Source organism: Pseudomonas sp. PvP001, assembly GCF_040546375.1.
GTDB lineage: Bacteria > Pseudomonadota > Gammaproteobacteria > Pseudomonadales > Pseudomonadaceae > Aquipseudomonas > Aquipseudomonas coleopterorum.
On sequence record NZ_JBEPNQ010000001.1, the window covers coordinates 2454217 to 2509864 of the forward strand.

The 55648-nt window shown below is 62.3% G+C and carries 53 protein-coding genes and 3 pseudogenes (2 of these 56 running past the window's edge); 23 read left to right on the forward strand and 33 right to left on the reverse strand.

Features of this window, described 5'->3' with window-relative positions; translation table 11 throughout:
• The 6 genes from ABMD26_RS11120 to ABMD26_RS11145 form a co-directional block, all read right to left on the reverse strand.
• Positions 1 to 124, reverse strand: partial view of a spore maturation protein gene (locus tag ABMD26_RS11120; protein WP_122743104.1) — the 5' portion only. Its footprint begins 1118 nt before the window's first position; only the first 124 of its 1242 coding nucleotides appear in the window; it begins with the start codon at positions 122 to 124; the stop codon falls past the left edge of the window.
• A gap of 154 nt (positions 125 to 278) precedes the next feature.
• Positions 279 to 1592 (reverse strand): glutamate/aspartate:proton symporter GltP, encoded by a 1314-nt coding sequence (gltP, locus tag ABMD26_RS11125; protein ID WP_354309509.1) that lies wholly within the window; start codon positions 1590 to 1592, stop codon positions 279 to 281.
• Between the two features lie 619 nt (positions 1593 to 2211).
• Positions 2212 to 2682, reverse strand: a complete 471-nt coding sequence (locus ABMD26_RS11130; RefSeq protein WP_354309511.1) for an inhibitor of vertebrate lysozyme family protein — start codon at positions 2680 to 2682, stop codon at positions 2212 to 2214.
• Positions 2683 to 2684: 2 nt separating this feature from the next.
• Positions 2685 to 2849, reverse strand: a complete 165-nt coding sequence (locus ABMD26_RS11135) for a DUF1328 domain-containing protein (protein WP_043191899.1) — start codon at positions 2847 to 2849, stop codon at positions 2685 to 2687.
• A gap of 59 nt (positions 2850 to 2908) precedes the next feature.
• Complete coding sequence (locus tag ABMD26_RS11140; protein ID WP_122743101.1) at positions 2909 to 3193, reverse strand: hypothetical protein; 285 nt, start codon at positions 3191 to 3193, stop codon at positions 2909 to 2911.
• A 182-nt stretch (positions 3194 to 3375) separates the two neighbouring features.
• Positions 3376 to 4218, reverse strand: coding sequence for a BON domain-containing protein (locus ABMD26_RS11145; RefSeq protein WP_354309514.1), 843 nt, complete (start codon positions 4216 to 4218; stop codon positions 3376 to 3378).
• A 211-nt stretch (positions 4219 to 4429) separates the two neighbouring features.
• Here ABMD26_RS11145 and algB point away from each other — a divergent pair, with 211 nt between their 5' ends.
• Together algB and ABMD26_RS11155 are read left to right on the forward strand one after the other, a co-directional pair.
• Positions 4430 to 5776, forward strand: a complete 1347-nt coding sequence (algB, locus tag ABMD26_RS11150) for a sigma-54-dependent response regulator transcription factor AlgB (RefSeq protein ID WP_049860524.1) — start codon at positions 4430 to 4432, stop codon at positions 5774 to 5776.
• A pseudogene (locus tag ABMD26_RS11155) lies at positions 5773 to 7561 on the forward strand (KinB sensor domain-containing domain). Before algB ends, ABMD26_RS11155 begins: the two are co-directional and overlap by 4 nt.
• 26 nt (positions 7562 to 7587) lie before the next feature.
• On the opposite strand, the gene ABMD26_RS11160 reads toward ABMD26_RS11155, so the two are convergent.
• The 5 genes from ABMD26_RS11160 to ABMD26_RS11180 form a co-directional block, all read right to left on the reverse strand.
• Positions 7588 to 9207 (reverse strand): EAL domain-containing protein, encoded by a 1620-nt coding sequence (locus ABMD26_RS11160; protein ID WP_049860522.1) that lies wholly within the window; start codon positions 9205 to 9207, stop codon positions 7588 to 7590.
• An 88-nt stretch (positions 9208 to 9295) separates the two neighbouring features.
• Positions 9296 to 10069, reverse strand: coding sequence for an N-acetylmuramoyl-L-alanine amidase (locus ABMD26_RS11165; RefSeq protein WP_122743097.1), 774 nt, complete (start codon positions 10067 to 10069; stop codon positions 9296 to 9298).
• Positions 10070 to 10188: 119 nt separating this feature from the next.
• A complete protein-coding gene (locus tag ABMD26_RS11170; RefSeq protein ID WP_354309517.1) occupies positions 10189 to 12171 on the reverse strand; it encodes a diguanylate cyclase in 1983 nt (660 codons plus the stop codon).
• Positions 12172 to 12254: 83 nt separating this feature from the next.
• On the reverse strand, positions 12255 to 12890 hold the full coding sequence (locus ABMD26_RS11175) for a thiol:disulfide interchange protein DsbA/DsbL (RefSeq protein ID WP_354309519.1): 636 nt from the start codon (positions 12888 to 12890) through the stop codon (positions 12255 to 12257).
• A 203-nt stretch (positions 12891 to 13093) separates the two neighbouring features.
• The gene (locus ABMD26_RS11180; protein WP_354309521.1) at positions 13094 to 13702 is read right to left on the reverse strand and encodes a c-type cytochrome; all 609 of its coding nucleotides are present in this window, start codon (positions 13700 to 13702) and stop codon (positions 13094 to 13096) included.
• A 178-nt stretch (positions 13703 to 13880) separates the two neighbouring features.
• Here ABMD26_RS11180 and yihA point away from each other — a divergent pair, with 178 nt between their 5' ends.
• Positions 13881 to 14519, forward strand: coding sequence for a ribosome biogenesis GTP-binding protein YihA/YsxC (gene yihA, locus ABMD26_RS11185; RefSeq protein WP_090361794.1), 639 nt, complete (start codon positions 13881 to 13883; stop codon positions 14517 to 14519).
• Positions 14520 to 14821: 302 nt separating this feature from the next.
• Here yihA and polA read toward each other — a convergent pair whose 3' ends face one another.
• Entirely contained in the window at positions 14822 to 17587 is a 2766-nt protein-coding gene (gene polA, locus ABMD26_RS11190; protein ID WP_354309523.1) for a DNA polymerase I, read from the reverse strand.
• A gap of 104 nt (positions 17588 to 17691) precedes the next feature.
• On the opposite strand from polA, the gene ABMD26_RS11195 reads away from it, so the two are divergent.
• Both ABMD26_RS11195 and ABMD26_RS11200 read left to right on the forward strand, forming a co-directional pair.
• Positions 17692 to 17979: a DUF2782 domain-containing protein gene (locus ABMD26_RS11195; protein WP_049860515.1), complete on the forward strand. Its 288-nt coding sequence runs from the start codon at positions 17692 to 17694 to the stop codon at positions 17977 to 17979.
• Positions 17980 to 18042: 63 nt separating this feature from the next.
• Positions 18043 to 18993 (forward strand): homoserine kinase, encoded by a 951-nt coding sequence (locus ABMD26_RS11200; protein WP_049860555.1) that lies wholly within the window; start codon positions 18043 to 18045, stop codon positions 18991 to 18993.
• A 77-nt stretch (positions 18994 to 19070) separates the two neighbouring features.
• Here ABMD26_RS11200 and ABMD26_RS11205 read toward each other — a convergent pair whose 3' ends face one another.
• Positions 19071 to 19946, reverse strand: a complete 876-nt coding sequence (locus ABMD26_RS11205; RefSeq protein WP_442965537.1) for a zinc ABC transporter substrate-binding protein — start codon at positions 19944 to 19946, stop codon at positions 19071 to 19073.
• 111 nt (positions 19947 to 20057) lie between these two features.
• Here ABMD26_RS11205 and zur point away from each other — a divergent pair, with 111 nt between their 5' ends.
• From zur to znuB, 3 genes are read left to right on the forward strand one after another with little or no spacing between them, the layout of a single operon-like run.
• Positions 20058 to 20540, forward strand: coding sequence for a zinc uptake transcriptional repressor Zur (zur, locus tag ABMD26_RS11210; RefSeq protein ID WP_049860514.1), 483 nt, complete (start codon positions 20058 to 20060; stop codon positions 20538 to 20540).
• Positions 20540 to 21310 carry a zinc ABC transporter ATP-binding protein ZnuC gene (znuC, locus tag ABMD26_RS11215; RefSeq protein ID WP_090362482.1) on the forward strand — a complete coding sequence of 257 codons (771 nt, stop codon included), beginning with the start codon at positions 20540 to 20542 and terminating at the stop codon, positions 21308 to 21310. Before zur ends, znuC begins: the two co-directional genes overlap by 1 nt.
• Positions 21303 to 22085 (forward strand): zinc ABC transporter permease subunit ZnuB, encoded by a 783-nt coding sequence (gene znuB / locus ABMD26_RS11220; RefSeq protein WP_090361784.1) that lies wholly within the window; start codon positions 21303 to 21305, stop codon positions 22083 to 22085. The genes znuC and znuB overlap by 8 nt, the downstream gene beginning before the upstream one ends.
• A 23-nt stretch (positions 22086 to 22108) precedes the next feature.
• Here the strand turns inward: znuB and ABMD26_RS11225 are convergent, their stop codons facing one another.
• Positions 22109 to 22375, reverse strand: coding sequence for a type II toxin-antitoxin system RelE family toxin (locus ABMD26_RS11225; protein WP_134722142.1), 267 nt, complete (start codon positions 22373 to 22375; stop codon positions 22109 to 22111).
• Positions 22359 to 22586, reverse strand: coding sequence for a type II toxin-antitoxin system RelB family antitoxin (gene relB / locus ABMD26_RS11230; protein WP_134722141.1), 228 nt, complete (start codon positions 22584 to 22586; stop codon positions 22359 to 22361). Before relB ends, ABMD26_RS11225 begins: the two co-directional genes overlap by 17 nt.
• Positions 22587 to 22767: 181 nt before the next feature.
• On the opposite strand from relB, the gene ABMD26_RS11235 reads away from it, so the two are divergent.
• Positions 22768 to 23475, forward strand: a complete 708-nt coding sequence (locus ABMD26_RS11235) for a PA5502 family lipoprotein (RefSeq protein ID WP_049860510.1) — start codon at positions 22768 to 22770, stop codon at positions 23473 to 23475.
• Here the strand turns inward: ABMD26_RS11235 and katE are convergent.
• Entirely contained in the window at positions 23472 to 25610 is a 2139-nt protein-coding gene (gene katE, locus ABMD26_RS11240; RefSeq protein ID WP_354309531.1) for a catalase HPII, read from the reverse strand. The genes ABMD26_RS11235 and katE overlap by 4 nt on opposite strands.
• A 286-nt stretch (positions 25611 to 25896) precedes the next feature.
• On the opposite strand from katE, the gene ABMD26_RS11245 reads away from it, so the two are divergent.
• The 3 genes from ABMD26_RS11245 to ABMD26_RS11255 are packed head-to-tail and all read left to right on the forward strand — an operon-like array spanning position 25897 to position 28387.
• Positions 25897 to 26904 (forward strand): methionine ABC transporter ATP-binding protein, encoded by a 1008-nt coding sequence (locus ABMD26_RS11245; RefSeq protein WP_354309533.1) that lies wholly within the window; start codon positions 25897 to 25899, stop codon positions 26902 to 26904.
• Complete coding sequence (locus ABMD26_RS11250; RefSeq protein WP_049860507.1) at positions 26904 to 27575, forward strand: methionine ABC transporter permease; 672 nt, start codon at positions 26904 to 26906, stop codon at positions 27573 to 27575. The genes ABMD26_RS11245 and ABMD26_RS11250 overlap by 1 nt, the downstream gene beginning before the upstream one ends.
• Before the next feature lie 38 nt (positions 27576 to 27613).
• The gene (locus ABMD26_RS11255) at positions 27614 to 28387 is read left to right on the forward strand and encodes a MetQ/NlpA family ABC transporter substrate-binding protein (RefSeq protein WP_056844884.1); all 774 of its coding nucleotides are present in this window, start codon (positions 27614 to 27616) and stop codon (positions 28385 to 28387) included.
• A gap of 42 nt (positions 28388 to 28429) precedes the next feature.
• On the opposite strand, the gene ABMD26_RS11260 is transcribed toward ABMD26_RS11255, so the two are convergent.
• Complete coding sequence (locus tag ABMD26_RS11260; protein WP_354309536.1) at positions 28430 to 29062, reverse strand: SCO family protein; 633 nt, start codon at positions 29060 to 29062, stop codon at positions 28430 to 28432.
• Positions 29063 to 29234: 172 nt separating this feature from the next.
• Between ABMD26_RS11260 and ABMD26_RS11265 the strand changes: the two genes are divergently transcribed.
• The gene (locus tag ABMD26_RS11265; RefSeq protein ID WP_134722137.1) at positions 29235 to 29906 is read left to right on the forward strand and encodes a hypothetical protein; all 672 of its coding nucleotides are present in this window, start codon (positions 29235 to 29237) and stop codon (positions 29904 to 29906) included.
• Between the two features lie 36 nt (positions 29907 to 29942).
• Here ABMD26_RS11265 and ABMD26_RS11270 read toward each other — a convergent pair whose 3' ends face one another.
• The 4 genes and pseudogenes from ABMD26_RS11270 to ABMD26_RS11285 all read right to left on the reverse strand — a co-directional run bounded on the left by ABMD26_RS11270 (position 29943) and on the right by ABMD26_RS11285 (position 35658).
• Entirely contained in the window at positions 29943 to 31457 is a 1515-nt protein-coding gene (locus tag ABMD26_RS11270) for a SulP family inorganic anion transporter (RefSeq protein ID WP_197980065.1), read from the reverse strand.
• Positions 31458 to 31657: 200 nt separating this feature from the next.
• Positions 31658 to 32366: pseudogene (locus ABMD26_RS11275) on the reverse strand (carbonic anhydrase).
• Positions 32367 to 32901: 535 nt separating this feature from the next.
• Entirely contained in the window at positions 32902 to 34236 is a 1335-nt protein-coding gene (gene gudD, locus ABMD26_RS11280; RefSeq protein ID WP_122743083.1) for a glucarate dehydratase, read from the reverse strand.
• Between the two features lie 75 nt (positions 34237 to 34311).
• Positions 34312 to 35658 carry an MFS transporter gene (locus ABMD26_RS11285; protein ID WP_376787072.1) on the reverse strand — a complete coding sequence of 449 codons (1347 nt, stop codon included), beginning with the start codon at positions 35656 to 35658 and terminating at the stop codon, positions 34312 to 34314.
• Between the two features lie 266 nt (positions 35659 to 35924).
• On the opposite strand from ABMD26_RS11285, the gene ABMD26_RS11290 reads away from it, so the two are divergent.
• Complete coding sequence (locus ABMD26_RS11290; RefSeq protein ID WP_056844879.1) at positions 35925 to 36611, forward strand: FadR/GntR family transcriptional regulator; 687 nt, start codon at positions 35925 to 35927, stop codon at positions 36609 to 36611.
• 434 nt (positions 36612 to 37045) lie between these two features.
• Here ABMD26_RS11290 and ABMD26_RS11295 read toward each other — a convergent pair whose 3' ends face one another.
• From ABMD26_RS11295 to prlC, 6 genes and pseudogenes are all read right to left on the reverse strand, one after another.
• On the reverse strand, positions 37046 to 38359 hold the full coding sequence (locus ABMD26_RS11295; protein WP_354309540.1) for a c-type cytochrome: 1314 nt from the start codon (positions 38357 to 38359) through the stop codon (positions 37046 to 37048).
• Between the two features lie 11 nt (positions 38360 to 38370).
• On the reverse strand, positions 38371 to 40155 hold the full coding sequence (locus tag ABMD26_RS11300; protein WP_286916038.1) for a GMC family oxidoreductase: 1785 nt from the start codon (positions 40153 to 40155) through the stop codon (positions 38371 to 38373).
• A gap of 1 nt (position 40156) precedes the next feature.
• Entirely contained in the window at positions 40157 to 40894 is a 738-nt protein-coding gene (locus ABMD26_RS11305) for a gluconate 2-dehydrogenase subunit 3 family protein (RefSeq protein ID WP_354309543.1), read from the reverse strand.
• Positions 40895 to 41147: 253 nt separating this feature from the next.
• Entirely contained in the window at positions 41148 to 43217 is a 2070-nt protein-coding gene (locus tag ABMD26_RS11310) for a M3 family metallopeptidase (protein WP_354309545.1), read from the reverse strand.
• 120 nt (positions 43218 to 43337) lie between these two features.
• Positions 43338 to 43595: a YheV family putative zinc ribbon protein gene (locus ABMD26_RS11315; RefSeq protein WP_043191945.1), complete on the reverse strand. Its 258-nt coding sequence runs from the start codon at positions 43593 to 43595 to the stop codon at positions 43338 to 43340.
• Positions 43592 to 45641: pseudogene (gene prlC / locus ABMD26_RS11320) on the reverse strand (oligopeptidase A). Before prlC ends, ABMD26_RS11315 begins: the two are co-directional and overlap by 4 nt.
• A gap of 91 nt (positions 45642 to 45732) precedes the next feature.
• On the opposite strand from prlC, the gene ABMD26_RS11325 reads away from it, so the two are divergent.
• Both ABMD26_RS11325 and ABMD26_RS11330 read left to right on the forward strand, forming a co-directional pair.
• Positions 45733 to 46278, forward strand: coding sequence for a gamma carbonic anhydrase family protein (locus tag ABMD26_RS11325; RefSeq protein ID WP_192000426.1), 546 nt, complete (start codon positions 45733 to 45735; stop codon positions 46276 to 46278).
• 4 nt (positions 46279 to 46282) lie between these two features.
• Positions 46283 to 46939, forward strand: coding sequence for an HAD family hydrolase (locus ABMD26_RS11330; protein WP_354309548.1), 657 nt, complete (start codon positions 46283 to 46285; stop codon positions 46937 to 46939).
• Between the two features lie 112 nt (positions 46940 to 47051).
• On the opposite strand, the gene ABMD26_RS11335 is transcribed toward ABMD26_RS11330, so the two are convergent.
• Positions 47052 to 48137: an aminopeptidase gene (locus tag ABMD26_RS11335; protein ID WP_354309550.1), complete on the reverse strand. Its 1086-nt coding sequence runs from the start codon at positions 48135 to 48137 to the stop codon at positions 47052 to 47054.
• 83 nt (positions 48138 to 48220) lie between these two features.
• Here ABMD26_RS11335 and ABMD26_RS11340 point away from each other — a divergent pair, with 83 nt between their 5' ends.
• Both ABMD26_RS11340 and ABMD26_RS11345 read left to right on the forward strand, forming a co-directional pair.
• Positions 48221 to 48634 (forward strand): PA0061/PA0062 family lipoprotein, encoded by a 414-nt coding sequence (locus ABMD26_RS11340; RefSeq protein ID WP_354309552.1) that lies wholly within the window; start codon positions 48221 to 48223, stop codon positions 48632 to 48634.
• A 110-nt stretch (positions 48635 to 48744) separates the two neighbouring features.
• Positions 48745 to 49158 carry a PA0061/PA0062 family lipoprotein gene (locus ABMD26_RS11345; protein WP_354309554.1) on the forward strand — a complete coding sequence of 138 codons (414 nt, stop codon included), beginning with the start codon at positions 48745 to 48747 and terminating at the stop codon, positions 49156 to 49158.
• A 42-nt stretch (positions 49159 to 49200) separates the two neighbouring features.
• Here the strand turns inward: ABMD26_RS11345 and ABMD26_RS11350 are convergent, their stop codons facing one another.
• The gene (locus ABMD26_RS11350; protein WP_049860489.1) at positions 49201 to 49434 is read right to left on the reverse strand and encodes a DUF1161 domain-containing protein; all 234 of its coding nucleotides are present in this window, start codon (positions 49432 to 49434) and stop codon (positions 49201 to 49203) included.
• Positions 49435 to 49487: 53 nt separating this feature from the next.
• A complete protein-coding gene (locus ABMD26_RS11355) occupies positions 49488 to 49913 on the reverse strand; it encodes an OsmC family protein (protein ID WP_043193753.1) in 426 nt (141 codons plus the stop codon).
• 211 nt (positions 49914 to 50124) lie between these two features.
• Here ABMD26_RS11355 and ABMD26_RS11360 point away from each other — a divergent pair, with 211 nt between their 5' ends.
• On the forward strand, positions 50125 to 51126 hold the full coding sequence (locus ABMD26_RS11360) for an LLM class flavin-dependent oxidoreductase (protein ID WP_090361736.1): 1002 nt from the start codon (positions 50125 to 50127) through the stop codon (positions 51124 to 51126).
• Positions 51127 to 51228: 102 nt separating this feature from the next.
• Here ABMD26_RS11360 and ABMD26_RS11365 read toward each other — a convergent pair whose 3' ends face one another.
• Both ABMD26_RS11365 and ABMD26_RS11370 read right to left on the reverse strand, forming a co-directional pair.
• Positions 51229 to 51453 carry a DUF1161 domain-containing protein gene (locus tag ABMD26_RS11365; protein WP_043191956.1) on the reverse strand — a complete coding sequence of 75 codons (225 nt, stop codon included), beginning with the start codon at positions 51451 to 51453 and terminating at the stop codon, positions 51229 to 51231.
• 132 nt (positions 51454 to 51585) lie between these two features.
• Positions 51586 to 51801: a dodecin gene (locus ABMD26_RS11370; RefSeq protein WP_043191958.1), complete on the reverse strand. Its 216-nt coding sequence runs from the start codon at positions 51799 to 51801 to the stop codon at positions 51586 to 51588.
• Positions 51802 to 51944: 143 nt separating this feature from the next.
• Between ABMD26_RS11370 and ABMD26_RS11375 the strand changes: the two genes are divergently transcribed.
• Positions 51945 to 52268 carry an ElaB/YgaM/YqjD family protein gene (locus ABMD26_RS11375; RefSeq protein WP_043191960.1) on the forward strand — a complete coding sequence of 108 codons (324 nt, stop codon included), beginning with the start codon at positions 51945 to 51947 and terminating at the stop codon, positions 52266 to 52268.
• On the opposite strand, the gene ABMD26_RS11380 is transcribed toward ABMD26_RS11375, so the two are convergent.
• Positions 52265 to 53161: a LysR family transcriptional regulator gene (locus ABMD26_RS11380; RefSeq protein WP_134722126.1), complete on the reverse strand. Its 897-nt coding sequence runs from the start codon at positions 53159 to 53161 to the stop codon at positions 52265 to 52267. The two genes, ABMD26_RS11375 and ABMD26_RS11380, sit on opposite strands and share 4 nt — an antisense overlap.
• 107 nt (positions 53162 to 53268) lie before the next feature.
• On the opposite strand from ABMD26_RS11380, the gene trpB reads away from it, so the two are divergent.
• From trpB to ABMD26_RS11395, 3 genes are all read left to right on the forward strand, one after another.
• Positions 53269 to 54495, forward strand: coding sequence for a tryptophan synthase subunit beta (gene trpB / locus ABMD26_RS11385; protein ID WP_090361730.1), 1227 nt, complete (start codon positions 53269 to 53271; stop codon positions 54493 to 54495).
• Positions 54492 to 55304: a tryptophan synthase subunit alpha gene (trpA, locus tag ABMD26_RS11390; RefSeq protein ID WP_320523327.1), complete on the forward strand. Its 813-nt coding sequence runs from the start codon at positions 54492 to 54494 to the stop codon at positions 55302 to 55304. The genes trpB and trpA overlap by 4 nt, the downstream gene beginning before the upstream one ends.
• Before the next feature lie 122 nt (positions 55305 to 55426).
• A protein-coding gene (locus ABMD26_RS11395) for an anti-virulence regulator CigR family protein (protein ID WP_354309559.1) crosses the window boundary here: on the forward strand, positions 55427 to 55648 show its 5' portion. It continues 270 nt past the right edge of the window; only the first 222 of its 492 coding nucleotides appear in the window; it begins with the start codon at positions 55427 to 55429; its stop codon lies off the right edge, out of view.

Sequence of the window (55648 nt, forward strand, 5' to 3'; positions counted from 1 at the left end):
TGGCCATGGCGAACAGGCTTTCGACCATGGCGGCGAAGATACCGGCGTTGCCGCCGACCAGCCATTGGCCGAAGGCCGAGATCGCGGCGATCAGAAAGAAGCTGAGCCACAGGCCGTTCAGCATGGGTATTCCCTCATTCGAAGATGCGCGGATGATAGCCCAAAGCGAAGTGGGATTCTGCCCCGCAGGGCAGTGGGGGGGTGTCAGGATTTTCGCGTGAAGCCGGACGCGGCTTGCACCGCTGCTACAGGGTGATGTAGCAGCGGCGCGGGCCGTGTCAGGAGGCGACGCGCTCCTTGCTGCGCCAGTGCGGCAGGGAGTTCCAGTAGCGCTCGCCCTTGGCATCGTCGTACATGCCTTCCCAGCGCGAGATCACCAGCACCGCCAAGGCATTGCCGATCACGTTGAGCGCGGTGCGGGCCATGTCCATGATGCGGTCGACGCCGGCGATGAAGGCCAGGCCTTCGAGGGGAATGCCGACACTGCCCAGTGTCGCCAGCAGGACCACGAACGACACGCCCGGCACGCCGGCGATGCCCTTGGAGGTCACCATCAAGGTCAGCACCAGCATCAGCTGTTGCCCGATCGACAGGTCGATGCCATACAGCTGGGCGATGAACAGCGCAGCGATGCTTTGATAGAGGGTCGAGCCATCGAGGTTGAACGAGTACCCGGTCGGTACCACGAAGCTGCTGATGGCCTTCGGCGCACCATAGGCTTCCATCTTCTCGATCACCCGCGGCAGTACGGTTTCGGAACTGGCCGTGGAATACGCCAGCACCAGTTCATCCTTGAAGATCCGGAACAGCTTGAAGACCGAAAAGCCGAACAGGCGTGCAATCAGGCCCAGCACGACGATGGCGAAGAACAGGATCGCCACGTAGACCAGCACCACCAGCTTGGCCAGGGGCAGCAGCGAGGCGAAGCCGAAGTTGGCCACCGTCACTGCAATCAGGGCGAAGACCCCGATGGGGGCGTAGTTCATGATCATGTGCGTGACCTTGAACATGGTTTCCGATACGCCCTGGAAGACCTTCACCAACGGCTCGCGTGTCTCGCCGGGCAGGCTCGACAGGCCAAGGCCGAACAACACCGAGAAAAAAATGATCGGCAGCATGTCGCCGCGCACGATCGAGGCGAACACATTGGAGGGAATCAGGTTGAGAAGTGTGGCCACGAACGCATGGTCATGCTGCACCTCGGCCGTAGTCTTCTGGTACTGCGAGATGTCCACGGTACCCAGGGTACTCATGTCGATGCCCACACCGGGCTGGAACAGATTGGCCAGACCCAGGCCGACCAGAATGGCCACCGTCGTCACCACCTCGAAGTAGAGGATGGTCTTGACACCGATGCGGCCCAGCTTTTTCGCATCACCAACCCCGGCGATGCCGACGATCAGCGACGAGATCACAATAGGGATCACGATCATCTTGATCAGGCGGATGAAGATATCCCCTGCCGGCTGCAGGATGTTGCTGATCCACCAGGCCTTCTCGGCGCTGAAATGGTTGAGCAATGCACCCAGTGCGATACCCAGTACCAAGCCGATGAGTATCTGCCAAGCGAGGCTCAGTTTTGCCTTCTTCATGTCGTTACCCTTTTTCCAAGTCAACTCGTGAGCGCCGCGCGGAAACCGAGCGGCCCTCCGTAGAGGCTTCGCCGCCCGTAGCGAAGCGCTTTGGCGAACGAAAAAAGGCGCAACTATTCCGATGCGTTGCAGCAGCGTCTAATGCCGGAAACGACTACCCCATGCAGAATCGGCATAATGTAATCGAGTGGATTTATCGCACAAACGCCTTCGTTCGGATAGACGACTGGCCATGACAGGCGATTCGGGAGGTTTCAACGGATTGATAAGGCGGCATGACCCATTGCGTTCGAGAAACCGAACACAGCGTCAAGAATGTAGGAAAAGTATGAAACAAGATGAAAGGCAGCCAAGTTCGCCTGTATAGGCTCTGCGCAAGCCAGAGTACGTAATGGTCGTACATGGCTTGCGCAGCAGCTGTTGCCTGACCCGGCCCGGTTCGGAGGTCCTCCCTGTACCCCTAGGTCACTCCGAACCAACTGCATTCAGAACAACCCGACCCCATGGTCATGACCGGCACCTTCTGAGTGCCGACCATTCGGGCCGGGTAGACCTGGCCCAATCTGTAAATCCATACCACGTCGCGCTGGTTGCGCCGCATGTCACGCCAATCAGGAAGTCAGTACCAGTTAGGATCTTTCTTCAACTGTTCCATCAACATCTGCTGCATGCCGTCATCAGGCTTGCCGAGAAAGCGATAGGTGGCGTGACGCGTGGGCGACTTGTCGGCGGGCAAGCCTGCGGGCACCTGAACGTACAAGGCGTAGGCATCTTCCTTGTCCATGCTGAATGCCACCAACAATCGACCGCTTTTGCAACTGTCAGCCGTTTCGCACAGCGGGCCTACCAGATAGTTGTCACCATCTTCGGCGACGGCAGTCATCTGCTCCGTCGAAACCCCGGACAGATTGATGATCCAATCTGGAACGCGTTCTTCGGATTTGATCACTGACTGCCAGGTATCACGGTATTCGGCACTCGAGCTCAGAATCTCACTGACTCGGTTCTGACCGTCATTGGCGGCCATCGCCATGCTGCTGCCGACCAGCGACAGCGCCATGGCTATACCCTTGAAGGTCACGCTGGTCATGGTCAGCCTCGACCGCGACGGCCGAAAATGAACGAAACAACGAACAGCACCAGGAATACGACGAACAGGATCTTGGCGATGCCTGCTGCGGTGCCAGCGATACCACCGAAGCCCAGAACGGCGGCGATGATGGCGATGATCAGGAATGTGACTGCCCAACTCAGCATGGTGTATCTCCTTTACGATTTGTCGTGTTTTATCTGTTGATCAGATGCGTTACCCAAGCTCAGAACACCCAACTGCGAATGTGTTCAACCGGTTCGCTGGTTTGTACGCGTTCGATGTTTCCGGATTGCTTGTAGCCCACCCATTGCGCGCTGGCAGGATTGAGATGAGCCGTATCGACAAGACGCTCTTGAGGCGGCAGAAGAAGCTCCTGCTGCTGCGAGGCTGCCCAGCTTGCATACTGCTGAACCGCCAGCAACGTCATCAGCGCCGCCAGAACCAAGAACAATGCTTGGCGCATCGATTGGGACAGGGCGGACGCTTGAGCGGCTTGAGGACGGTTCATCCGGTAACTCCTTGAACTTGGATGGCGGCTGTACGTGTAATCTTGATACGGATATTGCAGCCTGCATGCCAACCTTTTTGTCCCGATAATTACCTTTAAAATCAATTAGTTATAGACAATCTAGATTGCCGTTGGGTAGCAACCTGCACGATGGGCCTGTGGAGGTCGGGCTATTTGCACGATCAGATGATCGGCTTGGATATTTTCAGCAGATCGGCATCAACTCCGCGCACACCGCGAATGTTGCGCGCAACCTCTACCGCCAGGGTTTTCTGCTCGGAGCTGGCGACATCGCCCTTGAGCGTGACCATCCCGGTACGGGTCTCCACATCGATGCTCAGTCCGTCGAGATCGCGATTGAGTAGCAGACTCGCCTTGATCTTGCTGGTGACCCACGTATCACTCAGCGCCTCCTCGGTTTTCTTCGCCTGGGTCTCGGCACGCGTGGTAGCCGTATCCGCCGCGCCGAGACTGATCAGATTGTTCACTTGGTAGACACCATCGGTATTGGTCGCCAGGGTGCCTGCCAACTGTTTCGCGTCGGCCGTCTGCGCCTGGCCTTTGAGCGTGACGACGCCATCAGCCGTGCTGACCACGATGTCCAATGCCTGAGTGTTGGTGTTCCATAGCAGCTTGGACTTGATGATTGCCGTCAGCGTGGCGTCTTCCAGATGTTGCGCGAACTGCTGCCGTTGATTGACGTGCTCAACCAACTCCGGATTCAAGGTGAGGCGGTTGTCGACCTTGTCGATACCTTGGGTATTGAGCGCCACCTGCTCGGCCAGCTCGCGATCCACTTCGTCTTCCACCGCGCCGGTCAGGGTAGCGGTGCCCTGGTCGACCTTCACGCCGAACTCGAAGCCGTTGAGCTGGCGATTCAAGGCCAATGCCGTCCAGATCGAGCCCTCTTGCCGGGCCGCCTGCAATTGCTGATCGAGACTGGCGGGGGCCGCCGCGGCCAACGACGAAAGGCTGACCAGGCCTGCGATGACGCTCGCCAACGTGAGTCGTTTGAAGCTGCTCATTCGTACTCTCCTCCAATTCAAGACAAACAGCTGATTATCGCAAGGCACATGCCAAACTTTTTACCTACTGAAAGCTCAGACATTTCATACAGTTAGAAATGTCATGAGCGAATAGCTACCATGCAGCCTGCCGAATCAATCAGAATTGACCATGCAAGCTGCCCGATCTTTCCGGGATCAACCAAGAAATTTCTCTAAGGAGCGTAGGAAAATGGAATCTGGCACGGAGCATAAAGGCCGCATTCTGCTGGTCGACGATGAGTCTGCCATCCTGCGTACCTTCCGCTATTGCCTGGAAGACGAAGGCTACAGCGTCGCGACGGCCAACAGCGCCAACCAGGCGGATACTCTGATGCAGCGTCAGGTCTTCGACCTGTGCTTCCTCGACCTGCGCCTGGGCGAAGACAACGGCCTCGATGTCCTGGCGCAGATGCGCGTGCAGGCGCCCTGGATGCGCGTCGTGATCGTTACCGCACATTCGGCGGTGGATACTGCCGTGGACGCGATCCAGGCCGGTGCTGCCGACTATCTGGTCAAGCCCTGCAGCCCTGATCAGTTGCGTCTTGCGACCGCCAAGCAGCTTGAGGTACGCCAACTGTCGGCGCGCCTCGAGGCACTCGAAGGCGAGGTGCGCAAGCCCAAGGACGGCCTGGACTCGCACAGCCCGGCGATGATGGTCGTGCTGGAAACCGCGCGTCAGGTGGCGGTCACCGATGCCAACATTCTGATCCTCGGCGAGTCGGGGACCGGCAAGGGCGAACTGGCACGGGCCATCCATGGCTGGAGCAAACGCGCCAAGAAAAGCTGCGTGACCATCAACTGTCCGTCCCTGACCGCCGAGCTGATGGAGAGCGAGCTGTTCGGCCACAGTCGCGGCGCGTTCACTGGCGCCAGTGAAAGCACCCTGGGCCGCGTCAACCAAGCCGACGGCGGCACGCTGTTCCTCGATGAGATCGGCGACTTTCCCCTGACGTTGCAACCCAAGTTGCTGCGTTTCATCCAGGACAAGGAATACGAAAGGGTGGGTGACCCGGTCACGCGTCGGGCCGACGTGCGCATTCTGGCGGCGACCAACCTCAACCTCGAAGACATGGTTCGCGAGGGACGTTTTCGCGAAGACCTGCTGTATCGCCTGAACGTGATTACCTTGCACCTGCCACCACTGCGCGAACGCAGCGAGGACATTCTCACCCTGGCCGATCGTTTTCTGGCGCGCTTCGTCAAGGAATACGCGCGGCCTGCCCGTGGCTTCAGCGAAGAGGCTCGCGCCGCTCTGCTCAACTACCGCTGGCCGGGCAACATTCGTGAGCTGCGCAACGTGATCGAACGGGCCAGCATCATCTGTCCCCAGGAGCGCGTCGAGGTCAGCCATCTGGGCATGGCCGAGCAGCCTGCCAACAATGCGCCGCGCATCGGTGCCGCGCTGAGTCTGGACGAGTTGGAGAAAGCGCACATCGGTGCGGTGCTGGCCACCAGCGATACCCTGGATCAGGCCGCCAAGACCCTGGGCATCGACGCCTCGACGCTTTACCGCAAACGTAAACAGTACAACCTATGAAACTGGCCATGAAGCTGCACACCCGGCTGTTTCTCAGCATTTCGGCGCTGATTACCGTCGCGTTGCTGGGGTTGGTGCTGGGCCTGGTCAGCGTGATGCAGATGGCCGCTTCGCAGGAGAGCATGCTGCGCAGCCATTTCACCACCCTGGACCTGGGGCTCAAGATGCGCCAGAACCTGGGCGATCAACTGGTCATGATGCTGGACGCGAACCCGGACGCAACGGGCATCGCTCAGGCACAGCAGCAGTTTCAGGCCCTGCTCGATGAAGGCATTGCGCACGAGCAAAGCCACAGTGCCCACTATGGCTTTCTGCAGTCCGCCGAAAACTTCCAGACCTTCGTCGCGCAATACCGCGCCACGGCCACGCAACACTTGCCGTTGAGCCAGAACCCGCCCTTGAGCCAAGCGTTCAATACCTTGCGCACCGGTTTGATCGACTCCTACAAGGGCACCTTGCAGAGCATCGCGGCGCTGGAGCATGAGTCTCACCAGCGAGCGATGTGGGTGTCGGGCCTGCTCGGCCTGGTGGGGCTGGCGGTGCTCATCGTCGGCTACTTCACTGCGCACGGTATCGCCCGCCGTTTCGGTGAACCCATCGAAGCCTTGGCCAAGGCTGCAGACGATATCAGTCAGGGCAACTTCGACGTGCAACTGCCGGTGTCACCGGCGGCCGAGCTCAATCGGCTGGCCAGCCGCTTCGGCACCATGGCCCACGCGCTGCGTCAGCACCAGGCGACCAACGTCGATGAGCTTCGCGCCGGTCAGCAACGGTTGCAGGCGGTCCTGGACAGTATCGACGACGGCTTGCTGATGATCGATCGGCAAGGTCAGCTGGAGCATTTGAACCCGGTGGCGCAGCGTCAGCTGGGCTGGGAAGACCATCGTCTGGGCCTGGGTCTGGGTGAGGCGCTGGGCAGACCGGACCTGGACGAGCAGCTGAACCTGATCCTGCGCGGCGGCAGCATGGAACGTGCGCTGGACGACCTGAGTTTCGATGTCGATGGAGAGGCGCGGCTGCTGTCGTACAGCCTGACGCCTGTGACCCACACCCAGGGCAATATCCTTGGCGCGGTCATGGTGCTGCACGATGTGACCGAGCAGCGCGCCTTCGCGCGCGTGCGCAGCGAGTTTGTCCTGCGTGCATCCCACGAACTGCGTACGCCGGTGACGGGCATGCACATGGCCTTCGGGCTGTTGCAGGAGCGCGTGCATTTTCCCGAGCAGAGCCGCGAGGCGGACCTGCTCATGACGGTGAACGAAGAAATGCAGCGCTTGATGCAGTTGATCAATGACCTGCTCAACTTCTCTCGCTACCAGAACGGTCTGCAGAAGCTGGTATTGGCCCCCTGTGCGCTGGATGACCTGCTGCAACGCGCCTACGAGCGTTTCGCCAGCCGTGCCCATGAGCTGGGCATTACGCTGACCGTCGAGCTGACCGAAGGGCTGCCGCGCCTGCACGTGGATGCAGGACAGCTGGATCGGGTGCTGGACAACCTGCTGGAAAATGCCCCTGCGACATACCGCGGAAAACGGTCACATCCGCTTGCAGGCGCGTCGCCACGCCGAGCGGGTGATCATCAGCGTCGAAGACAACGGTGAGGGCATTGCCTACGGCCAGCAGGGGCGGATCTTCGAGCCTTTCGTGCAGGTGGGCCGCAAGAAGGGCGGAGCCGGTCTGGGCCTGGCGCTGTGCAAGGAAATCGTGCAACTGCACGGTGGCCGCATGGGCGTCTATTCACGGCCTGGGCAAGGCACCCAGTTCTACATGACCCTGTCGATCTAGGCGGACGTCGCGAGCGCTGTCCGCGCTCAGGCTTCGTCGCCCGCACGCCGGCCAGCGCGGCGCCGGCCCTTGGTGATCAGTTCCTTGAACTGGCGCGCATTCAAAGCCTGTGCAAACAGCCAACCCTGGCCATAGTCGACGCCTTCGCTTTCGAGCAACAACGCCTGGGCCTCGTGCTCGATGCCTTCGGCGATCACGCGCAGATCCAGGGCATGGGCCATGCGAATGATGTGGGGTGCCACACCACTGCTTTCGGCGTCATCGCCCAGGGCGTCGATGAACGCCTTGTCGATTTTCAGGCAGTCCACGGGCAGGCTTTGCAGGTAGGCCAGGCTGCAGTAGCCGGTGCCGAAATCATCGATCAATACCGTATGACCGACATCGCGAAGGGCCTGAAGGTTTTCGCGCGCCACGTCGACGTCGATCAGGGAGCGTTCGGTGACCTCGAAGGCGATCTGCTCGGGTGCCACGCGATAGATCGCCAGCAGTTGGGCCACCACCTCACCGATACGCGGCACGGTGACGTCGCACGCGGCCAGGTTCACCGAGATGTACAGGTGCGGATTGGCTCGCAACAGGTGGCTGAGCTGCTCCAGCGACTGCTGCAGGACGAAATCGGTGATCTGCCGGATCTGCCCGCTGTGCTCGGCCAGTGGAATGAACAGCTCCGGGCTGGTGAGGGTACCGTCGGGTCGGCGCCAGCGTACCAAGGCCTCGGCACCGACACAGCGCCGATTGCTCAGATCGAAGATCGGCTGGTAGAGCACCTGCAGTTCACCGCGGCGCAACGCACCGTGCAACTCGCCACCCATCGAGCGGCGCTGAGTGATCAGCTGCAGGACCAGCCAGCCAATGCACAGGGCCACCACCAGGCTGACCGGAAACAGCAGCCACAACAGGGTATTGAATATGGGCAGTTCCTTGCTGCGCGGCGCAATCAGCACCAACTGAAAGTCCGGGGACTTGGTGGACATGCGGTAGATCAGCCGGTCCGACGTTACCTGCAGGGCATCCACCGCATCGGCGCGCCAGCCCGAGGCCGGCGGCCAGGGCTGCTCGGAGCCGAGCACGGGGATCGCCCGGCGGCCTTGATCCAGAACCACCAGCAGGCTGCCACCGGCGGGCAGATCGACCACATCGCTCAAGTGCCCTCGGGAGGTCGAGACCCGGAACGGCCCGCGTCCGAGCATCAGCGCGGCCCAGTTGTCATTGCGTTGGGTAGTGGTGTTGAGCCAATAACTGTAGGTGGAACCCTGGATGTCCGGGGGGCGACTCAGGCTGGCGACGTCCTTGCCACGGCGATTGGAGCAGCGCTGGGCGCCGTCGATGAACGCGGCCTCGAATACGAAGCGGTTATCGAAGCCGATCTTCTCCAGGGCGTCCATCATCTGCGGGCCGCAATGGCGGACAGGTTGCGCCTGCAACGCATCGACCCCCTCGCGCAATTGACCGAACACCTGCTCCAGACGCACCAGGAACCGTTCGCCGCTGGCATTCATCTGCTGCCTTTCGCTGAGCTGAAGCTGATGCATGATCAACGCAAAACTGGCCGCGAACAGCAACAGCGCGCTGGCCAGTGCGGCAAGCATGGCCAGCGCCCAGGGGCGGTACAGAAGACTGCGGAGCTGCGGGAAAACGGCGGCCATCGAGAATCATCCAGTCGGGGGCATCAATGTATAGCAACAGGATGGCGATTGGCCCGCGCTTTCGGGCCCATCAACGTGAAATCCATCGTTACCTGCTGTTGAGCGCCTGCAGGATCGCGGCGCTTTGTGCATCCGGCTCGCCGTCGAAGCGTTGAGGGCGGAAGTGCATCTGGAAGGCCGCGATCACATGCCGCGTGGCGACGTCCAGCTCGCCGCTCTGGACCACGTTGTAACCCAGTCGGGCCAGCTGCTGCTGATACCACGAGATGCTTGGCGGGCTGACCTGGAAGCGGGCCTGATTGCGCGCCACGGCTTGCGCATCGGGCCAGATGCCCAGGCCCTGCTCGGCCAGGCGCTGCCAGGGAAACATCGGCCCCGGATCGGTCTTGCGCAGCGGGGCGATATCGCTGTGGCCGATGATGTTGCGCGGGGCGATGCCGTTGCGCTGGACGATATCCTTGAGCAGCGCGATCACCGCCTGGATCTGCGCTTCGCTGTAGGGGTACCAGACACGACCGTTCGGGGTGTCCTTGTAGCCGGGATTGACGATTTCGATGCCGATGGAGCTGGAGTTGAGCCAGGTCCGGCCATCCCACTGGCTGTCGCCGGCATGCCAGGCACGCTGGCTCTCGTCCACCAATTGGTAGACCGTGGCCGAGCGATCGCCGATCAGGTAGTGACTGCTGACTTCGCCGTGGGTCAGCAATTGCAGGGACCGCGCCTCGTCGGCCGAGGTGTAGTGCAGCACCACGAATTGCACGCGGTTGTCGTGATTCGCGGAAGGGTGACTGCGGTCGATGCTCAAACCGTTCGAGCAACCGGCCAGCATCAGCAAAGATAGGGCAACTAGGAGCAACTTCATGGGAAGGTCACATGCAGGTTGTAGGAAAAGAGCGTGAGCATAGCCTAGCTGGTGGCTCGGATTGAGGTGACATGCATGACGCCTCGTTGCCGAATGTTGCGTACACGTTCGAGGCAGGCTCAAGGCGCCTGTTCGATCTGGTTGCGTCCAGCTTCCTTGGCACGGTACAGCGCCTGGTCGGCACGCTTGAGCACCTGACTGGCGTTTTCACCCGATTTGAACACCGCCACACCGGCAGACATCGTCACGGTGACGCGCTCGCCCTTGAAATGGAAAGGGCATTGTTCCACCGCTGCACGCAGGCGTTCGAGCAAGCGACTGCCGCCGCTCAGATCGCTGCCGGGCATCAGCAGGGCGAACTCCTCGCCACCGAAGCGGGCGATGAAATCGTCGCCGCGCAGGCCTTTGCGCAGGACGTTGGCGATGATCTTCAGGACCTTGTCGCCGGCCTGATGGCCATAGGTGTCGTTGATCGACTTGAAATGGTCCAGATCCAGAATGGCCAGCAGCAGGCCCGTGCCGGTTTGTTGCAGGCGCCCATGCTCCAGCGCCAGCCGCTCGTTCCAGGCGGCTCGATTGGGCAAGCCGGTGAGCGGGTCGAGCAACGCCTTGTGGCGCTGCTGTTCGAGCTTGTCGCGATAATCGAGTGCTTCGCGCTCCATGCTGGTCACTCGCTCGCCGAGACCGTGCAGACGCGCGGCGATTTCCTGCTCGCGGGCCTCGCGCTGCAGACGGTGCTGTTCCATGCTGGCCAGCAGGCCTTCGAGGCGGCTTTCAAGCACTTGCTTAAGGCCATCGATGTCGGTGGCGCCGCGCATGCTGGTCTGCAGACCGTCGACGTGTTCGCGCAATACATCGTCCAGCGCCAGGGCGGCGCTGCGCGATTCGACATGGTCGCCATGGGTGAGCTGCAACTGACGCTGGAAACTCTCCAGACGTTGATTGAGCTGCTGCAGGTATCGCTCGAATTCCTGCTGGCTGCCGTCGTTGACGGCCAGCATCAATATGGCGAGCTCATCCAGCACCGGCAACAGCTCGTACCAGTTCAGCCCCCGCTGGATGCGCGCGTGCATGGCCTGGGCCTGAGGCATGTAGCGCTCGGGCAGGGTCAATTCGCTCAGCAGTTCGAGCAAGGTGGTTTCGATATGGCTGGCCACGCTGCTGTAGGGTGGCTCAAGGCTGGCGGGTAGGGCGTAGAAGGCTTGCTCGTCGGTCAAGTTACTGTCGAGCACTTCCATCTGTTCGATGGGCTGCTCGTTGGACTGTTCGGTAGGCTCCTCGACAGGCTGCTCGGTCGGCTCGGTGATGACGGGCGATGCGACGGCCTCGGCATCGCTGGCCACCGGCTCCACAGTGTCAGTGCTGCTAGCGGGCAGGGTTGGATGGGGCTCTACGGGTTGAACGCGAACGGGCTCAGGCTCAGGCTCAGGCTCGGCAACGGATGACAGCTGTACTGGTTGTGCTTCCGGTGCTTCTTGTACTTCCGGCACTTCGGGCTGCGCCATAGTTGCTGGAGGCACCAAGTTTGGCACCGGCAACGCATCCTGCATGGGCTGGAGCGAGCCCGCATCGACCGCATCGGGACTGCCGAACAGACGCTGCAGCAAGCCCGCCCGTGGCGCGCGCAACGGTCGGTCGAGGGTATTGAGTGCCCGCTCCTGCAGACCACTGAGCTCGCTGAGCAGCAGCGGCATCTCGCGTGCCTGGCCGGCGCGTTCCTCCAGGCCGTGGGCAAGCTTCTTCAAGGGTTTGCTGATGTCGCGAGGCAAGGGTAGCGATTGCAGCTGGGTGACCAGCGCCCCCAGTGCGGTGCCGATCTGCTCGACACGGGACTGACGCCGCTGTTCGGACTCCAGCACTGCGGTTTCCAGGCGCGGGATCAAGGCAGCCAGCTTGGCATCCATGTCCTCGCCACGCAGAACTTCGCGCATCTCCTTCATGCACACGTCCACCGCGCGGTCGCTGCCCTCGGCGGCCAGGCTGCTGCGCACCAGACCCCGACGCAGCAAGTCGAGCCGAGCGTTCCAGCGCCGCTCGAGCTTTTCCTGCTGGTCGATGCTGTGCAGGTATTTCTCTTTCCAGCGCTGGCTGTCGTCGCTCATGGCAAGGGCTGCTCGTTGACCTGCAGCTCACGCCCACCCGCGATGGGCGCGCTGCGAAAACGTCGTATCGCGGGTGTCGCCGTTTACTTGGCGGCGCGTTCCTTTGCGATCAGCTGGTCGGCGACGTTCAAGGTCTGCTCCGAACCACCGGCGGTGCCCAGGTCGAAGCGATACTTGCCGTTGACGATCATGGTCGGCACGCCGGAGATCTCGTACTTCTTGGCCAGCTCTTTGGCCTTGGCGATCTGGCCCTTGATGGCGAAGGAGTTGAAGGTCTGCAGGAACTTGTCCTTGTCCACGCCCTGGGTGGCGACGAATTCGGCCATCTCCTGAGGGTCGGTCAGGCGCTTGTGTTCCTTCTGGATGGCGTTGAACACGGCGTTGTGGACCTTGTGCTCCACACCCATGGCTTCAAGGGTCAGGAACAGCTGGCCATGGGCGTCCCAAGGACCGCCGAACATGGCAGGAATACGCACGAAGTTGACGTCGGCCGGCAGCTTCTCGACCCATGGATTGATGGTCGGTTCGAACGCGTAGCAGTGCGGGCAGCCATACCAGAACATTTCGACGACTTCGATCTTGCCTGGTTGGGCTACAGGCACCGGAGCGCTCAATTGAACGTAGGTCTTGCCGGCTTCCAGCGGCACATCCGCCGCCTGGGCGGTAACGCCCATGGCACTGGCGACAACGAGGAAGGCGCCGAAAATCAGATTACGCATGCGTGACTCCTGAGCAGTTTCATACAAGGGACGGATCGGTGCGAGCACCGGACCTGCCTGATGGAGGCAGGTAGTGTAACGGCAGTGATGTCAAAAAAGGGTAGACGGGAAGGGCGTTTGCGCTAATTTCATCGCGCAATGGATGCAACGCAGCGCAAGCGAGCCGCAAGGGCGGACCTGATCCTGATCCGAACCGGATGGCTTCAGTGCAGCGCCTGGATATACGCTGCCAGGGCTGCGATATCGTCATCGTTCAGTTTGGCCGCAATCCGATGCATGATCGGCGCCGCGGCGTCGTCACTCTGACGGAAATCGCTCAAGCGCTTGATCAGGTAGGGTGCGTGCTGCCCGCCCAGCCGGGGAAAGCCGGCCAGCGCAGCGCCGGCGCCGTCCGGGCTGTGGCAACCGCTGCAGGCGGGCAGCCCCAAAGCCTGGTCGCCACTGCGATAGAGGTCCTGACCACGCTGCGACGCGGGGGCCTGGGCTTCGCCAGGGGTCGGCTTCTGGCTGGCGTACCAGCTGGCAATGTCGAGCAGATCCCGATCGCTGAACCCCGCCAGCGTGCCGGCCATCTCCGGAACCTCGCGGCGATTGTCGCGGATGTCCAGCAACTGCTGGTTCAGATAGCGCTCGCCCTGGCCAGCCAACGTCGGAAAGATCGGTACCAGGCTGTTGCCACCAGGACCATGGCACGCCGCGCACAGGGTCGTCAGCGGCTGACCTCGGGCGCCATCGCCCACCAGCTCGGCAGCGCTCGCCGCACCGCTGGCCAGCAGGGCGCCGAGCAGGCCCATCACACGTATTGCGCTCATCGACTGATCCAACCAGGGTGAAGTTCGCAGCCTGCCGTACCCCACGGCAGGCCTGGATGCATTATGCCTGTGCGCACGCCATTGCCGGCAAAATCACCCACATATTGCCCAGCCCTATATACTTCGCTGCATCGTTCTTGCGGCCTGTGCATCGGGCCCTGCCTCTACCGGAAATCACATGCAACTCAAAAACCCCATCCTGGGCCTGTGCCAACAGGCTACCTTTTCGCTCAGCGCTGCCAAGGTCGACCAGTGCCCCGATGACGAAGGGTTCGAGGTCGCGTTCGCCGGCCGCTCCAACGCCGGCAAGTCCAGCGCCTTGAACACCCTGACCCACGCCAGCCTGGCGCGCACGTCGAAAACCCCGGGCCGCACGCAGTTGCTCAACTTCTTCAATCTGGACGAAGAGCGCCGTCTGGTCGACCTGCCAGGCTATGGCTATGCCAAGGTGCCGATCCCGCTCAAGCAGCACTGGCAGCGCCACCTGGAAGCGTATCTGGGCAGCCGTGAAAGCCTCAAGGGGCTGATTCTGATGATGGACATCCGCCATCCGATGACCGACTTCGACCTGCTGATGCTGGACTGGTCGGTGGCCAGCCACATGCCCATGCACATTCTGCTGACCAAGGCCGACAAGCTGACCTACGGCGCGGCCAAGAACACTCTGCTCAAGGTTCAGGCGGAAATTCGCAAGGGCTGGGGCGATGCGGTGAGCATCCAGTTGTTCTCTGCGCCCAAGCGTCTGGGTCTGGAAGAGGCCTACACGGTGCTCGCGCGCTGGATGGAGTTGCCGGACAAGGACAGCGCCGAGGCCTGAACAGAAAAGCCAGGCAAAAAAAACCCCGGACTTCGTATGGGGAGGGGGAAGTCTGGGGCTCAAGGTCCGAACCGCTGAGGGTCCGGATATCTGCCAACACTTAACACAACATAGGAGCATCGAAAGGCTTCACTAGCCAATCCCAATATCTGACTAGGGATGGCCGGCGGAGTTCCTGGGTAGATGCAAACTATTTGCACTAAGTCGTTGGTTTCATGTGAAGTTCAGGGTTTCATGATTGCTGGCATCGGGCCAGGCCTGTTCGCGGCCAGTGGCCGCGAAGCAGCTGACACGGTGTCGAATCAGTGCGCCTCGTCCCAGTTGGAGCCCACGCCCACTTCCACCAGCAGGGGCACGTCGAGCTGCGCAGCGCCGCTCATATGCGGACGGATCTGGGTGCCGATCTGTTCGACCAGATCTTCACGCACTTCCAGCACCAGTTCATCGTGCACCTGCAGGATCACCCGCGCATCCAGCCCGCTGTCGGCGAGCCACGTGTCCACGGCGACCATGGCGCGCTTGATGATGTCTGCCGCCGTGCCCTGCATCGGTGCGTTGATCGCGGTGCGTTCGGCGCCGCGGCGCAGGGCCGGGTTCTTGGCATTGATGTCCGGCACATACAGCCGACGGCCGAACAGGGTTTCGACGAAGCCCTGCTCGGCGGCCTGGGCGCGGGTGCGCTCCATGTACTCGAGCACGCCGGGGTACTGGGCGAAATAGCGATCGATGTAGGCCTGCGATTGCTTGCGATCGACGCCGATCTGCTTGGCCAGTCCGAATGCGCTCATGCCGTAGATCAGGCCGAAGTTGATCGCCTTGGCGCTGCGTCGCTGGTCGGTGGTGACCTGAGCCAGGTCCACACCGAACACTTCCGCTGCCGTGGCGCGGTGCACGTCCAGATCGTTCTGGAAGGCATGCAGCAGGCCTTCGTCCTTGGCCAGGTGGGCCATGATGCGCAGTTCGATCTGGGAATAGTCGGCAGCCAGCAGACGATACCCCGGCGCGGCGATGAACGCCTGACGGATGCGGCGGCCTTCGGCGGTGCGGATCGGAATGTTCTGCAGGTTCGGATCACTGGATGACAGGCGCCCGGTGGCAGCGACCGCCTGATGGTAGGAGGTATGGATACGCCCGGTGCGCGGGTTGATCTGCTCCGGCAGACGGTCGGTGTAGGTGCTCTTGAGTTTGCTCATCGAGCGGTACTGCATCAGCACCTTGGGCAGCGGGTAATCCTGCTCGGCCAGTTCGGCAAGCACCGCTTCGGCCGTGGAAGCCTGGCCCTTGGCCGTCTTGGAGATGATCGGCAGACCGAGTTTCTCGTAGAGAATCACACCCAGCTGCTTGGGCGAGCCCAGGTTGAACTCTTCACCGGCGATCTCGAACGCTTCGCGCTCCAGGGCGACCATCTTTTCGCCCAGCTCCACGCTCTGGATACCCAGCAGCTTGGCATCCACCAGTGCGCCTTGGCGCTCGATACGTGCCAGCACCGGCACCAGCGGCATTTCGATGTCCTGCAGCACGGGCATGAGGCTGGGCACGGCGTCCAGCTTGGCCTGGAACAGCTGGTGCAGGCGCAGGGTGATGTCGGCGTCTTCGGCGGCGTAGGGGCCGGCCTGTTCCAGAGCGATCTGGTCGAAGGTCAGCTGCTTGGCGCCCTTGCCGGCGATGTCGGCGAACTTGATGGTGGTGTGGTTCAGGTACTTGAAGGCCAGGCTGTCCATGTCGTGCCGCGTCGCGGTGGAGTCGAGCACGTAGGATTCGAGCATGGTGTCGAAGGCCACGCCGCGAACCTCGATGCCGTTTTCCTGCACGCCGCCAATCGCACAGTTGGCCAGGATGTTCATGTCGTACTTGGCGTGCTGCCCGACCTTGAGCTTGCGCGGGTCTTCAAGCAGCGGCTTGAGCGCCAGCAGTACGGTGTCGCGGTCGAGCTGCTCGGGCACACCCATGTAGGAATGGGTCAGCGGAATGTAGGCCGCTTCGTGCGGTTCGACTGCAAAGGAAATGCCCACCAATTGCGCGCGCTGTGCGTCCAGGCCGGTGGTCTCGGTGTCGAAGGCGAACAGGCTGGCCTGTTCGAGCTTCTTTAGCCAGACATCGAAACGGGCTTGATCGAGGATCGTCTCGTAGCGCACTTCAATGGCGGCCACCGGCTCCTGCACCGGGGCCAGTTCCTCACCGGCGCGCCGGGCGTCACGCTCGACGTCTTCGATCCAGCTGCGGAATTCCAGCTCGCTGTAGATCTCCAGCAGGGCGTCGCGGTCCGGCTCGGTGCACATCAGCTGATCGACCTCGACGTCCAGCGGCACGTCGATCTTGATGGTCGCCAATTCGTATGAAAGAAAGGCCATCGCCCGATGCTCTTCCAGCTTGGCCGGCAACGACTTGGCGCCGCGAATGGCCAGGGTCGGGACCTTGTCGAGGTTCTCGTAGAGCTCCTTGAGGCCGCCGCCGATGCCGGTGAGCAGGCCTTGAGCGGTTTTCTCGCCCACACCGGGAACACCGGGAATGTTGTCGACCTTGTCGCCCATCAGGGCCAGGAAATCGATGATGTGCTCGGGGCCGACGCCGAATTTCTCTTTCACGCCTTCGATGTCCAGCACGCTGCCGGTCATGGTGTTGACCAGCGTGATGTGGCCATCGACCAGCTGCGCCATGTCCTTGTCACCGGTGGAGATGACCACCGGCCGATCCGCGGCCGCGCTGCTGCGGGCCAGGGTCCCGATCACGTCGTCCGCTTCGACATTGTCCACGCACAGCAACGGGTAACCCAGCGCGCGGACCGCCGCGTGCAAGGGTTCGACCTGCACCCGCAGGTCGTCGGGCATGCTGGGTCGGTTGGCTTTGTAGTCGACGTACATGGCATCGCGGAAGGTCCCGCCCTTGGCGTCGAATACCACGGCGAACGGGCTGCCCGGATACTGTCGGCGCAGGCTCTTGAGCATGTTCAGCACGCCCTTCACGGCACCCGTGGGCATGCCCTTGGAGGTGGCCAGCGGCGGCAGAGCGTGGAAAGCGCGGTACAGATAGGAGGAACCGTCCACCAGGACGAGAGGAGCTTTGCTCATGAGCAGAATCAACCTTTTCGGCGAGCTCGGCGTTAGAATGCCCCGAGCTGTGACCACAAGAACCATGTCAACAAGAACTGTGACAACAAAGGGACAAGGTTATCATGCGCAACGTAAAACGCCTGTTGCTCGCGACACTGCTGCTGAGCGGCCCGCTGATGGTCCAGGCTGCTGACGATGCGCCTTCGGCCGATCCGGACGTGACCATTCGCCAGGACGGCGACAAGACCATTCAGGAGTACCGCCAGAACGGCTTCCTGTACGCCATCAAGATCACCCCGAAGCACGGCAAGCCGTACTTCCTGGTGCGCGCCGATGGCACCGACGACAATTTCATCCGCTCCGACCAGCCGGACATGTTGATCCCGGCCTGGAAGATCTTCGAGTGGTGAGGCTGTAATTTTCAATTCAACCGGGCGCCGCCGCTGTGGCGCCAGTATGGGCAAATCTACGACATGTCTGTGTTTACACCCTTGACCCGCGCCGAGCTCGAAACCTTTCTGGCCCCTTATGGCCTTGGCCGTCTGCGGGACTTCCAGGGGATTGCCGCCGGTACCGAGAACAGCAACTTTTTCATCAGCCTGGAGCAGGGTGAATACGTACTGACTCTGGTAGAGCGCGGGCCGACTCAGGATTTGCCGTTCTTCATCGAACTGCTCGATGTGCTGCACGACGCGCAGCTGTCGGTGCCTTATGCCTTGCGCACCACCGACGGGGTCGCGCTGCGTACCCTCGCCGGCAAACCGGCCCTGCTGCAGCCACGCCTGGACGGTCGGCATGTTCAGGCACCGAACAACCAGCACTGCGTTCAGGTGGGCGAGTTGCTGGCGCACATTCACACGGCAACCCTGGACGCACCACTGGTACGCCGAACCGACCGTGGCCTGGACTGGATGCTGGAGGAGGGCGAAAAGCTCGTCGCTGGCCTCGACGCGGCGGCTGCCGAATTGCTGCGTCCGGCCCTGGCCGAGATCCAGGCGCATCACGCGCAGATCCTGGCGCTGCCGCAGGCCAACCTGCACGGCGATCTGTTCCGTGACAACGTGATGTTCGAAGGCACGCACCTGACCGGCGTGATCGACTTCTACAATGCCTGCTCGGGGCCGATGCTCTACGACCTGGCGATTACCGTGAACGACTGGTGCTCGGACGAACAGGGTGCGCTGGATGCGCCACGGGCGCGGGCTTTGCTGGGTGCCTATGCGGCGCTGCGGCCGTTCACCGCAGCCGAAGCGCAGCTCTGGCCACTGATGTTGCGCGTGGCCTGTGTGCGTTTCTGGCTGTCGCGCCTGATCGCAGCGCAGTCGTTTGCCGGGATGGATGTGCTGATTCACGATCCCAAGGATTTTCAGGACCGCTTGGGGTTGCGGCAGAAGGTTGGGGTGGCGTTGCCGTTTGCTTTCTAGGGGTTGATTTCGCGGGGCGGCCTTCGCGGGCAGAGCCCGCTCCCACAGGGCAGGGGTTCAGGCTTGTGGGAGGAGCGTCAGAGCTTTTCCAGGCAGCCGGCAAGGTTGTCGGCCAGGTTGGCCAGCAGGGTCTCGTAGCCCGTCGCCGTGGCCTCGTCGAAACCGCCCAGGGCGTCCAGTTCAGCCAGGGTCACCGGCAGGCCGGCCGTCAGGGTCTGCGCCAGCTTCGGCCGCATCGGCGGCTCGCTGAACACGCACGTCTTGCCCACTTCCTGCAGCCGCTGGCGCATTGCGGCGACATGCTGCGCGCCCGGTTGCACTTCGGCTGCCACGGCAAATACGCCCGTATGCTTGAGGCCATAGGCCTCCTCGAAATAATCGAAAGCCTCGTGGAAGACGAAATAGGGCTTGCCCTGGATACCCGCCACCCGCGCGGCCAGGCGGGTGTCCAGGGCATTCAGACGTTGCGTGAACGCCGCCAGGTTGGACTGGTAGCGAGGCGCATTGGCCGGATCGGCCGCGGACAGGTCGGCGGCCATGCGCGTGGCGATCACCCGGGCGTTGACGGTGGAAAGCCACAGGTGGGCGTCCAGTGTGCCTGGGCGATGGTCGTGATCGTGGTCCGACGCTTCCTCGGCGTGGGAGTGGCTGTCCTCGGCAAAGTGGCGCAGATGCAGCCCCGGGAGGGTCTGGATGGTCACCGTGGGCTTCTGCCGAGTCTCCAGCACGCGCGGCAGAAAGCCTTCCATGTCCGGGCCGATCCAGTACAGCAGATCGGCGTCGCCTACCCGGCGTACGTCCGATGGTCGCAGCGCATAGTGGTGCGGCGAGGCGCCGGGCGGCAGCAGTACTTCAGGCTGGCCGACGCCGTCCTGCACGGCGGCTGCGATCAGCTGCACCGGCTTGATGCTGGTCAGTACACGCACCTGGGCCTGTGCCGGCAGGGCGGTCATGAACGCGGCGAGCAAACCGATGGAAAGAGCAAAAATACGAACCACAATGGACACTCTCGGGGGCAAGAACAGGTAACATAATAACGTCTCTATCAGAATTCGTCGCCGCTCATGTCCAAAACACCGTTGGCCAGCCGTCCCCACGACCACTCCCATTGCGTCCATCACGCACTGAGCGAGGCCGATGCCTTGTGCCTGAAACAGGGCCTGCGTTTGACTGCCTTGCGCCGTCGCGTACTGGAGCTGGTCTGGCAAAGCCACAAGCCGCTGGGCGCCTACGACATCCTTGCCGTGCTCAGCGAACAGGATGGCCGTCGCGCAGCGCCGCCCACGGTCTATCGCGCCCTGGACTTTCTGCTCGACAACAACCTGGTGCACCGCATTGCTTCGCTCAACGCCTTCATCGGCTGCAACCATCCCGAGCACGCCCACCAGGGCCAGTTCCTGATCTGCCGCACCTGCCATGTGGCCGTGGAACTGGAGCACAAGACCATCAGCGATGCCATCGTCGAGAGCGCGCAGGGTATCGGCTTCGCCGTCGAGGGGCAGACCGTGGAAGTGGTCGGCCTGTGCGCGGCCTGCCGGGGGGCGTGATGAGCGAAGCCTTGATCCGCTTGGACCAGGTGAGCGTGGAGTTCGCCGGCCAACGTGTGCTCGATGACATCCATCTGTGCGTGCAGCCTGGGGAGATCGTCACCTTGATCGGCCCCAACGGCGCCGGCAAGACCACCCTGGTGCGTGCCGTGCTCGGTTTGCTGAAGCCCGACTCGGGCAGCGTCTGGCGCAAGCCTCGGCTGCGCATCGGCTACATGCCGCAGAAGCTGCACGTGGACCCGACCCTGCCGCTGTCGGTGCTGCGTTTCCTGCGCCTGGTGCCGGGTGTGGACCGCGCGCGCGCCCTGGCGGCGCTGGAGGAAGTGGGCGCCGCGCAGACCATCGACAGCCCGATCCAGACGGTCTCCGGCGGTGAAATGCAGCGCGTGCTGCTGGCGCGAGCGCTGCTGCGCGAGCCCGAACTGCTGGTGCTCGACGAGCCGGTGCAAGGCGTCGACGTGGCCGGCCAGGCCGAACTCTATGCCCTGATCACACGCCTGCGCGAGCGCCATGGCTGCGGCGTGCTGATGGTGTCCCATGACCTGCATCTGGTCATGAGCACCACCGATCAGGTGGTTTGCCTGAATCGCCACGTCTGCTGTTCCGGCCATCCCGCGCAGGTCAGCGGCGATCCGGCCTTCGTCGAGCTGTTCGGCAGCCACGCGCCGAGCTTGGCGATCTATCACCATCATCACGACCACGCCCACGACCTGCATGGCGGCGTGGTCAGTGACACTCACGTACACGGAGACAGCTGCAAGCATGGCTGATTTTTTACTGTATGCCTTGCTGGCAGGCCTGTCCCTGGCAGTGGTCGCGGGACCGCTGGGCTCGTTCGTGGTCTGGCGCCGCATGGCCTATTTCGGCGATACCTTGTCCCATGCGGCCCTGCTCGGCGTGGCCCTGGGCTTCGTGCTCGACATCAGCCCGGCGCTGGCGGTAACGGTCGGCTGCCTGCTGCTGGCGATATTGCTGGTGACGCTGCAGCAACGCCAGCCGCTGGCCTCGGACACCCTGCTGGGGATCCTGGCGCCGAGCACCCTGTCGCTGGGCCTGGTGGTGCTGAGCTTCATGCATGACGTGCGCATCGACCTGATGGGCTATCTGTTCGGTGATCTGTTGGCGATCAGTGCGACCGACCTGTACTGGATCGTCGGCGGCAGCGTGGTGGTGCTGGGGCTGTTGATCGCGCTGTGGCGGCCATTGCTGGCGATCACCGTTCATGAAGAGCTGGCACGCATCGAAGGATTGCCGGTGGCAGGTCTGCGCATGGCCTTGATGCTGTTGATCGCCGTGGTGATCGCGGTGGCGATGAAGATCGTGGGCGTATTGCTGATCACTTCATTGCTGATCATTCCGGCGGCGGCCGCCCAACGCCATGCACGCTCGCCCGAGCAGATGGCACTGGGCGCCAGCGTGCTGGGGGTGATCGCGGTGTGTGCCGGGTTGGCGCTCTCGTGGTTCAAGGACACGCCGGCCGGGCCATCGATCGTGGTGAGTGCCGCGGTGTTGTTTCTGCTGAGTTTTGCGTTGCCCAAGCGGTAGGGTGAGTCAGGCGCGAGCCGTTATTACCTGTAGACCTCGCGTCGATTGCCCAATTGAACGACCAGAACTCGCAGCGCCCCATCCTGGATGTCACAGATCACTCGGAAATCGCCAACCCGGTATCGCCACAAGCCGCCCAGCGGACCGGTGAGCGCCTTGCCTGTGCTACGTGGGTCATCCCGATCGCCAATGCGTTCATCCATGAAGTCGAGGATGCGCCTGGCTGCCTGCTTGTCGAGTTTGCGCAGCTGCGTTTTGGCCGTGTCGGTGTAGTCAATCGTCCAGACCAAGGTCTTTCCTTACGTCCGCTGCCGAGTGCACACCTTCCTGACCTTTACGTACACGCTCCAGCACTTGCGCTGCAAGGTAGTAGTCCTCCAGCTCGGTCAGGCCATTGTCGATGATTTCGCGAAGATAGTAAGCCTTGGTGCGCCCAGTGCTGCTGGCCAGAAAGTCGAGGCGCCGCTCGGTTTCCGGTGCCAGGCGAATGGAGGTGGCCATATCAGAAACTCCTGTGTGATACCTGTATTCACTGTATCACATCGCCGAGGTTTTCGAGGTGCTGGCCCTGTCTGCTTCGACCAAACAGGCATAGGATCAGCGATTTTCGGCGCCCATATTTTCGCCGACACCCCCACGGTGTAGACTTGGCCGTTTTTTGGGCAAATAGAGAGTCGCAGCAATGAAGCCGTTCGCCTCCCGTTATCTGCTACTTGCCACACTTTCCCTGCTGTTGACCGCTTGCCAGACTTCGTCGCGCGACCCTGCCGCTGACGCAGGTCCCGATGCCTGGCAACAGCTGGAAACCAACATCGCCAGCAGCGAGCTGGCCACGGCTGAAGATCAGTTGGTCAAACTGCAGGCCCAGGCTCCGCAGGATCCGCGCGTCAACGAGGCGCAGCGGCAGTTGGCCGAGGCCTATCTGCAGCGCAGCCAGGTGATGCTGCAGAAGGGTGACGTCAATGCGGCGGCCACCGCGCTGGGCCGTGCTCGCGTATTGATGCCTCAGGCACCGGCCCTCATCGGTGGCGTCAATGGCGCGATCGCCCAGGCGCGCAAGGCCGAGCTGGAAAAAGCCGAAGCGGCCCTGAAAGCGGCCGAAGCCCGGCCGAAGGCCTTGGTGCTGGATCCGAACGCCAGTGTTTCAGCAGTGCCTTTGAAGATGCACAGCGCACCTCAGTTGCGCGCACAGATGCGCGACATCGCGACCGACGTCGTTCATTACCAATGTGATGTGATCATTCAGGTGGCCCAACCAGGCGAATATCGCCGGCTGGAAGCGCTGCTCAAGCAGCGCGTCAGCGAACAGTTGCCAGAAATGCAACTGAAGGTCGGTCGCCGTGTGGTGCACGGACAACCGACCCAAGTGGTGCTTATACCGCGCCGTTAAGCCGGAATGGCTTTAGCGGCAGGTTCACGATCCCACACGCGATGCTTGGCGATCGCAGCGATGAACGCCTTGATGGTGCTGTCATCGTCGCCCACCAGCAGACCGGCATCTTCCTGCAGGCGCAGCGCTTCGAGCAGCGCCTTGCCATCCTTGCTGACACCGATTGCCTTGAGGTGCTTGTAGGCTTCGAGCAGGTAGTGCAAGGCCACGCCATCGGCGCTCAGTGCCTTGATCGAATCCGCGCCACCTGGCACCCACACTGCATCGAAAGCCACCGACGGCAGACCTTCCTGGGAAGCATCGACTGCCAACGTCTGGCCGTCGGCAGTCTTGACGGGTGCGCTGGTCGGGCCCAGAACCTTGGCGTGTGCGCCTTCAGCCTTGAGCGCCTTCTGCAGGGCAGCGACCGCTTTGCCATCCACACCGTTGGCGACCAGGATCGCCACCTTGCGGCTCTTGATGTCGCCCGACAGCAGGTTGGTCTGGCTCAGCGCAGGCGATTCCTTCAGTGACGAAGGCTTGACCGATACGGTGCCCTTGCTCGGCGCAGGCAGACCCAGGTTGGCGGCAACGCGCGAAGCCAGTTCCAGATCGATGTTGGCCAGGATCTCGTTGACCTGACGGGCACGAATGTATTCGCGCTCGACCTTGCCAAGTTCGAAGCTGTAGGCCGCGATGATGTGCTCTTTCTCGGCATGGCTCATGCTGTTGAAGAACAGCGTGGCTTGCGAGAAGTGGTCGGAGAACGATTCGCTGCGCTCGCGGACCTTGTGTGCGTCGACACGCTCGGGATAGGTCTCGAAGCCGCCATCGATCGGTGCCGATGGAGTTTCCTTCGGCCAGCCACCGTCAATGGAGTTTGGCTCGTAGGACGCACGGCCCTTGTCGATGCGGGTGCGGTGTTGGGCGTCACGTTGGCCATTGTGGTTCGGCGCGATCGGCCGGTTGATCGGGATCTCGTGGAAGTTCGGCCCACCGAGACGGCTGATCTGGGTATCGGTGTAGGAGAACAGACGGCCCTGCAGCAGAGGGTCGTTGCTGAAATCGATACCAGGAACGATGTGGCCCGGGCAGAAGGCAACTTGTTCGGTTTCGGCGAAGTAGTTGTCCGGGTTGCGGTCCAGGACCATGCGGCCCAGCGGAGTGACCGGGACCAGCTCTTCGGGAATGATCTTGGTCGGGTCGAGTAGGTCGAATTCGAACTTGTGTTCGTCTTCTTCCGGCACGATCTGCACACCCAGCTCCCATTCCGGGTAGTCACCCATCTCGATGGATTCCCACAGGTCGCGGCGGTGGAAGTCGGTGTCCTTGCCGGCCAGTTTCTGCGCTTCGTCCCAGACCAGCGAGCAGGTGCCGAACTTGGGCTTCCAGTGGAACTTGACGAACGTGCCCTTGCCTTCGCCGTTGACGAAGCGGAAGGTGTGGATACCGAAGCCCTGCATGGTGCGCAGGCTTTTCGGGATCGCACGGTCGGACATGGTCCACAGCACCATGTGCGCCGACTCGGGTACCAGCGAGACGAAGTCCCAGAAGGTGTCGTGGGCGGAGCCGCCGGTTGGGATCTCGTTGTGCGGCTCAGGCTTCACGGCGTGAACGAAGTCGGGGAACTTGATCGCGTCCTGAATGAAGAAGACCGGCATGTTGTTGCCGACCATGTCGAAGTTGCCTTCGTCGGTGTAGAACTTCACGGCGAACCCACGCACGTCGCGTACGGTGTCACCCGAACCGCGTGGACCCTGCACGGTGGAGAAGCGGACGAAGACCGGGGTCTTCTTCGCCGGGTCGCGCAGGAAGCCGGCCTTGGTCAGGGCCGAATGGTCTTCGTAGGTCTCGAAGAAGCCGTGGGCGGCAGTACCGCGGGCGTGGACGATACGCTCCGGGATGCGTTCGTGGTCGAAGTGCGTGATCTTCTCACGCATGATGAAGTCTTCGAGCAAGGACGGGCCGCGTGCGCCGGCCTTGAGGGTGTTCTGGTTATCGCTGATCTTCACGCCATGGTTGGTGCGCAGCGCTTGTCCGGTGCCATCGGCACGGAACTGCTCGAGCGATTCCAGTTTGGCGTTGGTGTTCTGACGATCCAGGGTGTCGGTGCCAGCCGCTTCGCTCTTGCCGGCAGGGGGGGTCTTGTTGCTCATCGGGCCTTAACTCCTTGGTTCACGGCAGTCCGTGGACGGACTTTGATAAGTACCCTCACCTGATCACGGCAGGCATGGGGCAGGAATACTCAGCAAGTGACCTGACAAATTGCAGGGGCGTTCCTTTTTTTTTCAGGAACGGTCGCCAAGCCGACCTTTAGTCGCGTTATTGCCAAATCGCAGGTTGCGGCGAAAATAAATGCTAAATACGACTGGACGCCTGGGCTAAAATGCGCGCCCGGCTATCAGCTGCTACCCCATTCATGCGCCCCACAAGGTTCGCTACGTGATCGAGTTCCAAGATGTCCACAAGACCTACCGCGTGGCCGGTAGGGAAATTCCCGCGCTGCATCCCACCCGATTCACGGTGCCGGCAGGCCAGGTGTTCGGCCTCATCGGCCACTCCGGCGCGGGCAAAAGCACGCTTCTGCGCCTGATCAACCGCCTGGAAAATCCCAGCGGTGGCAGGATCATCGTCGACGGTGAAGACGTCACCGCGCTCGATGCTGACGGCCTGCGCGGTTTTCGGCAACAGGTCGGCATGATTTTCCAGCATTTCAACCTGCTGGCCTCCAAGACCGTCGCCGATAACGTGGCGATGCCGCTGAACTTGGCCGGGCGCCTGTCGCGCAAGGAAATCGACCAGCGCGTGGCCCAGTTGCTCGAGCGCGTCGGCTTGTCCGACCATGCGCGCAAGTACCCGGCACAGCTGTCCGGTGGTCAGAAGCAGCGCGTCGGCATCGCCCGTGCGCTGTCGACCAACCCCAAGATCCTGCTCTGCGACGAGGCCACCAGCGCCCTGGATCCGCAGACCACGGCCTCGGTTCTGCAACTGCTGGCCGAGATCAACCGCGAACTGCAATTGACCATCGTGCTCATCACCCATGAAATGGACGTGATCCGTCGGGTCTGCGATCAGGTTGCGGTGATGGACGCCGGACGCATCGTCGAACAAGGCCCTGTGGCCGACGTATTCCTGCACCCACAGCATCCGACCACCCGTCGTTTCGTTCAGGAAGACGAGCAGGTCGACGAGAACGAGCAGCGCAGCGACTTCGCTCATGTGGCGGGCCGCATCGTGCGCCTGACCTTCCAGGGCGAGGCCACCTACGCGCCGCTGCTGGGCACCGTGGCGCGCGAGACCGGCGTCGACTACAGCATCCTGGCCGGCCGCATCGATCGCATCAAGGACACCCCCTACGGCCAGCTGACCCTGGCAATCACCGGCGGCGACATGGACGCGGCATTCGCCCGCTTCACCGCTGCCGACGTTCACATGGAGGTGCTGCGCTGATGGACCTGATCAACTTCTTCGCCAGCGTCGACTGGAGCGAAATCTGGCAGGCCACCCTCGACACGCTGGTGATGCTCGGGGCTTCGCTGCTGTTCACCATCCTGCTGGGCCTGCCGTTGGGTGTTTTGCTGTTCCTCACCAGCCCGCGGCAGATGTTCGAAAAGCCCAGGCTCTATGCGGTGCTGTCGTTCATCGTCAACGTGGTCCGCTCGCTGCCGTTCATCATCCTGATCATTCTGCTCATCCCCACCACCGTGGTGCTGGTGGGTACCTCGCTGGGCGTGGCCGGGGCGATTCCGCCGCTGGTCATCGGCACCGTGCCGTTCTTCGCGCGGCTGGTGGAAACCGCCCTGCGCGAAGTCGACCGCGGCATCATCGAGGCAACCCAGGCCATGGGCGCCACGACGCGACAGATCATCACCCGGGCGCTGGTGCCCGAGGCCCTGCCGGGGATCATCGCGGCCATCACCGTGACGACCATCACGCTGGTGTCGTACACCGCCATGGCTGGCGTGGTCGGCGCCGGGGGCCTGGGTGACCTGGCGATTCGCTACGGCTACCAGCGTTTCCAGGACAACGTGATGTACGTCACGGTGATCATCCTGATTCTGATGGTCCAACTGCTGCAGATGCTGGGCGACCGCCTGGTCGTGCACTTCTCTCGCAAATAATCGTAGGTCTGGCCCACGGGCCGAAAAGGAAATCGAAGATGAAAAGACTACTGGCCGCCATGGCCGCCGTCGCTGCACTGTCCGCCCAGGCCAACGAAAGCCTGAACGTGGCGGCCACCGCCGTGCCCCATGCCGAGATTCTGGAATTCGTGAAGCCGCAACTGGCCGAGCAGGGCGTGGACCTCAACATCAAGGTGTTCACCGACTACATCCAGCCCAACGTCCAGGTCGCGCAGAAGAACATGGACGCCAATTTCTTCCAGCACCAGCCGTATCTGGATGAGTTCAACAAGGGCAAGGGTACCGATCTGGTCGCCGTGACCGGCGTTCACCTGGAGCCCCTGGGCGCCTATTCGAGCAAGATCAAGCAGCTCGACGAGCTGGGCAACGGCGCCAACGTGGTGGTGCCCAACGACGCCACCAACGGCGGTCGTGCCCTGTTGCTGCTGCAGAAATACGGCCTGATTCGCCTCAAGGACCAGAGCAACATCCTGGCCACCACCAAGGACATCGTCGAGAACCCCAAGGGCTTGAAGATCCGTGAGCTGGAAGCGGCGACCATCCCGCGCGTACTGACGCAGGTCGACCTGGCGCTGATCAACACCAACTACGCCCTGGAAGCCAAGCTGGATCCGTCCAAGGATGCGTTGTTCATCGAAGGCAACGACTCGCCCTACGTGAACATTCTGGTAGCGCGCCCGGACAACAAGGACTCGCCGGCCATGCAGAAACTGGCCGCCGCGCTGCACAGCCCCGAGCTCAAGCAGTTCATCACCGAGAAATACAAGGGCGCGGTGCTTCCCGCTTTTTAAGCCCGTGACAGGTCGAGTGTGAGCTCGACCTTCCTTTCTCAATCAATCGCCCGCGACCAGCCCCGGAAGCTGGGCGATCATCTTCGCATTGTCGATCGGCCCGCGAATGAACCCCCGCTGGCGCCCATCCGGCCCGATCAACGCCAGATTGGCGCTGTGCTCCACCAGGTAATTGGGCTTGCGCGTGTCGGCGGGGATGAACGGAATGCTGATGGCGCTGGCCAGCGTCTGCAAGGTCTCGACCGGCGCGACCCACCCTTCGAAGCCTGCCTTGAAATAACCCAGGTACTGCTTGAGCCGCTCGGGGGTGTCGCGGTGCGGGTCGACACTGATCAGCACCACCTGCAGGCGCTCGCGCGTGGCGTTGGGCAGCTGTTGCTGCACGTCGCGCAGGTTGGCCAGGGTGGTCGGGCAGATATCCGGGCAGAACGTGTAGCCGAAGAACAGCAGCGACCACTTGCCCCTGAGCTGGTCGACGTGAACGGCCGCGCCGTCCTGGTCGGTCATCTGCAGCGCAGGCATCGCGCGACTCTGGGCCAACAGGATGATCCCTGCATCGACCAGTGCGGCGCGGTCGGGCTGGCTATGCCGGGTGAGCAAGTGGTGAACGCTCAATCCGATCAGCAAGGCGAGGACGCCGGCAACGATGAAGACGATTTTCTGCGCTTTTGTCATGAGTCTGGGGTCAATGCACGTAGGAGGGGCGACGTTATCAGGCGAGCCATGAGGAGGGTAGTGGTTCGCGCCGTTATGAAATGTGTCCCGACTATGACAAATGCGTCTTAGCCTTCCCGATGGGCCAGCTATCGTTCCCACTTCACTTTCGTGACACCCGCCTGGAGCCTTCATGAACACCGCCGCATTGCGCGAGCAGATCCAACGTGCCACCGAACACGAGGCCGCTTCCGGCCAGCTGCAGCAGCGCCTGGAAAAGCAGCTGCCGCAATTGCATCCGTCCATCGACATCGCCGAAGGCAACGACACCGCCCTGTGGCGCTTCGTCAGCGCCTACATCGATGAAGTCCCGCAACTGCTCGACGCCGCCAGCGAAGTGGCGGTCAAGGCGGGTATCCAATCGCAGATCGATCCGGTGCTGAAGATTGCCGAAGAATACTTCCTGCAACCGCCCGGCATTCTCGCGGACCATCCAGGGATGGATGGCCTGCTCGATGAAGCCTACCTGGCGCATCGTCTGGTAGAGGAAATCAACGATCTGTACATCCGTCACCTCGGCCAGCCGCTGATACCGCTGGACATGACCGTGGCCAACCTGATCGCCCACCAGTTGATCGGTGAAACCTTCGCCAACGAGTTGGACGAGGTCGTGCACCATTCGGTGGACCAGATGCTGTGCGATGAAAGCTTCGAGCTGCCGTCGGTGCAAGCCTACCGCGACAAGCTGATCAGCCCCGAGACCGGGGCAGCATGGAAACAGTGGCCGTGCATGTCACGGCGCCTGGGGATTGGCTTGGACTTGAACGCAACCTCGCAGGCTGCGACAGGGCCTGACGAGCACTAGTCGCCAAGCCCTGCAGAGCGCTTCCCGATTGCCGGGTCAGCTGCCGAAGCCTGCGCTGGTCCGCAGCTGACCTTCGATGCGCCGCTTGAGGCCGCGGCTTTCGATGATCATCCGCGAGCCCTTGCTCTGATTCGCGCGGCCCCAGTCCTCCAGCAGTTCCAGGCAGGAGTGGTCGATGTAGGTCAGGCCGGCAAGCGGCACATGGACAATCGTACCTTCCGGAATGCTCGCCAATGCCTTGGTCAGCGCCGGGACCTTGAGAAAGGTTGCCGAGCCCACCATGCGCAACTCCACCTCACCAGGGGCCTGGTCGACCAGGGTGATCTTCAGGCGCGCTGCCTTGAAGGCCAGCTTGAGCAGGGTCAGGGCGAAGCCCAGCAGCACACCGGTAAGCAGGTCGGTGAAGACGATCGCCAGGGCCGTGGCGGCGTAGGTGAACATCGGCATGCGCCCGTAGCGGCCCAGGCCCTTGAAGGCCTTGAAGTCGACCAGCTTGACGCCGGTGAAGACCAGCACACCCGCCAGGCTTGCCACCGGAATGCTCTGCAACAGGCTGGACAGCAGGACGACGAAACCGAGCAGCCAGACACCGTGCAGGATCGCCGACAGACGGGTCTGTGCACCGGCCTGGACGTTGGCCGAACTGCGCACGATCACACCGGTCATCGGCAGCGCGCCGAGGATGCCGCACAGCATGTTGCCCACACCTTGCGCCGACAGTTCGCGATCGAAATCCGAACGCTGGCCATTGTGCATGCGATCCACCGCAGCCGCTGACAGCAACGTCTCGGCACTGGCAATGAAGGCTACGGCAATGGCGGCGATCAACAGGGCCGGATCGGCCAGGTTGAGCAGGTCGGCGGGGCGCAGCCAGTCGATGGCTTCAGCCAGGTTCGCCGGCACTTCGACACGCTTGACCGGCATGGCGAAGAACAGGCTCAGCCCGGTGGCCAGCCCCACGCCCAGCAGCGCGCCGGGAACGAAGCGCAGCTTCTGCGGGCGCAGCTTTTCCCAGGCGTACATGACGGCGATGGTCAGCAGGCCCAACAACCCGGCTTGCCAGCCCAACCCGCCACCGATGCTGGGAATGGCCTGGCCGACAACCGCAGGGAATTCGATCAGGTTGCTCAGACCCGAGGGCTGCGGCGCCCGGTCGAGCATGACGTGGACCTGGGACAGGACGATCAGCACGCCGATACCGGCCAGCATGCCGTAGACCACCGCCGGCGCCGTGACGCGGAACCAGCAACCGAGCTTGAAACGCCCGGCCAACAGCTGGAGCAGACCGGCCAGCAGCAGGATGGGACCGAGCATGGCCATGCCGTGCTGACGAACCAGTTCGAAGACCAGCACGGCCAGACCAGCGGCGGGGCCACTGACCTGCAACGGCGAGCCGGCCAGAAAGCCGACCACGATACCGCCGATGATGCCGGTGATCAGGCCTTTGGAGGGCGGCATTCCCGAGGCGATGGCAATACCCATGCACAACGGCAGCGCGACCAGAAATACCACGACCGAGGCGAGCAACTCGCGCGGCAACACCGCTTTCATGTGTGCAATATTCACGTTCAATCTCCTGCAAGCATTCAAGCGAGCCGGGCCACACTTTTCGACAGGCAGCAGCGTGCCTGCCCAATCCCCTGTAGCCCAACCGGCGCGGCGGTTACAGGTGGATTCGGCAAGCGATCGTTGAGGTGTGCTGTCGACGGATGATGGCCAGGCAGGCCCTGTCAAACGGACGCCACGGCTACCTAGAAGCGGCCCTTGGGCGTGGCGCTAGGCGTCGTGGTCATTCTGTCGAGCGGACGGAAGCAGTCCTGCTCGGCGTCGTAGGCCTTGATTTCGCTGGTTTCGATGTTGTAGATCCAGCCATGGATAACACAACTGGCCGCTGGCCATGCGCGAGGCCACCGATGGGTGGGTGCGCAGGTGCTGCAGCTGGGAGATGACGTTTTCTTCGGTCAGCACTTTCATGCTTTCGGCTTCGTTGGCGCAGTTGCAGTTGTCTTCGACCACGGTGCGGGCCACTTCCGAGTGGCGCAGCCAGGCCTTGACGGTTGGCATCTTTTCCAGCGAAGCGGGGTTGAGTACGGCCCGCATGGCGCCGCAGTCGGAGTGGCCGCAGACGATGACGTGCTGCACGCCCAAGGCCAGGATGGCGTATTCCAGAGCGGTGGAAACGCCGCCGTTCATCTGGCCATAAGGCGGCACGACGTTGCCGACGTTGCGGGTCACGAACAGGTCGCCGGGAGAGCTTTGGGTGATGAGTTCAGGGACGATGCGCGAGTCGGCGCAGGTGATGAACATGGCCCGCGGTGCTTGCGCGGTGGCAAGCTTCTTGAACAACTCTTGTTGCTGGGGGAAGACGTCATGATGGAAATGCAGGAAGCCGTCGACGATCTGTTTCAGGGAGGCTTCAGCCGTATCGGCATGGCTCGGTGTAGGATCCTTGTCGCTCATGATTCATCCTCTTGCTGGATTTGAGATGGTTCCCAGTTTACCGGGTAAAAATTCCCACAGCTCACGGCTGGACGAGACGATTTACATAGGATTATGACTTGTGAGTCATTTGTCACTAACGTTACCGGTGAAAACTTAACTGAACCTGAATCGAGCGCTCTATTGTGCGGGGATGGGGGTTGTCGAGACGATGGACGGCGTCCCTGTAGCAGCGGCGCGAGTCGCGTCCGGCTTCAGCGCGTTCGCCCAGATGCACCGCTTAAACCGCCGACGCGGCTTGCGCCGCTGCTACATAAGATTCAAGTCGTCTGCATGGCGGCAGCAGAACTGTGGGAGCGGGCTCTGCCCGCGAAGCAGCCGCCACGGTCTGCCTGAGCCACCGCATGCTCCGTTTCGCGGGCAGAGACCCGCTCCCACAGGGGCGACGTGATGTGGGACCGGTTTCTGCCCGCTAAGCAGACGCCGCGGTATGCCTGGGCCACCGCATGCTGCTTTTCGCGGGCAGAGACTCGCTCCCACAGGGTTGATACGTGGATCAGCGCACCAGGCAGGGACGCTTGTTATCGAATTTCCAGTCTGAAATCAGGTATTGCATGGCAATGCCGTCATCCCGCGCGCCCAGGCCCTTGGTCTTGTACAGCTCGTGGGCCTTGGCCACTTCGTCCATGTCGATATCCACGCCCAGGCCCGGCTTGGCAGGCACCTTGACGAAGCCATCGACGATCTGCAACGGCTCCTTGGTCAGGCGCTGGCCGTCCTGCCAGATCCAGTGCGTGTCGATCGCGGTGATCTCGCCCGGTGCCGCAGCGGCCACCTGGGTGAACATCGCCAGCGAAATATCGAAATGGTTGTTGGAGTGCGAGCCCCAGGTCAGCCCCCAGTCGTTGCACATCTGCGCCACCCGCACCGACCCCTGCATGGTCCAGAAATGCGGGTCGGCCAGCGGGATGTCCACCGACTGCAATTGAATGGCGTGACCCATCTCGCGCCAGTCGGTGGCAATCATGTTGGTGGCGGTGGGCAGGCCCGTGGCACGGCGGAACTCGGCCATGACTTCACGTCCCGAATAGCCGTTCTCCGCGCCACAGGGGTCCTCGGCGTAGGCCAGCACATGGTGCTGATCACGGCACAGGCCGATCGCTTCCTTCAGTGACCAGGCACCGTTGGGGTCCAGGGTGATGCGCGCGTCGGGGAAGCGCTCGGCCAGCGCCGTCACCGCCTCGATTTCCTCGGCACCGCGCAGCACGCCGCCCTTGAGCTTGAAGTCGTTGAAGCCGTACTTGGCCTTGGCCGCTTCGGCCAACCGCACCACCGCCTCGGGGGTCATTGCCTTTTCATGACGCAGGCGGCTCCAGTCATCAGCGGCGTCCGGCTCGCTGCGGTAGGCCAGGTCGGTCTGGCCACGATCGCCCACATAGAACAGGTAGCCGAGCATCTTCACCGCATCGCGTTGCTGGCCTTCACCGAGCAGCGCTGCCACCGGCACCTCCAGAAACTGCCCGAGCAGGTCGAGCAGGGCGGCCTCCATGGCCGTCACGGCATGGATGGTGATGCGCAGGTCGAACGTCTGCAGACCGCGGCCCGCGCTGTCGCGCGCCGCAAAGGTGGTGCGCATGCGGTTGAGGATCTGCTGGTACTGGCCGATGGGCTGGCCCACCACCAGGCTGCGGGCGTCTTCCAGGGTCTCGCGAATGCGCTCGCCCCCGGGCACCTCACCAACCCCGGTGTTGCCGGCGCTGTCCTTGAGAATCACGATGTTGCGGGTGAAGAACGGGCCGTGGGCACCGCTGAGGTTGAGCAGCATGCTGTCGTGCCCGGCAACCGGAATGACTTGCAGGCTGGTGACGATGGGGGCGTTGTGCGTGGTCATGTGGTTTTCCTTGTCATTGAATCCACGCCAGGCGCCGCAGGGGCCTGGCGAAAACGGTACGGGGGATCGCGCTCGTCAGAGCGGTCGCGCCTGCACGGGTTCGGCAATGCCGCTCACGGGTTTGCCGGGCTTGGGCTGCGTACGGGCGAAGAACACCACGATCGCGGCCAGCACCGATGTCGCGGCCAGGCCGTACAGCCCGCCCTGGATCGAGCCGGTGCTCTGCTCCAGGAAACCGAAGGTGGCCGGCGCGACGAAGCCGCCCAGGTTACCCACCGAGTTCACCAGTGCGATCACCGCCGCGGCAATGCGCGCATCCAGGTAGGCCTGGGGGATGGGCCAGAACAGCGAAGACGCCGACTTGAAGCCGATGGCAGCGAAGCACACGGCCACGAAAGCGAACACCGGGCCGCCCGTGGTGGAAAGGAACATGCCGGCGGCGGCGATCAGCAGCGCTGTCGCCACCCAGGCCTGCTGGAACTTGAACTTGCCCGACAGCGCGGCAAACGCGTACATGGCGATGATCGAGATCAGCCAAGGTATCGAATTGAGGAAGCCTACCTGCAGGTCATCCAGACCGCCCATTTTCTTGATGATGCTGGGCAGCCAGAAGGTGGCGGCATAGATGGTCAGCTGAATGCAGAAGTAGATCAGGCAGAACAGCAGGATCTGGCGATCCTTGAGCAGCGTGCCCAGGGTCGGCTTGACGGTGTGCATGGCGTCACGTTCGCGCTGTTCGCGATCGATCTCGCCCACCAGCGCGTCTTTCTCCTCCAGAGTCAGCCATTTGGCGTCGTGGACCTTGGAATCCAGCCAGAACCAGACGAAGAAGCACAGCAGCACCGAAGCCAGACCTTCGATCAGGAACATCCACTGCCAGCCGTGCATGCCCAGGCCTTCGATCTGCAACAGCGCACCGGCCAGGGGCCCGGAAATCAGGGAGGCCAAGGCCGAGCCGCTGAGAAAGATGGCAATCGCCTTGCCACGTTCGACGCCAGGCAACCAGCGGGTGAAGTAGTAGATCACGCCTGGGAAGAAACCGGCTTCGGCGATCCCCAGCAGGAAGCGCAGGATGTAGAAGTGGGTTTCGTTCTGAATGAACGCCATCATCGTGGCGACGATGCCCCAGGTGAACATGATCCGCGTCAGCCAGACCCGTGCGCCGACTTTCTGCAACAGCATGTTGGACGGTACTTCGAACAGTGCATAGCCGATGAAGAACAGCCCGGCACCGAAGCCATAGGCCGCCGCGCCGATGCCCAGGTCATGCTCCAGGTGCGTGCGCACGAAGCCGATGTTGACCCGATCGATGTAGTTGACGATGAACATGATAACGAACAGCGGGAGTACGTGACTCTTCACTTTCGAGACGGCACGGGCCAGGACGGCATCGCCGGTTGCAACGTTTGAATTGCTCACAATTCAAATCTCCCACTGATTGTTTTTATGCGGGTAGTTTCTGTGTCGATCGGCAACTGGGTGCTCGGTCGGCAGACATCATACAACTAGATATTTGGTGAACTCAACGCATACAGGGCCAACCAGCCTGCCATTCGTCGTTGTCATACATCTTCATCAGTGTTGGTGATGCCGTTGCTGAGCGGTCGGCGTCATCCGGTGACTGGCCCGGCAGCGCCCGGAAGATGCTCGCAAGGTATGATCGGTTTTTTCGTCCGGGAGCCTCATCGATGTCGAAGCGACCAAACAGCCTGGCCCATGGGCTGGTCGAGGCCTTGAGCCAGCAGATCCGCCTGGGCACCCTGGCGCCGGGTGCCAAGCTGCCGTCGGAGGGCGCTATCGTCGCCGAGCACGGCGTCAGCAGAACCGTGGTGCGCGAAGCCTTGTCACGGTTGCAGGCATCGGGTCTGGTGGAAACCCGGCATGGGGTGGGGACGTTCGTGCTGCAGCGCGAGCCGGCCCATGGCCTGCGCTTGAACGTCGACACGGCGCTCAGTGTGCGCGGCATTCTCGAGTTGCGTCTGGGATTGGAGACTCAGGCGGCCGCCTTGGCAGCCAAGCGCCGCAGCGAGTCTCAACTGCAACGCATGCGCAAGGCGCTGGACGACTATCAGCGCTCGCTGGCCAACAACGACAGCTGCGTGGAGGAAGACAAGCGCTTTCACCTGCTGATCGCCGAGGCAACGGGTAATACGTATTTCACCGACATCATGCAGCACCTGGGTGATGCGATGATTCCGCGCACTCGGCTCAACGCGCTGGAGAAGGGCGATGCCGATCTGTCCCAGCTGGGGCAGGTGGCGAACCTCGAGCATGAGGCGATCTACCAGGCGATCCGCAAGCAGGACGCCGATGCGGCGCGGGCGGCGATGTGGCTGCATTTGAGCAACAGCCGTGATCGTTTCAATGCGGATTGAGGGGGCCTTTTTACTGGAGGGTGTCGGTGAAGGCCCTTTCGCGGGCAGAGACCCGCTCCCACAAGGCTGGGATTGAGGGGGCCTTTTTACTGGAGGGTATCGGTGAGGGCCCCTTCGCGGGCAGAGACCCGCTCCCACAAGGCTGGGATTGAGGGGGCCTTTTTACTGGAGGGGGTCAGTGAGGGCCCCTTCGCGGGCAGAGACCCGCTCCCACAAGGCTGGGATTGAGGGGGCCTTTTTACTGGAGGGTGTCGGTGGGGGCCCCTTCGCGGGCAGAGACCCGCTCCCACAAGGCTGGGATTGAGGGGGCTTTTTTACTGGAGGGTGTCGGTGAAGGCCCTTTCGCGGGCAGAGACCCGCTCCCACAAGGCCGGTTGAGAATTCACCTCACGGTGGGAGCGGGTCTCTGCCCGCGAAAGGGCCGCCAGCCATGATCAATGGCTGGTGGACTGCCCCAGGTCATCGCCGGAGGTGTGCTTCATGTCGTCGCCGCGCATCTGCTTGACGTCGTCGGCCGACACCGTCGAACCCCGGTTGCCCCAGCTGCTGCGGATGAAGTTCACCACGTCGGCCACTTCCTGATCGGACAGGCGCCAGGCGAAGCCGGGCATGGTGAAGGTGGACGGCGCCGTGTGCGTGGCCGGCAACGTGCCACCTGCCAGCACGATATGGATCAACGAACTGGCATCCTCGGTCTGCAGCACCGGGTTGCCGGCCAGGGCCGGGAACACCCGGGTGTAGCCCTGGCCATCGGTCCGATGACAGGCCGCGCAGTTGTCGATGTACACACCGGCACCGACCTTGCTGTCGTCTCCCTTCCACAGTGCGTCGGACACACGTGCGTCGTATTCATGGGGCTTGTCGGCACGGTCCACCGCCGGCAGCGTCTTCAGGTATCGAGCGATGGCAGTGAGGTCTTCATGGGTCATGTACTGCATGCTGTGCTCGACCACATCGCTCATGCCGCCGAACACCGCGCTGCGATCGCTGCGGCCGGTCTTGAGAAACTGCACCAGTTGCTCTTCGCTCCAGCTGCCCAGGCCGTCCTTGTGATCGCCGCGCAGGCTCTTGGCGATCCAGCCTTCGAGCGGTGCGCTGCCAGCCAGGAAGTCGGCGTTGTCGCCGGCGCTCAGGGCCTTCTCCTGCATGGTGATCGCCCGCGGGGTATGGCAGGCGCCACAGTGCCCAAGCCCCTCGACCAGGTAGGCGCCGCGGCTGATCACCGGATCGGAGCCCGGCGGTGGCTGATAGGCGCTGACCGGAGGCGCGAACAGACCACGCCAGATCGCCAGCGGCCAGCGCATGCTCAGTGGCCAGGGAATGTCGGTCGGCTTGTTCGGTTCGGCCACCGGCGCCACGCCCTTCATGAAGTAGGCGTACAGGGCGTGCATGTCGGCGTCGCTGACCCGTGCATACGAGGGGTAGGGCATGGCCGGATACAGGCTGCTGCCGCTCTTGCCGATGCCGTGGCGCACGGCCTTGTCGAAGTCTTCGAAACTGTAGTTGCCGATGCCGTCGCTGTGCGGCGTGATGTTGGTCGAGTAAACCGTGCCGATCGGCGTCTCCATGCCCAACCCGCCGGCGAACGGCGCACCGCCCTTGGCGGTATGGCAGGCCACGCAGTCACCAGCGCGGGCCAGGTAGCGGCCCTGCTCGATCAGGGCGTCGTCGGACTCCGCGGCCCTGACCGGCAGACTGGTCAACAGACTGGCGAGCAGGGTCAGCGCAGCGATCTGGATAACGTTCATCTCTGCGCTCCTTATGCCTGCACCAGCGGGCCGGGGTTCTTCAGGTACTGCTCGCGAATGGCCCGTGCCGACCAGTAGGTCAGTGCCGCCACCAGGCCGGTGGGGTTGTAGCCCAACCCCTGGGGAAAGGCCGAGGCGCCTGGAACGAACACGTTGTGCACGTCCCAGCACTGCAGGTAGCGGTTGATCGCACTGGTCTTGGGGTCGGTGCCCATGATCGCACCACCGTTGAGGTGGGTGGTCTGGTAGGAGGCGGTATTGAAATGCTCGCCGACCTTCTTGCCCAGCAAGGCAATGGTCTTGGGGTTCATGGCCTGGGCGACCTTGCTCATTTTCTCGACCATGAAGCGGTTCATCTTGATGTCGTTTTCCTGCCAGTCGAAGGTCATGCGCAGCAACGGCAGGCCATAGGCATCGCGGTACACCGGATCCAGGTCCAGGTAGTTGCCGCGATAGGACTGATGGGCGCCGTGGGCGTCCATCGACACCTGATGGGTGTAGTAGTCGGCGGTGGCCTTCTTCCAGGCGCTGCCCCAGGCTGGCGTGCCCGGTGGATTGGCCGTGCCGGCGATCGGTCGGCTGCCGGCCTGGTTGACCCACATCGGCGAGCCGCCGACGAAGCCATGGGGTCCGTGGTCGAAGTTGTCGGCATTGAAGTCGTCGAACGCCACACCGTTGCCACCGGCGCCGATGAAGTTGTTGGTGTGGGTGTCCTTGTCGAAGAAGGCCTTGATGGTGGCCATGTTCTGGTAGGCGAAGTTCTTGCCGACCACACCTTCGCCGGTCTTGGGATCGTAGGGCTTGCCGATGCCGGAAAGCAGCATCAGGCGCACGTTGTTGAACTGGAACGCACCGAGAATCACCAAATCCGCCGGTTGCTCGACTTCTCGCCCCTGGGCATCGACGTAGGTCACGCCGGTCGCCTTGCGCTTGGTGCTGTCCAGATTGACCCGCAGGACGTGGGCGTTGGTGCGCAGCTCGAAGGTTTCGACCTGGCGCAACGCCGGCAGGATGTTCACATTCGGTGACGCCTTGGAATACATGTAGCAGACATAGCCACTGCAGAAACCGCAGAAGTTGCAGGGGCCCATCTGCGCACCATAGGGGTTGGTGTACGGCCCCGATGTATTGGCCGACGGCAGATTGTACGGCTTGTAACCGACCTCGGCGGCGGCCTTCTGGAACAGCTGCGCCGAAACCGTATTCTTCTGCGAGGCCAGCGGGAACGGGTTGGAACGATCCGGTGCATACGGGTTGCCACCCTTGCCTTCGCCGACCCGCACGCCGTTCACCGTCCAGGCCTGACCCGAGGTGCCGAAGACCTTTTCGGCGAAATCGAAGAACGGCTCCAGCTCTTCATAGCTGACACCGAAGTCCTGGATGGTCATGTCCTTGGGGATGAACTGCTTGCCGTAGCGCTCCTCGTAGTGACTGCGCATGCGCAGTTCCATGGGATCGACACGGAAGTGCACGCCCGACCAATGCAGACCGGCGCCGCCGACACCCTTGCCCGGCAGAAACGCACCCAACTGGCGGTTGGGCAGTGCAACGTCGTTGACGCTGTGGCGGATGGTCACGGTTTCCTTGGAGATGTCCTGGAACAGCTTCTTGCGTACGCTGTAGGTCAACTCGTCGATCACCTGTGGATAACTGCCGTCCGGGTAGGTGTCCTGCATCGGGCCGCGCTCCAGCGCCACCACGTTGAGACCTGCCTCAGTGAGTTCCTTGGCCATGATCGCGCCCGTCCAGCCGAACCCGACGATGACCGCGTCGACTTTCTTCATTACCGTTGTCATGTCAGGCCCTCTCGCCGCGAATCGATACAGCGGGGAAGGGGTATTGCTCGTTGCGCTCCACCCAATCCATGAAGTCGGCGCGTGCGCCCGGAAAACCGATCTGGGTCCAGCCGACCATGCCCTTGTTACCGCCGTGCACGGGGTCACAGAAGAAGCCTTCACGGGTGTTCTGCAGGATCAGACTGAAGAAGGCAGTGGCGGGCAGTTCGTCGAAAACCAGTTCTCCTGCTTCGATCTTGCCGAGAATATGGTCCTGGGTAGCGCTGTCTTGCTCAGTGAACACTTTGCCCGATTGAGCCTTGCACCAAGCGTCGGTGGCGGCAATGCCCAGGCGGTAGATCTGCTGGGGCACCAGCTGCAGTTGATAGCCCATCTGGGGCGGGGCATCGGTCACGAATGGACCTTGCATGTACCACAATGCCCCCGTGGCATACGGGGTGTTCATCTGCCGATCGATGAATTCCGCTGCGCCGGCTTCCAGGGCGCCGGGGCCCAGGTCATCCGCTGGAATCAGCCGAGCCACCGCGGCTTGTACGAAAGCCCACTCTTCAGCGGTGAAAAACGACGGCTGGTAATGGGCGCTTGGCACCGGCGCAGGCGGCGCGGCCCGCGTATCCGCCTGGGCATCGGCCGTCAGGGCACCGAGGCCCAGGCCGCTACTGGCAACGGTCACCACCGGAATCAAGGTCAGTGTTTTGCGCAGAAAATCCCGGCGCGGGTTGTTTTCTTGCTCGGACATCAGGGTTCTCATCAGCTGTTCGATACGGTTTTTATCGATGCGCAGCTCAGCGGTACGTGTTCGTTGCACCACGCGGCCAGAGGCGGGTGATGCTTTGTGGAAGGCGCAGACGCGACACATTCGGCACGAAGCCAGGCGCGGCAAAATGCCGCCCTGGCGCTTCAACCGACAAATGTATCTATTTGTGACGCCAAATGAAACCGGTTTCAGTCTTGCAGTGTATCGGTTGGCTCGGTGCATCTGCTCGAACAGGTCAAGCCTCGATCCCCAGATCCGCCAGCAATGCCTCGACACCCGGCTTGCTCCCGGCGAAGCTTTCTACCAGTTCGGCAAAGGGCCGAGTCCCGCCCGATGCCAGAATCAGGCGTTGGAAATCCTTACCGGCCCGATTCGCCAACAATCCTTCGCGTTTGAAACGAGTGAACAGGTGCGCTGCGAGCACCTGCGACCAGACATAGGTGTAATACCCGGCCGCATAGTCTTCGTTGGTGAACAAATGAGCGAAGGTGTTGAGCCAACGCACATAGGGTGGATAGCGGACCACTTGGGTCTTCTCCAGCACCTGCTCGCCGATCTGTTGCGCCGACAGGCCATCGCCCGTGCTGTGCAGGCGATAGTCCACCAGGGCGTATTCGAGCTGCCACAACAGCGCCTGAGCCCGGAAGCGGGCCTGGGCTGCGAGCGCCTGTTCGACGAACGCGCTGCCGATCTGCTCGCCGCTCCGATGATGGCGCGACAACGATTGCAGGATTTCCGGCTGCATGGCCCAGTGCTCGAACACGCCGCTGGGCAGTTCCACCGCGTCTTCGGCCACGCCCTTGATGCCGGACACGCTGCCGTGATCGATGCGGGTCAGCACGTGGTGCAACGCATGGCCCAGTTCGTGGAAAAACGTCTGGATATCGCCCAGGCTCAGAAGGCAGGGAAACTCTGGGGTCTGGGCAGCGAAATCACAGCCCACATGGGCAATCGGCAGTTGCAGGCGTCCGTCGGCGAAGCGGTGGCGGTCACGCAGAGCCTCCATCCAGGCGCCCGCGCGCTTCTTCGGCCGGGTGTGCAGGTCCAGGTAAATGTAACCCAGCACCTGATCCCCTTCGCTGAGGCGGAACAGGCGCACCGAGGCAGGTTGGCGTGGTGCTGGGGGGCATTCGAGCCACTGCACGTCGAACAATCGGGCGAGCAGGCGCTGCATGCCGTCCATCACCGCCTGCATGGGGAAATATTCGCGCACCTTGAGCTCGGTCACGCCGTGGTGGATCTGCTGATATTTTTCCCGGTAGTAATCCCAGTCCCACGCCTTCAGCGATTTCACACCGAACAATGAAGCCAGCTCTTGCACGGGCGCGAATTCGGCCTGCGCCGCCGGACGGACCTTGTCGATCAGTTGCAGCAGCAACTGCTCCACGTCGGCGGCTTCGTCGAACATGCGCGTGGCCTGGGCCAGCGAGGCGTAGCTTCGATACCCACTCGCTTCGGCCAACTCGGCACGGGCCGCGAGGATGCGTTGCAGCACGGGCCCGTTATCCTGCCCCCCGGCACGCGGGCCCTGGTCCGAGGCCTGGGTGTAGAAGGCCTGGTACACCTGTTCACGCAGCGAGCGATCGTGAGCCTGGCTCGCCACCGCCAGCACCAGCGGCAGTTCCAGCGTCAGCAGCCAACCGGAAAGGCCGGCGTCGCGTGCCCGCTGGGCCATGCTGGCGCGTATGGCAGGGGCGATACCCGCCAGGGCGGTTTCATCGTCGAAGGCCAAGGTCCAGGCCTGGCTGGCCGCGTCCAGGTTATCGGCGAACGTCTGGTACAACCCCGCCAGTTCCACGTGCAGACGCTCGATGCGCATCTGGGTCGCACGCGCAGTGCCCACCCCGGCCAATCGAGCGGCGCGCAGAGCGTGATTCAATGCCGCCTGCTGGGTCGAATCGAATTCGAGGGCCTGCGGGCTTTGCTGCAGCAGTTGCAAGGCGGCCTGCACCGTGCGGTTGTGTTTGATGGCCGACTCATAGGCCTGTACCCGCTCGCGGCATTTCGCATAAGCCTCGATCACCGCCAGATGGTGATGGCGACTGAGTAACTGCTCGGGTTGCAGCACCGCCAGCAGGCGCTGATGCATGTCTTCCAGTGGCTTGACCAAGCCTTCCCACGTGGGTGATTCGAGCTGCTCGGGGAGCAGTTGCGCCAGCTGACGCAAGTTGCTTTCGATCACATGGGTGATGGCCGGCTCGACGTGTTCGGCCTTGATGAGGTGATAGGGGACTATCTCGTGGTTGCCCAGCAAGGGGTTGTCGGCAAGAAGCGCGGGGAGTACCGACGAGGGTGCGGTGGTCATGTTCGATTCCTTGAGTGACGCCTGAGTGGCGAGCCAGTCTAGGAAGGCGAACGACCTGTGAAGTGGTAGCCGGCTATTGCCGTCGACCTGCCCGTGCGGCAAGTCGACGGCAGGCCTGGCTCAAGGCTTCTTGAGCTTGGGGTTGGGGAAGAACTGCACCGGTTGCGAGGTGGGCCGGGCGACCTTGACGGCCACCTTGTTGACCCGTGTGCCCAGTTCGCTGGGCACCGACTGGCCCTGCGCATTGAGCGTGTCGCTGTAACCACAGGCCACGCACTCGCGATGGGGGACCTCGTCGACGCTCCACATCATCAGCTTGTCAGGCTCGCTGCAGGCCGGGCAAACGGCCCCGGCGATGAAGCGTTTCTTGGTGATCATGCCGCCGCTTCCTCGCTCAGACCGCTATGGCGCAACAGGGCATCGATGGAGGGCTCGCGACCGCGGAAGTCGACGAACAACACCATCGGAGCCTGCGATCCGCCACGCGCCAGAATGGCTTCGCGGAAGGCGCGACCGGTGTCGGCATTGAGCACGCCGTCTTCCTCGAACTTGCTGAACGCATCGGCCGACAGCACTTCGGCCCACTTGTAGCTGTAATAGCCCGCCGCGTAGCCGCCGGCGAAGATGTGCGCGAAGCTGTTGGGGAAGCGGTTGTAGGCCGGCGGACGCATGACCGAAACCTCGTCACGCACACCGTCCAGCACTTCCATCACGCTGCGGCCATCGCCATGGGAGGCATGCAGCTCGAAGTCGAACAGCGAGAACTCGATCTGGCGGACCATCATCAGGCCAGACTGGAAGTTCTTCGCCGCCAGCATTTTTTCCAGCAGGTCCTGAGGCAGCGGCTCCCCGGTTTCGTAGTGACCCGAGATCAAGGCCAGGCCTTCGGGCTCCCAGCACCAGTTTTCCATGAACTGGCTGGGCAGCTCGACCGCATCCCACGCCACGCCGTTGATACCCGACACCCCGACGTGCTCGACCCGCGTCAGCAGGTGGTGCAGGCCGTGGCCGAATTCGTGGAACAGCGTGGTGACTTCGTCGTGAGTCAGCAGCGCCGGCTTGCCGGCATCGGCCGGGGTGAAGTTGCACACCAGGTTGGCCACCGGGCTTTGCAGCTCGCCATTCTCGGTGCGACGGCGGTCGCGGGCGCCGTCCATCCAGGCGCCGCCACGCTTGTTGGCGCGGGCGTAGAGGTCGAAGAAGAAGCGGCCCACATGCTGGCCGTTTTCCTTGATCTCGAACAGGCGCACATCAGGGTGCCAGGTGTCGAAACCTTTCTGCTCGGCGATCTCGATACCGTATAGGCGCTGCACGATGGCGAACAGGCCGCCCAGGACCTTGTCGATCGGGAAGTAGGCACGCAGTGCTTCCTGAGAAACGCTGTAGCGCTGCTCACGCAGTTTTTCCCCGTAGAAACCGCTGTCCCAGCTTTGCAGGTCGGCACAGCCCTGTTCGGCGGCATAGGCGCGCAGCTGCTCCAGGTCCTGGGCCGCGAACGGCTTGCTGCGCTGGGCCAGGTCACGCAGGAAGGTCAGCACCTGATCGGTCGACTCGGCCATCTTGGTGGCCCAGGCTCAGTTCCGAATAACTGGCATAGCCCAACAGCTCGGCCAATTCCTGACGCAGGTCGAGGATTTCGCGCATCACCGGGCCGTTGTCGTTCTGGCCGGCGTTGGGGCCCTGGTCCGAGGCGCGGGTGCAATAGGCTGCGTAGACTTCTTCACGCAGGGCGCGGTCTTGAGCGTAGGTCATGACGGCGTAATAGCTGGGGAACTCCAGGCTGATCAGCCAGCCGTCCAGGCCCTTGGCCTGGGCTGCGGCCGCCATTTGCGCCTTGGCCGAATCGGTCAGCCCGGCCAGGGCCGCTTCGTCGGTGACGTGCTTGGTCCAGGCCTGGGTGGCGTCGAGCAGTTGGTTGGAGAAACGGCTGCCCAGCTCCGACAGCTTGCTCTGCACCTGGGCATAGCGCTGCTGCTGATCCACCGGCAGATCGATTCCGGACAGGCGGAAGTCGCGCAGCGAATGCTCCAGAATGGTCTTCTGGGCAACGTCGAAGCCCGCGGCTTCAGGACTGTTGGCCAGGGTTTCGAAGGCCTGGAACAGCTCGCGGTTCTGGCCCAGCTCGGTGGAGTAGGCACTGAGCGCCGGCAGGCAGGCCTCATAGGCCTGGCGCAGTTCGGCGCTGTTGCACACGGCGTTGAGGTGGCTGACCGGGCTCCAGGCAGCGCCCAGGCGGTCGTTCAGCTCGTCCATGGCCAGCACCAGGCCGGCCCAGGTAGGCTGGCTGCCCTGGGTTTGCAGAATGTGGGCAATGGCCGCGCGGTTGTCGGCCAGGATCTGTTCAATCGCCGGTTGTACGTGCTCGGCACGGATCGCCGAGAACGGCGGCAGGTCGTAGGACTGCAGAAGGGGATTCGCGCTCACGGTTAAACACCTTGGCTATGAAGAAACACTGGGACATCTTAATTACAATTACGACTCACCGCAGCTATCGACAACACAGAGGATGCCTATCGTGGCCATTCGCAATTTCCAGCAGCATACGCCGCGCCTGGGCGAACGTGCCTTCGTCGACCGCTCGGCGGTGGTGATCGGCGACGTCGAGATCGGCACCGACAGCTCGGTCTGGCCGCTGACCGTGATCCGCGGCGACATGCACCGGATCCGCATCGGCAAACGCACCAGCGTGCAGGATGCCAGCGTGCTGCACATTACCCATGCCGGCCCTTTCAATCCGGACGGTTTCCCGCTGCTGATCGGCGACGATGTCACCATTGGACACAAAGTCATGCTCCACGGCTGCACCCTGGGCAATCGCATCCTGGTCGGCATGGGCTGTACCGTCATGGACGGCGCGGTGGTGGAAGACGACGTGATCATCGGCGCCGGCAGCCTGGTAGCTCCGGGCAAACGCCTGCAGAGCGGCTTTCTGTACGTCGGCAGTCCGGCCAGGCAGGCCCGGCCGCTGACGGACAAGGAACGTGCGTTCTTCACCTATACCGCTGGCAACTACGTGAAGCTCAAGGACCAACACCTGGCCGAAGGCTTCGACAAGGACTGATTCCGTGCACTATCAAAACATTCTGTTCGACCTCGACGGCACCTTGACCGACCCGCGCGAGGGCATCACCCGCTCCATTCAGTATGCCTTGGCCAAGCTGGGCATCGACGAACCCGACCTGCGCAATCTGGAACACTTCATCGGTCCGCCATTGCTCGAGCAGTTCATGCACGCCTACGGCTTCGACGAGGCCCGCGCCTGGCAGGCGGTGAATTTCTACCGCGAACGCTTCCGCGTCACCGGTCTGTACGAAAACCAGATCTTCGCAGGTGTCATTGCACTGCTCGAAACCCTTCAGGGACAAGGCCGGCATCTGTATATCGCCACTTCAAAACCCTGGGAATTCGCCCGGGAGATCGCCCGGCACTTCGATTTCGCCAGGCACTTCAAGGTCATCTACGGCAGCGAACTGGATGGCACGCGGACCGACAAGGTGCAGCTGATTGCCTACGTCGTGGAACAGGAAAAGCTGGACCCTGCCCAGACCTTGATGGTCGGCGATCGCAAGCACGACCTGATCGGTGCCCGCCGCAACGGTCTGGATTGCGCGGCGGTGGGCTATGGTTTCGGTTCGCGGGAGGAGTTGGTCCTGGAGAATCCGACGTATCATTTCGACACGTTGCAGGCGCTGCATGAGGCGTTCCTGCAAGGCGCAGGATGAGTCGGTAACGATGCGGGTCATTCGTGGCCACTGACCACTCCTACACAAGACTTCTCGCAACCCTGTAGGAGCGGCCAGTGGCCGCGAATAGGCCCGAAAGGGCGCTGCAAAACTACCCGCCCAACCGCGCCAACTCAGCTCTGCGCTCGTCCATCGGTAACTTGCCCAGTGCCGCCGCCCGATCATAAAAGGCGCGCCAATCGCCAGCGACCTGCCGGAACAAACCCGCGAACGCCGGCACCCACTGGTCGTACAGGCCAAACGGCAGCAGCTTGGCATTGTTCATCGGCCCGTTGATCCAGGCATCGAAACGCCTGTCTCCCTGCCAAGGCCCATCACGCAGCTGGCGATACTCACGACGCAAACGCTCGAACTCGGCAGCCTTGCCCGTGCGCATGGCCTGCGCAGACAACGGTTGGGCGTACAGCGCAGCCAGGCGTTCGCGGGTCGCGAGCACCAAGGCGGTGAACTGGTCACGTTGCGCCACCAGCGTGCTTGCCACCGGCGGCAAGCCTCGCTGGGCACGCCACTGCCGGGTGCCTTCCTGCTCGACGAAGGTGGCGAAGGACTCATTGAATTCGGTGTCGTCTTTCACATACACACGCTGATGCGCCAGCTCATGGAAGATCAGAGTGGCCAGACGCTCGTCGCCCCAACCGAGCATGGTGTTGAGAATCGGATCGTCGAACCAGCCCAGGGTCGAGTAGGCCTCGACGCCACCGACATACACATCCCGGCCCGCCAGCTTCTGCAACGCCGCTTCGCCCCGAGCACCGGACTGACTGTAGTAACCGCGATAAGCCACGCAACCGGCAATGGGGAAGCAATGGGTCAACGGCGCCAGGGAAAACTCTGGTGTGGCGAACACGTTCCACACCACCAATGGCCGACCGATGTCGGCGTACAGTCGATAGCTGCGGTTGTCCGGCAGATGCAAGTGCTCGCTGGCGAAGTCGCGGGCCGCCTGGGCACGCTGCAATTGCTCGCGCAGCCGCGGGTCGCGCGACGGATTGGCAAGGATCTGCGCCACCGGCTCGCGTGCCTGCAACAGCTGCCACTGGCCCTGCATCAATTGGCCGTAATAGCCCGCGCTGCTGCAACCGTTGAGCAGGAACAGCAGGCACAGGGGAACAAACAGGCGCAAACCGCGGTCGAGTGCGGCAAGAATGGAACGACGAACAACAACGAATTCATGCATGTGGTTTTCCATGGCCAGGCCCGCCAGCGAGCAGGTGTTATCGGCGCTGACCCTGCATCTTACGATCCCATGAGGAGAATTCCATGCGCGCATTGATTATTGCCAGCAGCCTGCTGACGCTTGCCGGCTGTGCCGGACTGCCCGACCCGGATCCCAACCAGGCCTGGATCGACCTTGCGGCCGACGATCACAACGCCCTGCACGCGACCCAGGTCGACGAGAAGGAATGGACCGACACGCGTTATTTCGAAGTCGAGCCCGGCCGCCATGAGCTGACCGTACGCCTGCAATTTCCCGTAGAGCCAACCAACATCGGCCCGGTGCCCTCACCGCTGTGGCGTAATTGTGAATTGAACGTTACCTACGCAAGCTTCGATGCGGGCCAACGCTATTTCCTGGAAGCGGGCAGCGTCGGCTTCAGCCCTTGGGCCAGACTCTACGACGAGCAGCGCAAGCTGGTCGGCCAGGCCCAACCCGCGGGCTGTCAGAGCACTTGAGCACCGCTCACCCGGTATAACCACTGACGGCGCCGACTCGCGCCGTCGGCATAAAACTTCTAGACTCGGTACTCGTCTTACCGATGGTTCTCTGCAGCCAAGGAACTCCCATGCGCGCCGTGCTCGCCCTGTTGACCTTCGCCACGCTCGCTGGCTGCGCCAACCCTCCGTTGCCCGCAGTGGATCCAGGCAAGGCGTGGATCGACATGTTCACTACCACCGGCCGTCTGGTCATGGCCGAGAGCCTGGATGGACGCAAGCTCAATGACGGGCGTTATTTCCAGGTCGAACCCGGAAGTCATGAACTGGAAGTGCGCTTCGATTACGAGATCTATGCGGGGGGTGGGCTGATCAACGACCCGTATGACCGAACCTGCTACCTGACCGTGCGCTATGACGGCTTCAAGCCCGGTGAACGTTATCGTCTGGAGGGTAGGGCGATCGCCATGCAGGCCAGTGCGCGCTTGTACGACTCAAGCCGGCAGATCGTGGCCGAGGACCGGGCCATTCACTGCATTCCCTGAGCGGCTGTTTGAGCGCCATGGCGTGATTGCACCGCAGCGCAATCAGTCGTCGTTTTTCTGATAGACGATCTTGCGCGTACCATTGTCGCAAGAGCCCACGACCATGTTTGGATCCTTGGCATCGAGGTTGTCGACAATTTCCAGTGTGTACGACGTGACACCCTGGGCCTGGATCTTGGCCTCGATTTCAGCCTTCAAATCCTCACACGGCTTGGGTGCTGCCAACGCCGTGGTTGCCAACACACTGCACGCCATCGCCAAAATCAATTGCTTCATGACTCGATTCTCCTGGTGAGGGGGCAGTGTAAGGCAACCGGGCGCATGCTACCTCAAGATTCCAGGGTGGCGCTCAGGGTGATGTCGGCGTTCAGTACTTTCGATACCGGGCAGCCTTCCTTCGCCTTGTTGGCCAGCTCTTCGAACTTGGCCTGGTCGATGTTCGGGATCTTGGCCGACATGGTCAGCTTGATGGCGGTGATTGCAAAACCTTCGCCTTCCTTGTCCAGGCTGACTTCGGCGGAGGTCTTGATTTCATCGGGGGTGAAGCCTTCGCCGCCCAGAATCATCGAGAATGCCATGGAGAAACAGCCTGCATGCGCTGCGCCGATCAGCTCTTCCGGATTGGTGCCCGGCTGGCCTTCGAAACGGGTGTTGAAGCCGTAGGGATTGCTTTTCAGAGCGCCGCTCTGAGTGGAAATCTCGCCCTTACCGGTTTTCAGATCGCCTTTCCAGACAGCCGATGCGGTTTTCTTGATGCTCATAAAAGCCTCCATGATGGGCGCGACGGGTTCGCGCGGTGTCATGTGTTCAGAGGGCAGGGCGCTGGGCAAGTTCAGCGCGATTCGGACAGCTGGCTATTGAATCTGGGCAAGATGCCCATACTGACTATTGATAAGAAATAAATATTCGGTAGCAAAGATGCGCGGGGCATCCCACCTGCCACATACCCACAGGATGCCATTGATCATGACCGTTTTGACCGATACGAAATACTCCGTCCTCGACCTTGTGCCCGTACGTGCCGACCATGGCCCGGCACGGTCGCTGCACAATGCCCTGGATCTGGCGCGCCATGCCGAAACCTGGGGCTATAACCGCTTCTGGGTGGCCGAGCACCACAACATGGACGGTATCGCCAGCTCGGCGACCTCCGTGCTGCTGGGCTATCTGGCCGGTGGCACGTCCTCGATCCGCGTGGGGTCGGGCGGGGTGATGTTGCCCAACCATGCGCCGCTGGTGATCGCCGAACAATTCGGCACGCTGGAAAGTCTGTACCCGGGACGCATCGACCTGGGTCTGGGCCGCGCGCCTGGGTCGGACCAGATGACCGCGCGCGCGCTGCGCCGTGAACGCTCTGGCAGTGCCGACGATTTTCCCGACGACGTTCGCGAGCTGATGGCCTACCTGGGGCCTCGTACTCCTGATCAGAAAGTGATCGCCGTGCCGGGCAGCGGGACCAACGTGCCGATCTGGCTGCTGGGATCGAGCCTGTTCAGCGCCCAGTTGGCAGGCATGTATGGCCTTCCCTATGCCTTCGCTTCGCATTTCGCGCCGCGTTACATGCATGAGGCGATCCGTGTCTATCGCGCCCATTTCCAGCCCTCCGAGGTGTTGGACAAGCCGTATGTGATGTTGGGTGTGCCATTGGTGGCCGCCGACAGCGACGAGCACGCCGACTACCTGGCCACTTCGGTCTACCAGCGTATTCTCAACCTGATGCGGGGCCAGACCCTGGTGCAGCAGCCACCGGTCAAAAGCATGGAAGGATTGTGGTTGCCTCATGAAAAGGCTGCGGTCGGGGACTTTCTGGGCCTGGCGGTGGTGGGAGGACCGGCGAAGGTCCGTGCCAAGCTTGAGGTGTTGCAGGAGCAGACGCAGGCAGACGAACTGATCTTCACGTGCGATCTGTATGAGCATGCCGATCGGCTCAGATCCTATGAGCTGTTGGCGCAGGTGATGAAGGGTTGAGCGTGCACTGACCTGAGGTACTGCGACGCGTGTTTCGCGGCCGCTGACCGCTCCTACAGGGGATTGGATGTCCTGCGGGAGCGAGTCATGGCAGCGATGCCATCAGCGCTTGTAGACGATGGCCTTGGTGCCGCCTTCACACGAACCGACAACCTGGAAACCTGCATCCGGTGTGACATTGTCGACCACTTCCAGCGTGTAACCCGACACGCCGTTGGCATCGATCTTCGCGGCGATTTCGCTCTTGAGCTCCTCGCACGGCTTGCCTGCAGCGAACACGCCGCTTGCCACGCTCAACAAACCCACAGCCAACAAAATTCGCTTCATCGCTTGCATCCTTGGTTTGGTACTGCCGGTTAAAGACAAACGGCGGATCGCCTGTGGTCAGGTCGATACGCCGGGAGTGTGTTGTAACTCAACCTATGGCATTCGGCCAGTCGGAAGATTCCGTGTTTTCTGTCAGCTATTTTGGATACGGAAGCCAACTTTCAGAGTGACCTGGAAATGAGCCACTCGACCATCCTCGATATGACCACGGGTTTCGGTCACTTCGAACCACTCCATTTTCTCGATGCTCTTACTCGCTTCGGCCAATGCGTTGTTGATGGCGTCTTCGATAGTGGTGGTCGAGGAACCGACCAGTTCGACTTTCTTGTACGTGTGGTGATCGCTCATGGTGCTCTCCAGTGGATGGACTACGAAAGGTTGTCTACCTGTGTGGGGATTTCTGCGCTAAAAGTTCATACGCACTGCACTTTCATCCTGCCGCGCAGTCGGAATCTACACACGCTATTCACCACAACGAAGGAGAGATACCCATGGCAATTTCGACCCGCAAGGCCTCGCTGCAAAGCATGGAAGCAGAAATCGAAAGTCTGCTGCGCTCCCTGGAAAGCCTGAAGGAAGATTCCACCGAGGAGTCGCGCAAGACCCTCAAAGCGCTGAAGGCCAATGCCGAGACCGCGCTGAGCCACTCGCGCAGCCTGATCAGCGATGCGTACGAAGAAGTGAAGGTCAAGACCAAGGAAACCGGTATCGCTACCCGTGACTACGCTCAAGAGCACCCTTGGGCTGCAGCTGGCGTCGCCGTCGGCGCATTGGGCCTGATCGCCGCTTACCTGATGTGCAATCGCAGCAACTAATCGACCTGGCGCGCCAGCTCCTGCTTGAGCCATAGCGCCAGTTGTCGGGCGCGCCCATCCGAGGCGCGCCGCGGTACCCAAAGCGCCAGCCGCGCCGGGGTTTGCGTAAACCCCCAAGGTGCGGCCAAGCGCCCGGCCCGCAGGTCATCGATCACCAGCGGTTCGGGTGCGATGGCAATGCCCAGTCCAGCCACTGCGGCTTCCAGCAGATAATACAAATGCTCGAACCCCTGTCCCAAGGTCAACGCCTCGGGTTCCAGGCCGTTGCGTCGTGCCCAGCTGGGCCAGGCTTGTGGCCGTGATGTCGTGTGCAACAGGGCGTGCTTGAGCAAGTCTTTGGCGGCACAGTTTTGCAAGGCCTCGAATTCATGGAAGCGCGGGCTGAGCACCGGTCCGATGCGTTCTTCGGCCAGTTCGAACACGTCCATGTCGGCGGGCCAGGGTGGTTCGGCAAACATCAGCAAGGCGTCCAGGCCAGGACGGCGAGGGTCCAGATCGCCTTCACCGGCCGATAGATGCAGGCGCAGGTCCGGCAAGTCGCTGTTCAACCGACCCAAGCGAGGGATGAACCAGCGCGCCAGCAGGCTTCCCGAGCAGCCCAGGACGAACGGCGCCTGAGCCTGGGCCTGACTCAATTCCGCACAGACCAGACGCAGGCGTTCGAAAGCCTCGGCGCTGGCATCGCGCAGCCGACTGCCGGCATCTGTGAGTTTCAGGCCACGCCCCTGCTTGACGAACAATGCGATGCCCAGATGCTCTTCGAGCAGCTTCAGTTGTCGGCTGACGGCACCGTGGGTCACGCTCAGGGATTCAGCCGCCTTGCTGACGCTGTTGAGGCGGGCAGTGGCTTCGAATGCCTTGAGGGCATTCAGCGGGGGCAGGTCACGGCTCATGGTAATGTGAGAATTCCTGACAGGTTGCTCAGATCTTATCGGTTTTCCTGAGCGGCTGTCATGGGTACAGTAGTGACATCGCCCTTTCATTTCCCCTGGAGCTTCGCATGACCCAGAGCAATCTTCGCAGTGGCCCGGACAGCAACGGCCTGTTCGGCGCCTTCGGCGGCCGCTACGTCGCCGAGACCCTGATGCCGCTGGTGCTTGAGCTGGCTCGGGAATACGAAGCGGCCAAGGCCGATCCCGAGTTTCTCGAGCAGGTCGCCTACTTCCAGCGCGACTATATCGGCCGACCCAATCCGTTGTATTTCGCCGAGCGCCTGACCGAACATTGCGGCGGGGCGAAAATCTACTTCAAGCGCGAAGAACTCAACCATACCGGCGCACACAAGGTGAACAATTGCATCGGCCAGGTGCTGCTGGCCAAGCGCATGGGCAAGAAGCGCCTGATCGCCGAAACCGGCGCCGGCATGCACGGCGTGGCCACGGCCACCGTGGCCGCGCGCTTCGGTCTGCCTTGTGTGATCTACATGGGTGCCACCGACATCGAGCGCCAGCAGGCGAACGTGTTTCGCATGAAACTGCTGGGCGCCGAAATCGTGCCGGTCACCTCCGGCACCGGCACCTTGAAAGACGCCATGAACGATGCGCTGCGTGACTGGGTCACCAATGTCGACGACACCTTCTACCTGATCGGTACCGTGGCCGGCCCACACCCGTATCCAGCGATGGTGCGCGACTTCCAGTCGATCATCGGCAAGGAAACCCGCGAGCAGATGCAGGAGAAGGAAGGTCGCCTGCCTGACAGCCTGGTTGCCTGCGTCGGCGGTGGTTCCAATGCCATGGGCCTGTTCCACCCCTTCCTGGATGACAGCAGCGTGGAGATCATCGGCGTCGAAGCTGCCGGACATGGCGTGAATTCGGGCAAGCACGCCGCCAGCCTCAACGGTGGCGTTCCCGGTGTACTGCACGGCAATCGCACCTATCTGCTGCAGGATAACGATGGGCAGATCACCGATGCGCACTCCATCTCGGCTGGCCTGGACTACCCCGGTATCGGTCCTGAACACGCCTGGTTGCACGAAATCAAGCGGGTGAACTACACCAGCATCACCGACGAAGAGGCGCTGGCCGCGTTCCATGCCACCTGCCGTCTGGAAGGCATCATCCCGGCGCTGGAAACCGCTCACGCCCTGGCCGAAGCCATGAAGCGCGCGCCGACGCTGCCTGCCGATCACCTGATGGTGGTGTGCCTGTCGGGCCGCGGCGATAAGGACATGCAAACCGTGATGAGCCATATGGGCGCCCAGGGCGCGAAGGAGACACTGGCATGAGCCGCCTCGAACAACGCTTTGCCGAACTCAAGGCCGAAGGCCGTGCTGCCCTGGTCACCTTCGTCACCGCTGGCGACCCCGGCTACGACGCTTCTCTGTCGATCCTCAAGGGCCTGCCCGCCGCCGGTGCGGATGTCATCGAGCTGGGCATGCCCTTCACCGATCCGATGGCCGACGGCCTGGCCATTCAGTTGGCGACCCTGCGGGCACTGAACGCCGGTCAGACGTTGGCAAAAACCCTGCAGATGGTTCGTGAATTCCGCGTCGAAAACAGCACCACGCCCATCGTGCTGATGGGCTACTACAACCCGATTCACCGCTTCGGCGTCGAAGCCTTCGTGGCCGAGGCCAAGGAGGCCGGTGTCGACGGCCTGATCATCGTCGACCTGCCGCCCGAGCATGATGGTGAATTGGCGACCCCGGCACAGGCCTCCGGTATCGACTTCATCCGTCTGACCACGCCAACCACCGATGATGCACGCTTGCCGCGGGTGCTAGAGCGTAGCTCCGGCTTCGTCTACTACGTATCGGTGGCCGGCGTGACCGGTGCCGGCTCGGCTACCACCGAGCACGTGGGCGGTGCCATCGAGCGGCTGCGTCGACATACCGACCTGCCGATCAGCGTCGGTTTCGGCATCCGCACGCCCGACCAGGCTGCCGCCATCGCCCGCCTGGCCGATGGCGTGGTGGTCGGCTCGGCGCTGGTGGACAAGATCGCCCATGCCCAGCACCACGGTCAGGCTGTGGAAGATGTGCTGTCGCTGTGCAGTCAACTGGCGCAGGGCGTACGTAAGGCTCGTGTCAGCTGAAGGTAAAGATTCCAATACAGAGGAATTAGCCTCCGGTTCACGGGACTAAACGGCAAGACCAAGGGGGATCGAACCTGTGTTCGGTTCCCCTTTTTGCTGTTTGGCCGTGAAGGAAATCCATGATGAACATGCCAAAAAACCTGATCCTTAGCGTGGGCGCACTGTTGATCGCTTGTGCACCGCTGGTGCAAGCGGCCCCCGGTGGTCCGGGTGGACCGGATGAGCAACGTCAAGGGCGCCAGGAACACCCCCATCAGCGGCAGGGCGGACCCGATCGGCCTGATCATGACGAGCGCGGTCCAGGCAACCGTGGCCCAGGCAACCCAGGTGGCGGCATCGCGCGC

Bases quoted from the DNA above. Each gene is read 5' to 3' on its own strand.
- zur (WP_049860514.1), top strand. From the start codon at position 20,058: ATGTCCAAAACACCGTTGGCCAGCCGTCCCCACGACCACTCCCATTGC.
- ABMD26_RS11370 (WP_043191958.1), bottom strand. From the start codon at position 51,801: ATGAGCGATCACCACACGTACAAGAAAGTCGAACTGGTCGGTTCCTCG.
- ABMD26_RS11260 (WP_354309536.1), bottom strand. From the start codon at position 29,062: ATGACAAAAGCGCAGAAAATCGTCTTCATCGTTGCCGGCGTCCTCGCC.
- ABMD26_RS11270 (WP_197980065.1), bottom strand. From the start codon at position 31,457: ATGAAAGCGGTGTTGCCGCGCGAGTTGCTCGCCTCGGTCGTGGTATTT.
- ABMD26_RS11140 (WP_122743101.1), bottom strand. From the start codon at position 3,193: ATGAACCGTCCTCAAGCCGCTCAAGCGTCCGCCCTGTCCCAATCGATG.
- ABMD26_RS11300 (WP_286916038.1), bottom strand. From the start codon at position 40,155: ATGACAACGGTAATGAAGAAAGTCGACGCGGTCATCGTCGGGTTCGGC.
- ABMD26_RS11365 (WP_043191956.1), bottom strand. From the start codon at position 51,453: ATGAAGCGAATTTTGTTGGCTGTGGGTTTGTTGAGCGTGGCAAGCGGC.
- ABMD26_RS11305 (WP_354309543.1), bottom strand. From the start codon at position 40,894: ATGTCCGAGCAAGAAAACAACCCGCGCCGGGATTTTCTGCGCAAAACA.
- algB (WP_049860524.1), top strand. From the start codon at position 4,430: ATGGAATCTGGCACGGAGCATAAAGGCCGCATTCTGCTGGTCGACGAT.
- ABMD26_RS11170 (WP_354309517.1), bottom strand. From the start codon at position 12,171: ATGAGCGACGACAGCCAGCGCTGGAAAGAGAAATACCTGCACAGCATC.
- ABMD26_RS11165 (WP_122743097.1), bottom strand. From the start codon at position 10,069: ATGAAGTTGCTCCTAGTTGCCCTATCTTTGCTGATGCTGGCCGGTTGC.
- ABMD26_RS11345 (WP_354309554.1), top strand. From the start codon at position 48,745: ATGCGCGCCGTGCTCGCCCTGTTGACCTTCGCCACGCTCGCTGGCTGC.
- ABMD26_RS11175 (WP_354309519.1), bottom strand. From the start codon at position 12,890: ATGCGTAATCTGATTTTCGGCGCCTTCCTCGTTGTCGCCAGTGCCATG.
- yihA (WP_090361794.1), top strand. From the start codon at position 13,881: ATGCAACTCAAAAACCCCATCCTGGGCCTGTGCCAACAGGCTACCTTT.
- ABMD26_RS11235 (WP_049860510.1), top strand. From the start codon at position 22,768: ATGAAGCCGTTCGCCTCCCGTTATCTGCTACTTGCCACACTTTCCCTG.
- ABMD26_RS11375 (WP_043191960.1), top strand. From the start codon at position 51,945: ATGGCAATTTCGACCCGCAAGGCCTCGCTGCAAAGCATGGAAGCAGAA.
- ABMD26_RS11130 (WP_354309511.1), bottom strand. From the start codon at position 2,682: ATGACCAGCGTGACCTTCAAGGGTATAGCCATGGCGCTGTCGCTGGTC.
- ABMD26_RS11380 (WP_134722126.1), bottom strand. From the start codon at position 53,161: ATGAGCCGTGACCTGCCCCCGCTGAATGCCCTCAAGGCATTCGAAGCC.
- ABMD26_RS11250 (WP_049860507.1), top strand. From the start codon at position 26,904: ATGGACCTGATCAACTTCTTCGCCAGCGTCGACTGGAGCGAAATCTGG.
- znuC (WP_090362482.1), top strand. From the start codon at position 20,540: ATGAGCGAAGCCTTGATCCGCTTGGACCAGGTGAGCGTGGAGTTCGCC.
- trpB (WP_090361730.1), top strand. From the start codon at position 53,269: ATGACCCAGAGCAATCTTCGCAGTGGCCCGGACAGCAACGGCCTGTTC.
- trpA (WP_320523327.1), top strand. From the start codon at position 54,492: ATGAGCCGCCTCGAACAACGCTTTGCCGAACTCAAGGCCGAAGGCCGT.
- ABMD26_RS11360 (WP_090361736.1), top strand. From the start codon at position 50,125: ATGACCGTTTTGACCGATACGAAATACTCCGTCCTCGACCTTGTGCCC.
- ABMD26_RS11135 (WP_043191899.1), bottom strand. From the start codon at position 2,849: ATGCTGAGTTGGGCAGTCACATTCCTGATCATCGCCATCATCGCCGCC.
- ABMD26_RS11335 (WP_354309550.1), bottom strand. From the start codon at position 48,137: ATGCATGAATTCGTTGTTGTTCGTCGTTCCATTCTTGCCGCACTCGAC.
- ABMD26_RS11295 (WP_354309540.1), bottom strand. From the start codon at position 38,359: ATGAACGTTATCCAGATCGCTGCGCTGACCCTGCTCGCCAGTCTGTTG.
- ABMD26_RS11195 (WP_049860515.1), top strand. From the start codon at position 17,692: ATGCGCAACGTAAAACGCCTGTTGCTCGCGACACTGCTGCTGAGCGGC.
- ABMD26_RS11205 (WP_442965537.1), bottom strand. From the start codon at position 19,946: ATGACCGCCCTGCCGGCACAGGCCCAGGTGCGTGTACTGACCAGCATC.
- ABMD26_RS11160 (WP_049860522.1), bottom strand. From the start codon at position 9,207: ATGGCCGCCGTTTTCCCGCAGCTCCGCAGTCTTCTGTACCGCCCCTGG.
- ABMD26_RS11290 (WP_056844879.1), top strand. From the start codon at position 35,925: ATGTCGAAGCGACCAAACAGCCTGGCCCATGGGCTGGTCGAGGCCTTG.
- katE (WP_354309531.1), bottom strand. From the start codon at position 25,610: ATGAGCAACAAGACCCCCCCTGCCGGCAAGAGCGAAGCGGCTGGCACC.
- ABMD26_RS11340 (WP_354309552.1), top strand. From the start codon at position 48,221: ATGCGCGCATTGATTATTGCCAGCAGCCTGCTGACGCTTGCCGGCTGT.
- ABMD26_RS11310 (WP_354309545.1), bottom strand. From the start codon at position 43,217: ATGACCACCGCACCCTCGTCGGTACTCCCCGCGCTTCTTGCCGACAAC.
- ABMD26_RS11315 (WP_043191945.1), bottom strand. From the start codon at position 43,595: ATGATCACCAAGAAACGCTTCATCGCCGGGGCCGTTTGCCCGGCCTGC.
- ABMD26_RS11255 (WP_056844884.1), top strand. From the start codon at position 27,614: ATGAAAAGACTACTGGCCGCCATGGCCGCCGTCGCTGCACTGTCCGCC.
- ABMD26_RS11265 (WP_134722137.1), top strand. From the start codon at position 29,235: ATGAACACCGCCGCATTGCGCGAGCAGATCCAACGTGCCACCGAACAC.
- ABMD26_RS11200 (WP_049860555.1), top strand. From the start codon at position 18,043: ATGTCTGTGTTTACACCCTTGACCCGCGCCGAGCTCGAAACCTTTCTG.
- ABMD26_RS11350 (WP_049860489.1), bottom strand. From the start codon at position 49,434: ATGAAGCAATTGATTTTGGCGATGGCGTGCAGTGTGTTGGCAACCACG.
- relB (WP_134722141.1), bottom strand. From the start codon at position 22,586: ATGGCCACCTCCATTCGCCTGGCACCGGAAACCGAGCGGCGCCTCGAC.
- znuB (WP_090361784.1), top strand. From the start codon at position 21,303: ATGGCTGATTTTTTACTGTATGCCTTGCTGGCAGGCCTGTCCCTGGCA.
- ABMD26_RS11145 (WP_354309514.1), bottom strand. From the start codon at position 4,218: ATGAGCAGCTTCAAACGACTCACGTTGGCGAGCGTCATCGCAGGCCTG.
- ABMD26_RS11180 (WP_354309521.1), bottom strand. From the start codon at position 13,702: ATGAGCGCAATACGTGTGATGGGCCTGCTCGGCGCCCTGCTGGCCAGC.
- gudD (WP_122743083.1), bottom strand. From the start codon at position 34,236: ATGACCACGCACAACGCCCCCATCGTCACCAGCCTGCAAGTCATTCCG.
- polA (WP_354309523.1), bottom strand. From the start codon at position 17,587: ATGAGCAAAGCTCCTCTCGTCCTGGTGGACGGTTCCTCCTATCTGTAC.
- gltP (WP_354309509.1), bottom strand. From the start codon at position 1,592: ATGAAGAAGGCAAAACTGAGCCTCGCTTGGCAGATACTCATCGGCTTG.